The organism is Latilactobacillus graminis DSM 20719 (genome assembly GCF_001436415.1).
GTDB lineage: Bacteria > Bacillota > Bacilli > Lactobacillales > Lactobacillaceae > Latilactobacillus > Latilactobacillus graminis.
In genome coordinates this window covers 115,343-156,038 of sequence record NZ_AYZB01000005.1, presented here as the reverse complement: position 1 = coordinate 156,038, position 40,696 = coordinate 115,343, and the positions used below count along the sequence as shown (strand labels likewise).

At 39.6% G+C, this 40,696-nt stretch carries 36 protein-coding genes (1 of these 36 only partly in view); 5 read left to right on the top strand and 31 right to left on the bottom strand.

The genetic code is table 11. From position 1 onward, the window contains the following. A partial coding sequence (locus FC90_RS03035) for an NAD-dependent epimerase/dehydratase family protein (protein WP_157053034.1) occupies window positions 1–323 on the bottom strand: 323 nt, incomplete at its 3' end. A gap of 25 nt (window positions 324–348) precedes the next feature. Continuing rightward, window positions 349–1,515 carry a galactokinase gene (locus tag FC90_RS03030; protein ID WP_057907828.1) on the bottom strand — a complete coding sequence of 389 codons (1,167 nt, stop codon included), beginning with the start codon at window positions 1,513–1,515 and terminating at the stop codon, window positions 349–351. A 137-nt stretch (window positions 1,516–1,652) separates the two neighbouring features. Here FC90_RS03030 and FC90_RS03025 point away from each other — a divergent pair, with 137 nt between their 5' ends. Further along, the gene (locus FC90_RS03025) at window positions 1,653–2,645 is read left to right on the top strand and encodes a LacI family DNA-binding transcriptional regulator (protein ID WP_057907827.1); all 993 of its coding nucleotides are present in this window, start codon (window positions 1,653–1,655) and stop codon (window positions 2,643–2,645) included. A 55-nt stretch (window positions 2,646–2,700) separates the two neighbouring features. Here the strand turns inward: FC90_RS03025 and FC90_RS03020 are convergent, their stop codons facing one another. Both FC90_RS03020 and FC90_RS03015 read right to left on the bottom strand, forming a co-directional pair. After that, window positions 2,701–4,008 (bottom strand): MFS transporter, encoded by a 1,308-nt coding sequence (locus FC90_RS03020; protein WP_057907826.1) that lies wholly within the window; start codon window positions 4,006–4,008, stop codon window positions 2,701–2,703. A 17-nt stretch (window positions 4,009–4,025) separates the two neighbouring features. Then, window positions 4,026–6,260, bottom strand: coding sequence for an FAD-dependent oxidoreductase (locus FC90_RS03015; RefSeq protein WP_057907825.1), 2,235 nt, complete (start codon window positions 6,258–6,260; stop codon window positions 4,026–4,028). Between the two features lie 113 nt (window positions 6,261–6,373). Between FC90_RS03015 and FC90_RS03010 the strand changes: the two genes are divergently transcribed. Continuing rightward, window positions 6,374–7,129, top strand: a complete 756-nt coding sequence (locus FC90_RS03010; protein WP_057907824.1) for an AraC family transcriptional regulator — start codon at window positions 6,374–6,376, stop codon at window positions 7,127–7,129. Window positions 7,130–7,218: 89 nt separating this feature from the next. Then, complete coding sequence (locus FC90_RS03005) at window positions 7,219–8,064, top strand: DNA/RNA non-specific endonuclease (RefSeq protein ID WP_057907823.1); 846 nt, start codon at window positions 7,219–7,221, stop codon at window positions 8,062–8,064. 54 nt (window positions 8,065–8,118) lie between these two features. Here FC90_RS03005 and FC90_RS03000 read toward each other — a convergent pair whose 3' ends face one another. The 5 genes from FC90_RS03000 to FC90_RS02980 form a co-directional block, all read right to left on the bottom strand. Next, window positions 8,119–10,194: a DNA topoisomerase III gene (locus tag FC90_RS03000; protein ID WP_057907822.1), complete on the bottom strand. Its 2,076-nt coding sequence runs from the start codon at window positions 10,192–10,194 to the stop codon at window positions 8,119–8,121. 145 nt (window positions 10,195–10,339) lie between these two features. Then, window positions 10,340–11,848 carry a xylulokinase gene (xylB, locus tag FC90_RS02995; RefSeq protein WP_057907821.1) on the bottom strand — a complete coding sequence of 503 codons (1,509 nt, stop codon included), beginning with the start codon at window positions 11,846–11,848 and terminating at the stop codon, window positions 10,340–10,342. 122 nt (window positions 11,849–11,970) lie between these two features. Then, entirely contained in the window at window positions 11,971–13,311 is a 1,341-nt protein-coding gene (gene xylA / locus FC90_RS02990) for a xylose isomerase (RefSeq protein ID WP_057907820.1), read from the bottom strand. A 2-nt stretch (window positions 13,312–13,313) separates the two neighbouring features. Next, complete coding sequence (locus FC90_RS02985; protein WP_057907819.1) at window positions 13,314–14,477, bottom strand: ROK family transcriptional regulator; 1,164 nt, start codon at window positions 14,475–14,477, stop codon at window positions 13,314–13,316. Between the two features lie 23 nt (window positions 14,478–14,500). After that, a complete protein-coding gene (locus FC90_RS02980) occupies window positions 14,501–15,862 on the bottom strand; it encodes an MFS transporter (RefSeq protein WP_057907818.1) in 1,362 nt (453 codons plus the stop codon). 199 nt (window positions 15,863–16,061) lie between these two features. Here FC90_RS02980 and yicI point away from each other — a divergent pair, with 199 nt between their 5' ends. After that, window positions 16,062–18,347: an alpha-xylosidase gene (gene yicI, locus FC90_RS02975; protein WP_057907817.1), complete on the top strand. Its 2,286-nt coding sequence runs from the start codon at window positions 16,062–16,064 to the stop codon at window positions 18,345–18,347. Window positions 18,348–18,693: 346 nt separating this feature from the next. Here the strand turns inward: yicI and FC90_RS02970 are convergent, their stop codons facing one another. The 17 genes from FC90_RS02970 to FC90_RS09060 form a co-directional block, all read right to left on the bottom strand. After that, complete coding sequence (locus tag FC90_RS02970; RefSeq protein ID WP_057907816.1) at window positions 18,694–19,242, bottom strand: TetR/AcrR family transcriptional regulator; 549 nt, start codon at window positions 19,240–19,242, stop codon at window positions 18,694–18,696. Between the two features lie 163 nt (window positions 19,243–19,405). Continuing rightward, window positions 19,406–22,192: an isoleucine--tRNA ligase gene (ileS, locus tag FC90_RS02965; RefSeq protein ID WP_057907815.1), complete on the bottom strand. Its 2,787-nt coding sequence runs from the start codon at window positions 22,190–22,192 to the stop codon at window positions 19,406–19,408. Between the two features lie 232 nt (window positions 22,193–22,424). Then, window positions 22,425–23,216 (bottom strand): DivIVA domain-containing protein, encoded by a 792-nt coding sequence (locus FC90_RS02960; RefSeq protein ID WP_057907814.1) that lies wholly within the window; start codon window positions 23,214–23,216, stop codon window positions 22,425–22,427. A 28-nt stretch (window positions 23,217–23,244) separates the two neighbouring features. Next, a complete protein-coding gene (locus FC90_RS02955; protein ID WP_057907813.1) occupies window positions 23,245–24,033 on the bottom strand; it encodes a YlmH family RNA-binding protein in 789 nt (262 codons plus the stop codon). A gap of 2 nt (window positions 24,034–24,035) precedes the next feature. Then, entirely contained in the window at window positions 24,036–24,317 is a 282-nt protein-coding gene (locus FC90_RS02950) for a YggT family protein (RefSeq protein WP_226789453.1), read from the bottom strand. Further along, a complete protein-coding gene (locus FC90_RS02945) occupies window positions 24,318–24,752 on the bottom strand; it encodes a cell division protein SepF (protein WP_057907812.1) in 435 nt (144 codons plus the stop codon). Window positions 24,753–24,764: 12 nt separating this feature from the next. Next, on the bottom strand, window positions 24,765–26,000 hold the full coding sequence (gene ftsZ, locus FC90_RS02940; protein WP_057907811.1) for a cell division protein FtsZ: 1,236 nt from the start codon (window positions 25,998–26,000) through the stop codon (window positions 24,765–24,767). A 28-nt stretch (window positions 26,001–26,028) separates the two neighbouring features. After that, a complete protein-coding gene (gene ftsA, locus FC90_RS02935; protein ID WP_057907810.1) occupies window positions 26,029–27,345 on the bottom strand; it encodes a cell division protein FtsA in 1,317 nt (438 codons plus the stop codon). Window positions 27,346–27,458: 113 nt separating this feature from the next. Further along, a complete protein-coding gene (locus tag FC90_RS02930) occupies window positions 27,459–28,334 on the bottom strand; it encodes a cell division protein FtsQ/DivIB (protein WP_057907809.1) in 876 nt (291 codons plus the stop codon). A gap of 19 nt (window positions 28,335–28,353) precedes the next feature. Further along, the gene (murG, locus tag FC90_RS02925) at window positions 28,354–29,454 is read right to left on the bottom strand and encodes an undecaprenyldiphospho-muramoylpentapeptide beta-N-acetylglucosaminyltransferase (protein WP_057907808.1); all 1,101 of its coding nucleotides are present in this window, start codon (window positions 29,452–29,454) and stop codon (window positions 28,354–28,356) included. A 14-nt stretch (window positions 29,455–29,468) separates the two neighbouring features. Next, the gene (gene murD / locus FC90_RS02920; protein ID WP_057907807.1) at window positions 29,469–30,836 is read right to left on the bottom strand and encodes a UDP-N-acetylmuramoyl-L-alanine--D-glutamate ligase; all 1,368 of its coding nucleotides are present in this window, start codon (window positions 30,834–30,836) and stop codon (window positions 29,469–29,471) included. Between the two features lie 16 nt (window positions 30,837–30,852). After that, window positions 30,853–31,815, bottom strand: coding sequence for a phospho-N-acetylmuramoyl-pentapeptide-transferase (gene mraY / locus FC90_RS02915; protein WP_057907806.1), 963 nt, complete (start codon window positions 31,813–31,815; stop codon window positions 30,853–30,855). A 26-nt stretch (window positions 31,816–31,841) separates the two neighbouring features. Continuing rightward, complete coding sequence (locus tag FC90_RS02910; RefSeq protein ID WP_057907805.1) at window positions 31,842–33,974, bottom strand: penicillin-binding transpeptidase domain-containing protein; 2,133 nt, start codon at window positions 33,972–33,974, stop codon at window positions 31,842–31,844. Continuing rightward, entirely contained in the window at window positions 33,971–34,345 is a 375-nt protein-coding gene (gene ftsL / locus FC90_RS02905; RefSeq protein ID WP_235804311.1) for a cell division protein FtsL, read from the bottom strand. The genes FC90_RS02910 and ftsL overlap by 4 nt, the downstream gene beginning before the upstream one ends. Window positions 34,346–34,356: 11 nt before the next feature. Continuing rightward, window positions 34,357–35,313 (bottom strand): 16S rRNA (cytosine(1402)-N(4))-methyltransferase RsmH, encoded by a 957-nt coding sequence (gene rsmH / locus FC90_RS02900; RefSeq protein WP_057907803.1) that lies wholly within the window; start codon window positions 35,311–35,313, stop codon window positions 34,357–34,359. 15 nt (window positions 35,314–35,328) lie between these two features. After that, the gene (gene mraZ / locus FC90_RS02895; protein WP_057907802.1) at window positions 35,329–35,760 is read right to left on the bottom strand and encodes a division/cell wall cluster transcriptional repressor MraZ; all 432 of its coding nucleotides are present in this window, start codon (window positions 35,758–35,760) and stop codon (window positions 35,329–35,331) included. A 268-nt stretch (window positions 35,761–36,028) separates the two neighbouring features. After that, window positions 36,029–36,151, bottom strand: a complete 123-nt coding sequence (locus FC90_RS09060; protein ID WP_039099598.1) for a DUF4044 domain-containing protein — start codon at window positions 36,149–36,151, stop codon at window positions 36,029–36,031. A 127-nt stretch (window positions 36,152–36,278) separates the two neighbouring features. Between FC90_RS09060 and FC90_RS02890 the strand changes: the two genes are divergently transcribed. Beyond that, window positions 36,279–36,629: a DUF3397 family protein gene (locus tag FC90_RS02890; protein WP_057907801.1), complete on the top strand. Its 351-nt coding sequence runs from the start codon at window positions 36,279–36,281 to the stop codon at window positions 36,627–36,629. Window positions 36,630–36,674: 45 nt separating this feature from the next. Here the strand turns inward: FC90_RS02890 and FC90_RS02885 are convergent, their stop codons facing one another. From FC90_RS02885 to FC90_RS02865, 5 genes are all read right to left on the bottom strand, one after another. Further along, window positions 36,675–37,295, bottom strand: coding sequence for an HAD-IA family hydrolase (locus FC90_RS02885; protein WP_057907833.1), 621 nt, complete (start codon window positions 37,293–37,295; stop codon window positions 36,675–36,677). A 4-nt stretch (window positions 37,296–37,299) separates the two neighbouring features. Further along, complete coding sequence (gene dtd, locus FC90_RS02880; RefSeq protein ID WP_057907800.1) at window positions 37,300–37,749, bottom strand: D-aminoacyl-tRNA deacylase; 450 nt, start codon at window positions 37,747–37,749, stop codon at window positions 37,300–37,302. Between the two features lie 12 nt (window positions 37,750–37,761). Beyond that, window positions 37,762–39,993 (bottom strand): RelA/SpoT family protein, encoded by a 2,232-nt coding sequence (locus FC90_RS02875; RefSeq protein ID WP_057907799.1) that lies wholly within the window; start codon window positions 39,991–39,993, stop codon window positions 37,762–37,764. A 91-nt stretch (window positions 39,994–40,084) separates the two neighbouring features. Then, the gene (locus tag FC90_RS02870; RefSeq protein WP_057907798.1) at window positions 40,085–40,426 is read right to left on the bottom strand and encodes a hypothetical protein; all 342 of its coding nucleotides are present in this window, start codon (window positions 40,424–40,426) and stop codon (window positions 40,085–40,087) included. Window positions 40,427–40,461: 35 nt separating this feature from the next. Continuing rightward, window positions 40,462–40,696, bottom strand: partial view of a 16S rRNA (uracil(1498)-N(3))-methyltransferase gene (locus tag FC90_RS02865; RefSeq protein ID WP_057907797.1) — the final stretch only. 521 nt of this gene lie beyond the right edge of the window; 235 of the gene's 756 nt are visible here — the last part of the coding sequence; its start codon lies beyond the right edge, outside the window — the gene reads right to left on this strand; it ends in the stop codon at window positions 40,462–40,464.

Here is a 40,696-nt window from a genome sequence, read left to right as displayed (position 1 = left end):
TTGAATTCATTCATTACTTCGAGCAAAGCGGTCATTCCGTATGTGTTATTGTCAAAATATTTTAATGGTGATTGCATTGACTCTGGCACAATTGAAAAAGCCGCAAAGTGAATCACACCACTAACGTCTTCTTGTTGAAAAACATTACGCATAAATTCTCTATCACGCACGTCGCCCTCATAAAAACGGGCATTGGCATTAATAGCTGCCTTATGTCCCGTGACTAAATTATCGACAACTGCGACATCATAACCGCGTTGAATCAATTGATCAACTGTATGGGAACCGATATAGCCGGCACCACCTAATACTAGAATTGACATATTGAAATCCCTCCTAATTTAATGATTAATCTAACTTCTTAGCACCGTCAGCAATTTCTGCGACATAAAAACTTGGGGCATAACCAATTTTATCTGTATAAGTCTTAGCCACATTTTCTTCGAAGTTATCGACTTGATCTTTCGCAACAATCGCAATTGCACAACCACCAAAGCCAGCGCCAGTCATCCGGGCGCCTAAAACACCCGGTTGTTTCCATGCCGTTTGAACTAAAGTATCAAGTTCAATACCGGTCACTTCGTAGTCAAATTGTAATGAAACATGGGAAGCATTAACCAATTTACCAAAGCGTTCAAGATCATTGTTCTTAAGCGCTTCACGAGCCTTCATGGTCCGTTGGTTTTCTGAAACCGCATGCCGGGCACGTTTCAATAGATTTTCGTCTTGTAATAGGTAGGTTTGTAGATCAAATGTTTCATTATCTAATTCACCTAATGATTGAATATCATTTTTAGCTTGTAAAATGGCTAATGCTTTTTCACATTCACTGCGTCGTTCGTTATATTTTGAATCTGCTAATTCACGGCGTTTGTTAGTATTCATGATGATGATGACATTGTCTTGTAAGTCGATTGGCACAAGATCATAATCTAATGTATTCGTATCGAGTAAGATAGCATGGTTAGCTTGCCCCATCCCAACGGCGAATTGATCCATAATCCCAGAGTTAACCCCGATAAATTTATTTTCAACCATCACACCAGTTTTGACAAGATCAACACGGTCGATATCTAAATTAAATTGGTCTTCTAAAATCACACCCATTAATAATTCAAGTGAAGCCGATGATGATAAACCAGCCCCATTAGGAATATTACCTTTCAGATAAATATCCAAACCTTGATCAATTGAATAGCCTTGTTCTTGTAAGTAAACAATCATGCCTTTGGGATAATTGGCCCAGCTATGTGCTTTTTGATACGATAAATCGCTCAGGTCAAATGAAATAACACCAGCATCTTCAAAATTTCCTGATAAAAGATTGATTGTTTGATCATCACGTTTGGCTGCAACTGCATAAGTTCCTAAAGTAATCGCCGTTGGGAAAACATGCCCACCGTTATAGTCGGTATGTTCGCCGATCAAGTTGATCCGGCCTGGTGCGAAATAGCTCGCTTCTGGTGCCTTGTGGAATGTGTTTTCGAATGCGGTATTTAATTCTGTCATGTTCATAGTAAATTCCTCCTCTATTAATCGCTTTCATTTTACTAAATATTTACTAAAAAATCAAACTATTTTTTATCCGTCGCATTATTTTCAGGGAGTATGCTAAACTAGATAGTAGTAAACACTAAATTGAGAGGTGCACCTTGGCAACTATTAAAGATATTGCACAACTAGCTAAAGTTTCAAACGCAACTGTCTCCCGCGTTCTTAATTACGATCAATCCCTTTCGGTCAGTGATCAAACCCGACAACGCATTTTCGAAGCCGCCGAAAGCCTCAGTTACACTAAAAATCCTAAGAAAAATCATAACCATCGTGGTCAGATTGCGATTGTTGAATGGTACACCGCTAAAGAAGAATTGGAAGATCTCTACTACCTTTCAATTCGGCTTGGGGTTGAAAAAAAGCTCAAAGAACTCGGTTATGGCGTAACGCGCTTCTTCCAAAACGATCCACTTGATCCGCTCCATGATGCAACTGGCGCTGTGGTAATTGGTAAGTACAGCCCTGCGCAGATTAAGCGCCTAAAAAAACTCAACCACAACCTCGTTTTCGTCGATATGAACACGCTAGATTATGAAGTCAGTTGTGTGATGACCGACTTCAAAACACCGGTTAAATCCGTAATCGACCATTTTACAACCGCTGGCTTAACTAAAATTGGTATGTTAACTGGTCAAGAGAGCACTGCTGATAATACTAAATTGGGACCAGATCCCCGTTTTATTCATTTTAAGGCGTTACTCAAAGCTCATAAAAACTATCATCCCGATTGGATTTTAACCGGTGACTTTACACCCGAATCAGGTTACCAACTCATGATGCAATTACTACAACAACATAGTTCCAATTTACCAGAAGCCCTCTTCATTGCCAATGATGCAATGGCAGTCGGAGCGTTACGCGCCTTACATGAATCAGGCATCAAAGTCCCTGAACAACTCAGCTTGATTAGTTTCAACGATACCTCAATTTGCCAATACACGTTCCCAACTTTAAGTTCCGTTAAAGTCTACACTGAACAAATGGGCCAGTCAGCTGCCGAGTTATTGGTTAAACAACTCGCCGCTAGCGAAATTATTCCCCAAGTCATCACGATTGGAACAACGCTGACACTACGTAATAGTTCAAAATAAAGACGTTGTCAAAGCAGAACTAATCTGTTTGACAACGTCTTTTTAGCTGTTTGATTTAGTCTTTTTCTAAATCAATCTTACCAACTATGAAAATATAAGATAGTGCACCAAGTAATGCTATCACAGCAACAAAGACAAGTGCTGATGAAAAATTACCTTTTGAAACCAAAAAGCCAATTACAATTGGAATAACAATTGATGATAACGCACCACAACCATTGAAAATTCCACCTGCTAAGCCAATTAGATTTTTAGGTGCTAAAGCCGTTACAAAAACCCAAGTAATTGTTGCAAGTCCATTGCCAAAAAAAGCAACTGACATGAATAGGATAATCAATACTGGACTCGAAACATAATTAGCACCCAAAATTAGAAGCGTTAGTAACAAACCGGTGATGACTGGCGCTTTTCGTGCAAAACTTGGCGATTTTCCCATTTTAATTAACCGATCAGAGATAATCCCCGCCAAGATAACTCCACAAAAGGCTGCTAAATAAGGAATACTTGATAAAATACCAGTTTGCATGAAATTAATATGTTTCGCTTTCGTTAAATAGGTTGGAAACCAAGTTAAGAAAAACCAAAACGTTCCTGAAATTGCAAATTGCCCGATATAAATCCCCAGCAAACGTCGTGTAAATAACTGTTTTAGATTGGCCCAACTTAATTTTTCTTTTGGTGTTTGTTCACCTGCAGATAGACTCCGATCACCATCCGTAATTGCGCCACCTGCTCTAATGTATGCTAATTCATCGTCACCAATAAATCGGTTTTTTTCAGGATCGGTATAGAACGTATACCAAATAATTGACCAAATAATTCCGATAACGCCTGTAATAATGAATAATCCGCGCCAACCAATTGAATTATGAATTGTATATAAGATTGGAGTTGAAAATGCTAGTCCTAAAAATTGCGCAGATGAATAAATTCCAATCGCAGACCCACGCTCACCTTCTGGGAACCAATACGAAATAGCCCGATTATTAGCTGGCATAACTGGTGCTTCAAAGAAGCCAACCCCTAAACGAAGACCCATTAATTGTCCGAAACTACCGATAAAAGCTTGGAAAACAGTCATCAATGACCATCCGAAAAGACTAATAAAATACATAATTCTCGAACCGAAACGATCTAATAAGAGCCCACCTGGAATTTGCATCGCTGCATAAATCCAACCAAACGCTGAAAAAATTAACCCCTGCTGAACGGTTGTTAATCCGATTTCTTTGGCCAGTTCCGGCATTGCAATTGAAACGTTTGTGCGATCCATATAATTAATAACAATATTGATAAATACAAATGCTAAAATTACGTAACGCATATGTGTCGATAACTTAGGTTTCTTAGCCACATTGTTCATCTATTTGTCCTCCTATATTAATAAACACGAATTTCATTCATCGAAAATTGATGACTGCCGTTTGTTTGTAGCAAGTTCAATCTTAATCTGCTGCTTATGATTGGTGTTTTAAGTTGATGAACAACATGGCGAACACGATTGTCAGATACTCGTAGTAATTCAATCCACTGACCATTCTTTTCATATTGTAGTTGATAATCTTTTATCAATTCCGGAACCACTTCAAATGCAGTTCGATGGTGATGTAAGTTAATGATATCTTCGTTCACATCATCATTGAACGTTAAATTAATTTGTTTGATGGTCATTGGCTCATTCCACGATAAATCGAGATATTCAGATGTCCCATTAACCGGTGCAACCCACATATTTGGGCCACCGTAAGGTCGAACCAATCCGTTAAGAACTTTATTGTCATCATAAGCATTGGTTGTTGGTGTTTTAAACACAAAATTTTTCCGATTAATCCTCTGATTGGTCCAATATAGTAAGGGACTTTTACGCGTATAATCGTGTAATTCTGGTTGACTAAGTTCCCCAATTGGATTATCTAAATAACTAAGAACCCCAGCAAAAGCAGCGTCACCTAAATAGACAGAACAGTCCGCATTTGGTTCAACAACAACAAATAGGTTTTGGGCATGCTCTGGCCGCCAATTAATCTCAAATGATTGCCAACCAGTAAAATGTGCCACTAATGATACTGTCTGCTCGCCAACCAATTCTGCAGGAATATAGTTTTGTGGTTTACCCGTCGCATACCATTTGATTGTCAGATTAGTTTTTTGAGTAGCAGTCACCATTAAGTCTAACTGTTTAATCTCTGGATCCACTGGTAGCGAAAATGCAATTGCTTTTTTTAATTGATATAATTTGGCACCTGAAGTAAACGTATTAATTTCTTTTAGCGTGTGTGAGGCTGTGATTACAGCACTTCTGGCTAAATCTGCTTGATCTTCATTTTTTACGCCTAGTACTGAAGCATCTTCACGTAGCAATAACTGCTGATAATCATTCAATTGTTCATGATAAATATCAGTAGGCCTAATGCCTTTCCCAACTGCAAATGCTGCTGCGGTTCCAGCGGCTTGCCCCATCACCGCACAAGTTGCCATTACTCGAATGGTCCCAAAGGCAATGTGCGAGGCAGACACATCCCTCCCTGCAAAAAACAGATTGTTGATTTCTTTTGCATACAAAATACGATACGGAATATGGTAAACACCATCCGCAACAGAATGTTGCGCACCTACCGAATCGTTATACATCCCCGTTGCTGGATGCAAATCAATCGACCAACCGCCAAAACCAATTCGATCTTCAAATAACGTCTGATCCTCTATATCCTGTTGTTTTAATACATACTCACCCGTGAATCGTCGATATTCACGCTTCCCTGGCACTGAACCGATCCAGTCTAACGTTAAATTATCAGCGTCATACTCGCCGGAATTCTTGATGTAATCCCAGATACCATAAACAACGGCTTGTAACTCATCACGTACCTTTTCATTATCGTGAACGATATCGAATTCACCGCCCCATTCAATCCACCAATAGGCACAGCCATTATCTTCTTTCTTAATAATTCGATTATTCATAATGGCTGTCTTAGTAATGTCTTTGGCGAAATTCGGCTTAATGTATTTTACAGAGTGCCCAACATCTTTCGTGTAAAAGAACAATGTACTCCCTAAAGTCTCATTATCACCAGATTTAGGCGCCAATGACTCATGATATCTCTCAAATCCTTCTCGACCAATGCTAAATTCGGCTCCGGCCAAGAAACCAACCAACCCATCTCCAGTGGCATCGATGAAAAAGGCACTCTCAAAGGTAATAATCCGCTCCGAACCAGACATGAACCCTTCAACGCTCTTAATTCCTTTTTGGTTATCCATTTTGACAGCAGTTACTTCTGTATTTAGAAATAATGAAATGTTGGCTTCATCACGCACTTTTTCCATCAGCAACGCATCCCATAAATACGGATTACCGTCCGGATTACGGTATTGATTTTCAACAAATAATTCCCCCATAATACCTGTTTCACGTGCATAACGGTTCACGCCATGTTTCGTGGCTCCTGCCACCCATACACGAACTTCACTACTTGAATTACCACCTAGAACACCACGATTCTGTACTAATGCTACTTTTCTCCCTAAACGTGCTGCCGCAATTGCTGCACATGTTCCAGCCAGTCCACCGCCAATCACAGTGATGTCTGCGTTTACATTTTCTCGTCGCATAAAAGTACCTCCCTGATTAATACCTTTACGATACGTCATTGTGATTAGATACACAATTTACTTTTTTTACGAAAACATGTATTATTTTGACATACGGTCGGAGGTTTAAGAAGATGATTACAACCCAAGGATATATGTATTGGCAAAACAAAGCTCACTTTCAACTTGATCACGACACAGATAGTCACTGGATTATGTATATTATTGAAAGTGGCCGCTGTGAGTATCAGTTCGATAATTTTAAAGGAATTGCAGGCGCCAACGATATCTTACTGATTCCGCCTTACTGTGATTTTTTTCGAAATATGATGACACCAATGACCTTTCATTTTATCCGAATTACTTCCAAACTAGAAAGCAATGAGCAACAATTGGTTGGCCGTCATCACTTTGCCAACCAACGTTTTATTGAAAATTGTACTATTTTGCGCAAAACAACTTTTAATCTAAGCTCACAAGCACAGGTCATTAGAGCTCATATTGTTCAAGATTTATTTATCCAAAGTAATTTAGAACAGCTACAATCACATCATTTAAACCTCAAACAAGCGAAGAACAGAACCATTGCGCAAGCCACTATCATTATGCAAAATCATCTAGATCTGACCGTTTCAGAAATCGCTCATCTAGTTGACCTAAATCCGGCCTATTTTTCAAGAAATTTTAAACAAGTCATTGGAGAATCCCCGATTACCTATTACACTAAATTAAAACTTAAAAAGGTCCAAGAATATCTTATTACTACTGATGACTCCCTATCGGAAATTGCTGATAAAACTGGATTTAACGATGCTTTTTATCTTAGTCGAACATTCAGAAAATACTTAAAGTGTTCACCTATTCATTATCGAAAAAAGCACATTGTATAACACAACATTAACTTATTAGGCTTTAACACCACACCCAACTTCGAAAAGCTGTATAATAAATTGAGTGAGTCATGTAAGGAGTATCTCTTTTGAAAACAAAAAAAATTAGCCGGACCATCTTAACCATCGCTATTTTAGTAGTTGGTTATCTCGGTGGTCGTAACAACGTTTTACAAAATGTGTTGCCTACTACAGTTGCCACTGAGCAAGCAGCTAAACAAACACCGCCAGTCAGCCCTGATTATCAAGCCATCGCTGATCAAGATTTTAAAAACGGAGCTACAGCCTATCTACCAATTAATAACGATCAAAGCCAATTAACAGCAACGGATTGGCAAGGTGAAAAAATCGTCTATGGGCAACTCGACCAACTTAACCGAACAACTAGCACCACAGCTTACTTATCAAAGCGGAATCTGGGTAAATCAGAAGGACGGACGCGCCAAATTTGGAGTCCAACAGGTTGGCATAATCAACCACTAATTGTCAACGGCCGCCGAATCACACCGCAAAATCGTGGCCACTTGATTGCTTATACACTCACTTTCAATTTTGATCAGCATGGTAACTTCCAAGCTGGTCAACCAGGTAGTTTAGATAATCCGCTTAACCTAGCCACCCAGAGTGAGTACAGTAATCAAAAAACGATGCAGATTTTTGAAGAAAAGGTCCGTACAGCTTTAGAAGCGAATAAAAAAGTGATTTACAAAGTCACCACCGTCTTCCGTGGTAATGAACTAATGCCGCGCGGTTACTGGGTTCAGGCCATTTCAACAGATGGCACACTGAATTTCAACGATTACGTCTGGAATGTTGAACCCGGCGTCGCATTCGATTACATGACTGGCCGTTCTCACCTAGATGCTAGCATGCAAGTCAAAGACGGTCAAAACATTGCTGATCGCACCAAACAACAAGTCAAACAACTTTTCTAAACAAAAAAAGAGGTATCAACCAGAATAATTCTAGTTGATACCTCTTTTGCTAGCTTATTTTTCCATTGCCTTACGCAATGCAGCGGCTAATGGACTTTCCGCTGGCTCATCTGCTTGGTTCACTTTTTGAATCAAGCGACGCTCTTCATGTTTAGAGATTTTCTTCTTACGGTCTTTTTTATCAAGCATCTTTTCCGTTGTCCCATCATTAAGACACCGGAAGTACGCGCCACCTTGTCCTTCAATAATCACCATTTTCTTGTGACATTGTGGGCAACGATGATTGGAAACCTTCGGATCTTTTCGGCGCCGATAATGACAATTTGTGCAGACATAAAACTTGCCGTCACGCGTATTCCGTTCTTTTAACGGATGATCACATTCCGGACATTTCTTATTTGTCACTGCAAAATCACGGTATTTTGTCTCGCTCTTTTTAATTTCACTAACCAAGGTCTTAGTTGCCCCCTCGATTTCAGTGATGAACGCCTTCGGATTTTCTTGGCCTTTGGCAATCGCTTCAAGTGATTGTTCCCATTTCCCAGTCAATTCTGGTGAAACTAACGTCTGATTAACCAATTGCAAAAGTTGCTGACCTTTTGGTGTTACTGCTAAAGCATGGCCTTGCCGTTCTAAGAGTTCACTACGGACTAATTTTTCGATGATTTCCGCACGGGTGGCTGGCGTTCCCAAACCGTAGTGTTCCATCTTCCCGAGCAACGTCCCTTCAGTCAATGGCTTAGGGGGGGTCGTCAATTGTTCTTTAACCGCAAAATTGGCGCGAACTGCCATCCCTTCTTGCCAGTCAACCGTTGCGGTTAGTTGGCCTTCTTTGTCGGTAGCATGCCAACCTTGTTGCACGACTTTTGTTTGCTTAAACGTAAAGATTTGTTCGCCAAACTTAACAGCGGCTTTCGTAACGGCTGTCACATAAGGATCGGCAAATAGTCCTAAGAAGCGTTCAACGATTAAGCGATACATCCGCAGTTCATCCGTTGATAGTTTTTCGGCACGGACTGGTTCTTCAGTCGGAATTAAAGCATAGTGATCCGTTACTTTGCCATCATTAAAGACCGCTTTTTGTTTAACCTGACTGCCTTGCCCCAAGTATTGCTTAGCGCGTGGATCAAATTTGACCAATGCCGATAAACGTTCTTTCAGAGTCTCCTCAATATCTGTTGAGAGATATTTCGAATCCGTCCGTGGATAACTGACGACTTTATGAATTTCATACAATGCTTGAATTAAGGACAGCGTCTTTTTCGCCGATAAGCCATACTTTGCATTGGCCACTTGTTGCAGTTCCGTTAAATCATATGGTAAAGGCGCCACCTGTGATTTTTGCGTTGTTTTGACACTGACAACTTGCCCCTTCGCTTGTTGGAGTTGTGCAACTAGCTCGTCGGCTGCTTGGCGCGTCTTAATACTTTGCGGGTTTGCTAATTGTAAGGCAGCTTGTTGTTGATCGACCGTCAGGTGAATCGTATAGTAGGTTTGCGGTTTAAAACGGTTAATTTGTTGCGCCGTTTCGTTCACAAAAGCTAATGTTGGTGTTTGCACCCGACCCGCTGACAAGTTATCTTCATACTTGGTGGTTAAAGCCCGCGTGACGTTCAAGCCAATCAACCAATCCGCATGGCCCCGCGCAAGCGCTGAAGCGTACAAGTTATCAAACTGCTTAGCTGGTTTTAAGTTTGCAAACCCGGCTTTAATCGCCTTGGTTGTTTGTGATGAAATCCAGAGCCGTTCAACTGGCTTATCGAATTTAATCCATTCTAAAATATAACGCGCAACAGCTTCTCCTTCACGCCCCGAATCAGTCGCGATTACTGCGCCTGAAATATCCTTGCGGTTTGCTAGATGACTGATGGCCTTTAATTGCCCACCTGTTTTAGGCAACGGTTTTAGACCGATATGTTTCGGAATAATCGGCAAATCTTCCAAACGCCATTGTTGCCATTCTTTTTTGATATCTTCTGGTAATTGTAGCGATAAAAGATGCCCAAACGCCCATGTGATGACGTACTGATCGCCTTCAAAATAAGTTTTAGTTTTCTGATTGGTTCCCAGAACTTTAGCTAGCTCTTTAGCAACGCTTGGCTTTTCCGTAATGACTAGTTTTTTACTCATTTAAAATTCCTCTTAATTCAATTGATTAAATTAGTTACTGACTAATAGTATAACGCATGTTGAGGAGGAACCAAAATATAGAATAAAGTTGATTTGATTTATAAAAAAAGTGCTAACAATCATTAGATTGCCAACACTTAAAAAATTACGCTAGTGTTTCCCGTCGATAAGCGAGTAGTGCATGACTAATAGTAGCTGTCTGGCCGTAAACTTGCTTATATAACTTGTGTAACGTTTGATATTGCTTAACATGTTGCGGATTAGGTGTATAAGTTTGACCGTAGTTAACAAATGCTTGCGCGCATGCTTGCAGATTATCAAACCAACCAACTCCAACTGCGGCAATCATTGCAGCTCCCATCCCTGGGCCTTGTTCATTTTGCAAAGTAATGACTTTCTTATTAAAAATATCTGCTTGAATCTGCAGCCAAGTTGAGCTTTTAGCGCCACCGCCAATTGAAACAACAGTATCAAAATCACTACCTTTATCTGCAAAGATCGCCATAATATCTGCAAACGAGAAGATAATCCCTTCCATTACTGCCCGCGTGAAATCTTTTCTTGTATGAGTCCCATCAATACCGATAAAACTACCACGAATATCGCCATCTGGATAAGGCGTACGCTCGCCAACAATGTAGGGCGTAAATAAAAGACCATTTGCTCCGACTGTTGACCCGGCTGCATCGGCAACAAAATCATTAAAGCTTAATTCTGGTGCAAAATTTTTCTTAAACCAGGATAAGCTATAACCAGCAGCCAACGTTACCCCCATTGTATAATATTTGTCTGGAATGGCATGGTTAAAGAAATGAAGCCCACCATTATAATCTACTGAGGTGTCATCTTCATATTTTAATACAACACCGGATGTCCCAATTGAAGACATGACCATGTTAGGCGCAAGTATCCCAGCACCAATGGCACCTGCCGCATTATCTGCAGCTCCACCGAACACTTGAGTTGACGTTAATAATCCAGAGAAAGTGGCATAAGAGTCGCTAATATTCCCAGCTAAACCGATTGACTCAATAAGTGGTGGAAAAATACTAATTGGTAAATCAAACTTCGCCGCAATCACAGTACTCCACTCTTTTTGATTTTCATCCAGCATAACCGTCCCAGCTGCATCTGAGTATTCCATCGCAATTTTACCGGTCATTCGATACCGTAGATAATCCTTAGGCAGTAAAATTGTTTGAACTTTACTAAAAATTTGGGGTTCATTTTCTTTAACCCATAAAATCTTAGGTAACGTGAACCCTTCTAATGGCACATTCCGCGTAATATCAATAAACGCTTGACCCATCACATCTAGAATTTCTTCACATTGACTTGTTGTTCGGGTGTCATTCCATAAAATAGCCGGCCGCAATACTTGATTATTTTGATCCAATAATACCAATCCATGCATTTGCCCTGAATAACTAATCCCTTCGATTTCAGCTGGTTTTAACCCGTCTTTTAAAATTAATCGATCAATTGCGACTGTCGTGGCGGTTACCCAATCTTCTGGATTTTGTTCACTATACCCCGGCTTGGGTTGGGATAATGGATAATTATAACTTTGTTGGGCAACAATCATCCCAGTTTTATCAACTGCAGAAACTTTAACCGAACTCGTCCCTAAATCGACGCCTAATACGTAGCTCATAAAATAACCCTCTCTCTAATTTTTAACCTAACAAATAAACGGGACCAGGACAAAAGTCATTTTGTCTCAGCCCCGTCTTAATATCTAACTCTAATTATCTATTGACTCGCGCGCTTTTTTAATTAGCGACCCAAAACAGTGTAGATGTAATTATTGAGTGTTGATTTTAATTGTTCCAGATGACCTGATTTGGTTGCAGCAATCAATTCTGATTGTGGCTTGTCAATAATATAGTTTTCGAAATCCTTGAAGGTGACTTTACCAGCTTCAAAATCTGCACCAATCCCGGTCTTAAATGAACTATAACGGTCATCAAGTACATCTTCAAAAACCCGATCCTCGATTAATTTATTGGCAACCAACAATCCAGCTGCATAAGTGTCCATCCCTGCTGCATGTGCGAAGAACAAATCTTGCATATCAAATGATTGACGACGTGGTTTAGAATCAAAGTTCAACCCACCAGTTGGTAAACCACCATTTTTCAACATTTCATACATAACTAATGTTGCTTCATAAATATCATTAGGGAATTCATCAATATCCCAACCAATTAATTTATCACCCATATTAGCATCTAGTGAACCCAACAATCCAGCATCACGCGCAACCCGCACTTCATGTTCATACGTATGTCCCGCTAAGTATGCATGGTTACCTTCAAGGTTTAACTTGAAGTCTTTTTCAAGACCATAAGTCTTCAAGAAAGCAATGGTTGTTGCAGCATCAGTATCATATTGATGTGACGTAGGTTCTTTTGGTTTAGGTTCTAACAAGAATTGACCTGTATAACCAATTTCATTTGCATAATCTTTTGCCAAGCGGAAGAATTTCGCAATGTGGTCTTGTTCTAACTTCATATCAGTGTTCAATAATGATTCGTAACCTTCACGACCACCCCAGAAAACGTATGATTCTGAGTTAACACGTTTAGCAATTTCCAGTGAATGTTTAATCTGAGCAGCTGAATAAGCAAAAATATCAGCAAATGGGGCCGTTGCACCCCCAGCAACAAAACGTGGGTTTGTGAAAAGACTTGATGTATTCCATAAAACTTTCTTACCCGTTTCTTGCATTTTAGCAACAATCTTATCAACCACAATGTCTAAGTTCTGATTCGTTTCACGCAATGTGTTCCCTTCAGGTGCTAAATCGCGATCGTGAAAAGCAAAGTATTCGACATTCATTTTATCTAAGAATTCAAATAAATAGTCAACCTTTGCTAAAGCTTGTTCCATTGGATCTTCAATATTATCCCATGGCCGTTGTGCAGTCCCATCTCCAAATGGGTCAACCAATCTTTGATCCATTGTATGCCAATAAGCCACAGAGAATTTTAGCCATTCACTCATTTTTTTACCGTTAACAACTTGATCTGGATTGTAATAGTGAAAACCATTACCAGCTTTCAAGCCTTTTTCATTGCCTACATAAACCATTCTTTCTTGATTAAATAATGTCATGCTTAGATCTCCTCTTTTACCATAAATTTTAGTTTTAAATCTGTTAACCCTAAGACTTTAATTATTATTTGTGCACATCCACCATACAATGTTGAATACTCAACATTATTACTCAAGATTATTGGTGTGTTTTTTAACGTCCCCTTTTCAAACGGAGTACGTATTTTAATTAACAGATTAGGTATCTCTTTTAATATATTGGCATTCATAAAAACAACATCTGGATCAAACGAGACGATTACATTGTTTACTAATCGGCTGATATCTAAGCAAAAATTATCAAGAATTTCTAAAACAACTTTATCTTGATTTTCGTACATTTGTTTAACTAAAGGCAGATTGATATATTCCAATTTCTTTGCTTTTTTTATGTGCTCCAAAACAGCATCTTGGGAACAATAGTCTTCTATTTTATTATCATTCAATAATGAAGATCCCTGACGATCAAAAATAACAGTCTGTCCAATCTCACCAGCCTCACCATTATGACCACGATGTAGTTTTCCTTCAATAATGATACCCGCACCTATTCCTTTATGAATACTAATACTAACCGCATTTTGAATATTACCTGTACTAAAATCACGTTCATATATTGCTGTCAGATTAGCTTCATTTTCTAATAGAATCGGAACATCATATTTGTACTTCAAGACCTTCTCAAGATTTATATTTTGCATATCAATAAAGGGCGAATAACGAATTTTATTGTGCTTTACAATCCCATGAATCGCAACAGAAATCCCCAATAGGTTACTTTCCTGTTTTTCTTTCTGCTCATCAATAAAATTCATTATTACTGTTAGCATTTCATTAATCTGATTATTAGCCACCCGAATATCCAGACTAACAAGTTTTTCACCATTAATAGACATCGTCATTAGAGATACCATCTTATATCCTAGGTCAACACTAACAATAAACCCATATTCCTTATTTATTTCTAACAACGAGGGCTTACGTCCACCTTGTTGGGTGCTTGTCCCTTCACCGACCTCTTTTAGTAATCCAGTTTCCAAAAATTTGTTAGCAATCTGCGAAACCGTCACCTTATTTAGTTCCACCTGTCTTGCAATTTCACTCTTTGAAATTAATTCAGCAGCATATACCGCTTGTAAAACAGATTTCTCATTTGCTGACCGCATCATTGCCTTATGAATTACCATTATATTTCACTCCATTGACGAACTCATTCTTCGCTATTTTCTTTCGAATGTTTTAATTCTAGATCATTTTGCATCTTTGTTTCAACATTATCTACTTTATAGAATATCAAAGCAATAGCTGATAAACCAAACCCAATTATTGGAACCCAGATATAATTAGCTTCAATCGCCTTTAAAGCTCCAGCAGATTGAGAAGCATTTGCGACATAATCGCCCATACTTAAGATAGCCCCTGTAATCGCACCACCAATTCCCATACCTAATTTGGCGCTAAAGCTTGAGAATGATGTCACAATACCTTCTGCACGAACACCATTTTTCCATTCGCCATAATCAACTGAATCGGCTAACATAACCGCGATAAGCCCTGAAACAAAACCAGTTCCTAAATAGCCAACGATTGTTGCAACAACAATAATTGGAACACTAAGTGCATGCGCTCCCACACTTAAAATTAATTGTCCAACTATTGCTAAAGCCATACCAAGAAGCATCGTATTTCTCTTACCAATTTTCTTGGCCGTCATTGGTGTTATAACTACAGCAAGTAACGCAACAATTTGTAATCCTAAAATAAATGATGCTAAGCCCGCATTGTGCATATTATATTTAAAAAAGTAAACTGTTACTTGAGATTTAGTTTGCATTCCTAACCAATATACAAAATTAATGAAAATTACAATTGCCCATGGCCAATTCTTTTTTAGTGCCTTCAACGATTCTTTAACTGGAATAGATTTTTTTGAAGATTTTGTTTGAATTCTTTCTTTAGTATTTGCAAATGTAATTAGTAATAAAATAGCTGCTATTGTGGCCAATAACAAGACACTCCAAAAGAATCCCTTTTGTTCATTTCCTTGACCAAATGCTTTGACCATTGGTAATGCCGCAACCGTAACGATAGTCGCCCCAGCAGTCCCAAAAAATTGGCGAATTGTACTTAATGTAACACGTTCATTAGGATTATTAGTTAAACTTGGCAAAATAGATGTAATGGGAATGTTAACAGCTGAGTAAAGAATGTCTACGCCAATGTAAGTAATGTATGCCCAAACAATTTTCCCCGACATACTAATATCTGGCGTCGTAAAACATAGTACACAAAATACAGCAAATGGAATTGCAAACCATAAGAAGTATGGTCTACTCTTCCCCCATCTAGTATGTGTATGATCAATCATAATTCCCCAGAACGGTCCATCTACTGCATCGACGATTCTTGCTACCAAGAATAACGTTCCGACTGCTGCTGCAGTAATTCCGAAGACATCAGTGTAGAAATACATTAAATAAGTCCCTACCATTTGAAAAGCTAGGTTGCACGCAAAATCACTAACAGCATAACTAATACGTTCTTTCCATGGCACTAAATTTGGCATTTGCATATGTTTCACCCTTTTCTAATTAATATAAAAATGAAGTTGGTTAGTTTTATTTACAAACACATAATCCTCCTTAATGTTATTTTTGTCAAGCGCTTTCTTTTATTTTAAATTACCCTTGACTAAAGATTTGAATTCGTTTACAATGCATCACGTAAGGTTCGTTAGTTTTATTTACAAATTGAATGGAGGTTAACATATTATGAAATTTACAAATGGTTATTGGTTAACACGTGATGGGCTAGAAATTAATAACCCACAAGAAGTTTATGACTATGAGGTGAAAGACAAAGATGTCACACTTTATTCACCTTATAAGAAAATTAACGACCGGGGTGATACATTAAATCTCGGAATGTCCACTATTAAGGTAACTTCTCCACAAAAAAACATTATTGGTATTAAAATAACTCATTTTGATAAATTACCAACCGGTCCCAATTTTGAAATCAATGATCAAGAACAAAAACTGGAAACTAAGATTCATGACGACCAATTATCCGTTAAATCTGGTGAATTAACAGCAAACTTCCCATTAAATAAAAAGGATTTTAAAATTGATTTTACTGTAAATGAAAAAACAATTACTAAATCCGAATACGGTGCCCAGGGTGAAATCACAGATCACAACACTAGCAAACACTATATGCGTGAACAACTCTCTTTGGATATTGGAGAAATGGTTTACGGGCTCGGCGAACGTTTTACACCATTTATCAAGAACGGTCAAACAGTCGATATTTGGAATAAAGATGGTGGCACAGGTAGTGAACAATCATACAAAAACATCCCATTTTATCTAACCAATAAAGGTTATGGTGTTTTCGTAAATCACCCAGAAAACGTTTCTTATGAAATTGCTTCAGAAAATGTTTCAAGAGTACAATTCAGCGTTTCCGGTGAATCATTAGAATACTTCGTCATTTATGGACCAACCCCTAAAGAAATATTAGAAAACTATACAACCTTAACTGGTAAACCTGCTCTTCCACCCGCATGGTCATTCGGACTATGGCTTTCAACTTCATTTACAACAGATTATAGTGAAGAAACTGTTATGAAATTTATTGACGGTATGCAAGAACGTGATATTCCATTAGATGTATTTCATTTTGATTGTTTTTGGATGAAAGGATTTGAATGGACAAGTTTTGAATGGGACAAAGAACAATTTCCTGATCCCAAAGGAATGTTGAAGAGAATCCATGATAAAGATTTAAAGGTATGTGTATGGTTAAATCCATATATTGCACAAAAATCACGTCTATTTAAAATTGGTCAAGAAAAGGGATACTTTATTAAACACAGCGATGGAAATGTTTGGCAATGGGATTTATGGCAAGCTGGTCAAGGCATCGTAGATTTTACAAATCCAAAGGCTGTTGAATGGTACAAAGATTATTTGCGTGAGCTCATGGATATGGGAGTTGATGCATTCAAGACCGACTTTGGTGAAAGAATCCCTACAGAAGACGCTGTCTACTTCGATGGTTCTGATCCCGAAAAAATGCATAACTTCTACACTTATCAATATAACAAAGCTGTCTTTGATGTTATTTTAGAAAAGAAAGGTAAAGACGAAGCTGTACTGTTTGCACGTTCCGCAACAGTTGGATCGCAAAAATTTCCTGTTCACTGGGGTGGTGATAACCTTTCTCGTTATACATCTATGGCCGATTCACTACGTGGTGGTCTATCCTTCTTACTTTCTGGTTTTGGTTTCTGGAGTCATGACATTGGCGGCTTTGAAGACAATGCAACAGCTGATATTTACAAACGTTGGACACAATTTGGTCTTCTTTCCTCCCATAGTCGCTACCATGGTAATATTGAATACCGTGTTCCTTGGAATTATGATGATGAGGCAGTCGATGTTACTCGTAAATTTGTTAAAAATAAATTAGCATTAATGCCATATTTATATAATGCAGCAGTTGATACTCATAAATCAGGCGTTCCTCTAATGCGCCCAGTATTTATGGAATTCCCAGAAGATGAGAACAGTTATCGACTTGATACTCAATACATGCTTGGGAATAATTTAATGGTTGCCCCAATATTTAATGAACAAGGTTCTGTTAAATATTACTTACCCGGTGGTCAATGGACAAATATCCTAACAAATCAATATTATGATATTCAAGATAATGGTCAATGGATTAATGAACAGTATGACTATCTCAACCTCCCCTTATTAGCACGGGAGAATAGTATCCTGCTGATGAATCCTGAAGCAAAGCATGCTAACTATGACTATTTAAATGCACCTGAGTTACATCTCTTCCAAATGACTAACGGTACTCACGACCAACCAGTCGTCGATAACCATGGTAAAAAAATCGGTCTTATTACTATCGGACGTCATGGTAATGAATATACAATTAATACTCAAGTTCTAAATAATCCACCTATTTTATTTATTCATGAAAAAGATACAGTGGAAAAGATCACGTTAACTGAAGCAGAACAAAAAATTACATTATCGTAATTTAAGAAAAAAGCATCGAACAAAATTTGTTCGATGCTTTTTTAGTCCAGCTTCACCTATAATTACTAATTCTTCCACCATTATTAATTAATTTATCCTCACCTTTATATGTATTTGGGTTACATTTATTCATCCTCCTATAAGGTCATCTCTCAAAATATCCACAAAATTTTTTATCATTTTTTCTATGTACAAAAAGCCCTACCGGAATACGGTAGGGCTTTTCGTTGTGTGGGGTTGCTATTAATATTATTTTTGGTACATCCTTAGTGTAGCAAAACCTGGGTAGCATTCCAGTTACAAGTTCGGCGAATTGTTCGGAAAGTGAACAATATCCCTAAATTGTTTAGTCACTTTTAACGATTTGCTCAAGTTGCTTCAAATTAAAGCATAATCGTTCATCAATCACCTCAGGAGCAGTCTGCAGATTATTTTCAAACCAACGATCCAATTGTTGAATGAGTGCACCACTATAAAAATCTTCCAAATGATTCAACTGAACTATCGTATACCGCTCTTGATATTGACCAAGTGCTTTGTGAATCGTTTGTTTCATGACTCGCTCAAAAAAACGACACCGCTCTGGATAATCGGCTAGATGGTACAAGTTCAAACAAAATAGTTGATATTGCGCAATAAATTCTACAACCGCATGACATCCAGATTCCCAATTTCCCTTTTCGATGCTTTCATCAACTTTTTGGATAATTTGTTGTTCCAAAGTCCAGCAAAATAAGCCGCACATACCTGTTGGAAAATGATTATAAAAAGTCGTTCGTGATAAATTAGCCGTCTTCAAAAAAGTTGCGACCGTTAATTTAGAAGCTTTTTGATCCATTAGTAATTCAATCAAAACCATCGCCATATATTGTTTGGTTGTATATCGTCGCGTCATGTCCTCACCCATTCTTCTTACTATTGTTAGTTTACCAACAAATATTAACTAACTACATTATTATTAACAAAGACTAATTTTACAATCATGAAACCGTTATCATTTTGTTATTAATTACACAAAAAAGTGATGTGCCTAAAATTAGCACATCACTTTCTTGTAATTATTTTTCTAAACCTTCCGCAACTGCTTCTGGATAATTAGCTGTAACAATCGCAGCACACCGCGCACAAAGCATTGGGAATTTAGCGTCTGACCCAACGTCTGTCTTAATCATTCGACACCGATCACAAACGTCACCCTCAGCATGCGCAACACTGACCGCAATACCATCAAATTGGGTTGCTTCTGTTGGAACATCGGCTGATTGATCCGCAATTGTTAATTGTGAGACAATCAATAATTGTTTTACATCAGCATCTAATGAAGCTAATAAAGCAGCATTGGCTTCGTTTGGATAAAGTGTCACGGCCGCTTCTAATGACTTACCGATGACTTTGTCCATCCGGGCTGTTTCGAGGGCTTTTAAAACAGCATCCCGAATCCCCATGAAGGCGTTCCAAGTTTCAACCAAATCTTCTTCACCAGCAAAGTGTGCCACTTCTGGCATTTCAGCTAATTGAACGAAGTCTTCTGGTTCGTGTAAATAACTCCAAATTTCTTCAGCTGTATGTGGCAAGATTGGTGTCAATAACTTCGTCAAGGCTACTACTACTGCATAGAAAACCGTCTGCATGTTACGCCGTGGCGCATCATTTTGACCATCGATATAAACAACGTCTTTGGCGAAGTCTAAATAGAAGGCTGATAATTCGTTCGTCAAGAACATGTTGATTGTCTTATATACAGTTGCAAAATCGTAAGCATCATAAGCTGCTTTACAACTTGCGATGATTGCGTTTAAACGAACCAACATGAACTTATCAACTGAACCCAATTCTGCGTAATCCACTGTGTCTTTAGCAGGATCAAAATCGGTTGTATTCGCAATCATGAAACGCATCGTATTCCGGATCTTCCGGTAAGCTTCACTGACTTGTTGGAAGTTTTCCATTGTGACTTTCACATCTGAGCTCGCATCAACTGAAGCCACCCAGAGACGCACAATATCCGCCCCCATTTGTTTGATAATCTTTTCAGGTAAAATTGTGTTGCCAAGTGATTTACTCATCTTACGACCATTACCATCCAAGACGAAGCCTTGTGAAATAACCGCCTTGTAAGGACTCACTTTGCCAACCGCCACACTGGTAATTAAACTTGAGTTAAACCAACCACGATATTGATCGGAACCTTCTAAGATTAAGTCTGCAGGGTAAGTTAATTCATCACGCGCTGCTAAAACAGCTTGGTGTGATGAACCTGAATCAAACCAAACATCCATGATGTCTTTTTCTTTTGTAAATTCACCATTTGGACTCCCAGGATGGGTAAAGCCAGCTGGTAATAAGTCCTTAGCGTCCCATTCAAACCAAACGTTTGAACCGTGTTCCGCAAAGAGTTGTGCCACCCGTTCGATTGTTTCTGGTGTGATGATTTCTGTCCCGTCTTCAGCGTAGAAAATTGGTAATGGCACACCCCATGCCCGTTGACGCGAAATCACCCAGTCGCCGCGATCGCGAATCATGTTGTAAAGACGGGTTTTACCCCATTCTGGCATGAAGTCAACTTTTTCGATTTGTGCTAAAATTTGATCGCGGAATGCATCGATCGAAGCAAACCATTGGGCGGTTGCCCGGAAGATAACGGGTTTTTTAGTCCGCCAATCATGGGGATAACTATGGGTAAAGAAATCGAGTTTCAACAATGAGCCATTCTTTTCAAGCGCTTCTGTGACCATTGGGTTGGCTTTATCGTAATAAACACCTTCAAAACCAGGCGCATCTTCAGTCATTATCCCTTTGCTATCAACGACGGAAAGAACAGACAACTTGTATTTAATCCCAGCATTATAATCGTCTTCACCGTGACCTGGTGCCGTATGCACCAAACCAGTTCCGGCATCCAACGTGACATGGTTTCCCAAGATAACTAATGATTCACGGTCGTATAATGGGTGGCGAGCGGTCATTAATTCCATGTCAGCCCCCTTGAAAGTCTTCAAGATTTCAACTGATTTCCAACCTAGGAGATCAGTCATCTTGTTCAAACGTTCTGCAGCGACAACGTATTTTTGACCATCAGCTAAAAATTGAACGTAATCAAAAGCGGGATTAACTGCAATTCCTAAGTTAGCCGGAATCGTCCATGGCGTAGTTGTCCAGATGATGAATTTTGTATCAGCATCTAATAAGTCTTTACCATCGACCACGTTAAACGCAACGTACATTGAGGGTGACTTAATGTCTTTATATTCAATTTCAGCTTCCGCTAAGGTTGATTCTGATGAAGGTGACCAGTAAACGGGTTTCTTACCTTTATAGATATAGCCTTTTTTAGCCATTTCACCAAAAACACGAACTTCTGCCGCTTCAAAGTCGGCAGTTAACGTAATATATGGATTATCCCAATCAGCAGAAATTCCTAGCCGTTTGAAGTCTTCGCGTTGTTTGTTGACTTGTTCCATGGCATAGTCATAACAAAGTTTACGATAATCAACAAGGCTCATTTCCTTGCGCTTGATGCCTTTTTTAGCCAAGGCTTGTTCGATTGGCAGACCATGCGTATCCCAACCAGGAACAAAAGGCGCCCGGAATCCGTTCATTGATTTATAACGGATGATGATATCTTTACTAGTTTTGTTTAAAGCATGCCCCATATGGATATTGCCGTTCGCAAATGGTGGTCCGTCATGAAGCACAAATGAAGGTTTACCTGCATTTAATTTTTGCCGTTGTTGATAGAGGTTATTATCGGTCCAACCTTTTTGCCAATCGATTTCACGATTAGGTAAACCTGCTCGCATTGGAAAAGTAGTTTTCCCCAAGTTTAATGTTTCTTTAATCCGCATCAAATCACTCCTTTATTTTTAAAAACAAAAAAAGATCCCGCCCTGAATAGGACGAAATCTTCGTGGTACCACCTAAATTTGAAGGCCGTAACCTTCCTCAACATGCCATAACGCGCATTAAGCGTCTCAGATTACTAGATTTCATCTGAAAATAAAATAAGGTGATACATCGCTAAACAGAGCATTATCAACCTTGCACCATCGTTGACTCGCTTAAATGATATTTTGCTTGCTAATCCTTATTTAAATCGGTTACCTGGGGTTCAATTGGATTATATACACCTGTCTCAGTTGCATTATCTTCATCAGAATCTTCGCTTATGTCACCAGCTACTTTATCAACGCCATCGTCTTCAAGTGGTTCTTCTTCACCAGGAAAGACAATCGTTTGTGTGGTTGCCCCATCATCGGTCGCAATTTCACCCCAAGGTTTAACTTCTGCATCCGATTTTACTTGATTTCCACCTTGATTGTCAAGGTCCGTCATATCAATTTCAGCAGAAAGCGCTTGATGATCAGCTAAATCATCTTTAGCTAATAAATCAGTCCATTCAGGACTCTTGACCACTTCTAGTTGTGATTCAAGCATCACTTGTAATCTTTGCCGGAAAATCCTTGTTTGTTTCTTCAAATCATCGGTTTCGATCGCAATTTGTTTAGCACGTTCAGTTGCATCATCAATGATATGATTTGATTTTTCAGTTGCATCGTCCAACATTGATTTTGCATTCTTTTCTGATTCAGTTTGGATCATTTCAGCTTCTTTTTTAGCATTATCTTTTACTCGATCAGCAGCTTCTTGGGCAACAATAATTGATTGATTCAATGCATCTTTCAATTCATTGAAATATGTTACCTTTTCATCACTTGATTTTAATTCCGCTTTTAAACTATCATTTTCCGTTAAAACGGATTCGTAGTCTTTAATCACTTGATCTAAAAAATCATTGACTTGATCCGGATTGTAACCGCGCATTTTTGTGTTAAATTCTTTGTTATGAATATCTAAAGGTGTTAAAACCATTTTTGAAATTCCTCCATCTTTTCAGCAATTATTTTCTCAAAATTCCAAGGGTCACACGATATTTTTCTTTACGAGTCTGGCCATCAATTGATTGAAGCTGAATCCGGCCAAAACCACGAACTGAAACAATATCTAATAGGGCTAACTCGAAATCCGGTTTATCAAATGCTTGCCAATTAAGTTTAACCTTATTGGCTTGAATTAATTCTTTAGCACGTTGCCGCGACAATTTGTAAACAGTTGCAATGATTGTATCCAAGCGAAAAGAGCTGACGGTTGTTTGCTCAAATTGCCATGCATCTTTGGGCGTCACTAACTGGGGATAATCGCGAACTTCCAAATGAACAGTGACCCGACCAATTTTCGTAATCTGTTCTTCGACATAACTCGCCATTTTTTTAGTTACAAAAAATTGCCAGCGTGCTTCATCCGTCATGATATCGCCAAATACATCACGATCAATCCCAGCATTCACTAAAGTTCCAAGCACCTTACCATGCGATAATTCCACAAATTTTACTGGATAACGAATTTCAAATAATTGAATCTCAAAATCAGTTTCAGTCGGTATAAAATACTCTGGTGCAATAATCGCTCGTTTACGTTCTGCAGCATTATAACCGCCATTAAAATGGTAACGAATATCACCTTTTTCTCCAACCAACATCTGCAAAATGAACGCTTGGCGCGGATCTAAAAAAGCAGTTAAGATTGGCCGGTATTCGGTCTGTGCTTGTTCTATCCAATCCAAAACTTGCGCGACAAACGGCGCCTCACTTTTTCTAAAATGTTGATAAACATCTGCTTGATTGGCCATTTTTACATCCCCAATAATAATTGAGCTAAAGTTGCAAGTCCACGTTCAACCAAATATAAGAAGATAAATGCGACAATTGCAGAAAAGCCGATTCCACCAATTGCAGGAATGAAACGATCAAAGATTGCTAAGAAAGGTTCAACTAACTTAGCAACCAAGCGCCCTAACTTACTGTGCATTGCCTCTGGAATCCATGTTAATAAACAATAGATGAAGACAATTCCGCTATAAATTCGCACCGCATACATCAATATCAAGAGCACATAAAATAAAATCAATTGCACCTAGTTCACCTCAATATCAAAATCATTTTGATCGACGATATCCGAAAGATTACCGTCGATTTCATAGTTCGGTGGCGTACATAAGAAAATCTGATCGCCGACTCGTTGAATTTCACCGTTAATTGCAAATACCGTTCCAGTTAAAAAATCAACAATTCGCGTTGCTTGTGTGGCTTCAATTCTCGTGAAATTGACAATCACTGCCTTATTTTCAAGTAGGCTCTTACCAACTTTCTTGGCATCCGAATAAATCCGTGGTTCACATAGAACAATTTTATTCATTTTATTGGCTCCCGCAGCTTGCATTGAGACGACGTTACTTGGGCGAACACTAGTTTCGCCATCATTGGTGACAGCTGCAGTTTCTTGTGTATTAGCATATTCATCTTCGTCTGTCATCCCGAAAAAACTGCTAAGACTAAACTTACCTGCCATGAGTCATCCTCCTTAGTTATTGCGACGCCGTTTAAAGAATGGTGGCACATCATCCCCATTTTGATTATCTTGTTTAGCGTCATCTGCTTGTGCGGTTCGTTTAAAAATATCAAAATCTTTCTTTTCAATTTCATCGAACTTTTCAGTCGCTTGAGCTTGTTGACGCGCACTTGGTTCACGACGCATATCCCAATCAACAAATGGATCATCAGTTGATTCGGATTTCGTAGTAGCATTGGATGCTGTCTTTGATACTCCAGTCCCATTCGCCGGACGCCGTTTACTATTATCTTCATCAATTCCAGTTGCAATCACAGTGACTACAACTTCATCACCTAGATTTTCGTTAATTGAAGTCCCAAAGATTAAGTTAACATCATTGGTAGCCGCTTGTTGTACAATTCCAGCAGCATCCTGTGCTTCAAATAATGATAAATCCGGTCCACCGGTAATGTTTAATAGGACTTGTTCAGCACCATCAATTGAAACTTCCAATAATGGTGATGAAATCGCCTTTTTCGTGGCTTCTGCCGTCCGGTTTTCGCCAGTTGCAGATCCAATTCCCATCAAGGCTGACCCTTGGTTAGCCATCACCGTTTTAACATCGGCAAAGTCCAGGTTAACAAACCCTGGCGAGGTAATTAAATCAGAAATTCCTTGGACCCCTTGACGTAAAACATTGTCAGCTTCTTTGAAGGCTTCCATCATTGGTGTCTTCTTATCAACAATTTCGAGTAAGCGATTATTGGCAATAATGACCATTGTGTCAACATGTTGCTTTAACTCAGCAATCCCCGCAGCGGCATTTTTGCCACGTTTAGGACCTTCAAATGTAAATGGGCGGGTCACAACGCCCACCGTCAAAGCACCTAAATCTTTAGCAATTTTAGCAACAACTGGGGCAGCACCAGTCCCAGTCCCACCACCCATGCCGGCGGTGACGAAAATCATGTCAGCCCCTTTTAAGGCTTCGGTGAGGACTTCTTCACTTTCTTCAGCAGCTTTTTGCCCAATTTCAGCAGTTGCCCCAGCCCCAAGACCACGAGTTAACTTTGGCCCTAATTGGATTTTGGTTTCTGCTTTTGAATCTTCAAGTGCTTGAACGTCAGTATTAGCCGCAATAAAATGAACGCCTTTAACACCTTCATTAATCATTCTGTTAACAGCATTACCACCAGCACCACCGACACCGATGACTTTAATAATTGCGCCGCTATTTTCTTGTGTCGCATCTAATGAATATTCCATCTGTTCTTCCTCCTGTTACGACTAGCCCTTATTCAAAAAAGTTGCTAAAGAAATTTTTCAGGCCTTCGAATGCATTTTTTGATTGATTTTTAGGTTTGGTTTGCTTGCTTGGTGTTGCTTTGGTTGTTACTCGTGGTTTCAACGTTGACTTCGTAACTGTTTGATTTAATTCAGCCTGTGCTACATTTCCAAGTGCGCCTTGGACCAACCAATCAACTTCCGACAAGTTAGCTATGTAGTTAATTAAACTCAACCCTTGGGCAAACGATGGATGTCGCAAACCCATTTGATCTGGAATATATAATTTAACAGGGCAATCGAAACTTTCCTTAGCCAAATCGACAACTCCTGGTAAGGCTGTAACGCCCCCAGTCATAATAATTCCGCCTGGCATATCAAAGGCGTGTACCTTATCTAATTCAGTTTTTAACCGGTCAAAAATTTGCATTGCACGTGCTTCGATAATCTCTGCTAATTTTTTTTCGGTTACTTGTACAGGTAATGCTTGACCGACAACTTCAATTGGAATTTGTTCCGCTTCTGAAGCCACTAGTGAGTCCGCATTTCCATAGTCGCGTTTCACTTTTTCAGCATTTTCAAGCGAAGTGTTTAAGACCACAGAAATATCCTTGGTCATATGGTCGCCACCTTCTTGATCAATGGCTGTAAATTTTAATTGGTGATCGTGAATTACTGCAGCCGTACTTTGGCCACCACCAAGGTCCACAACGATTGCACCAAAATCTTGTTCGCCATCTGTTAGCGCCAGCTTACCGAGCGCTAATGGGTTCACTACGAGTTGTGATAGTGTTAATCCCGCTTTTTCAATACATTTTCGTAAATTATGAATCATTGTCTTAGGTGCGGTGAACAAAATACCATTCATTTCAAGCCGCACACCCATCATCCCACGGGGATCTTGAATCCCATCAAAACCATCAACTGTAAAAGATTGCGGTAAAATCGTTAAAATTTCACGTTCTGGTGGCAGATTACGCACCAAGGCAGCGCTAGCGACGTCTTGGACATCTTGTCCAGTAATTTCTTTTGATTGATCAGAGACCGCGATCATGCCTTGGCACTCTTCAATTTGTAATTGATTGGCTGGAATTCCAGCGACAACCTGATTAATTTCAATATTTGCTTTTTGCTCTGCCTGTTGGACAGCTTGCTGAATTGCAGCAACCGCTTGATCGATATCGACAATGGTCCCCCGACTTAAACCGTTAGATCTTGCTGATCCAACACCAATCACATTTAATTGTTTATTAATTGACTCTGCGACAATTACCTTAATTGAAGTAGTTCCGACATCAAGGCCAACATATATTTTTGAATTCTCCATTAAGTGAGTGGAACCTCCTTACATTCAATTAGAATAAAATGATTCCTATTCTAAATAGTACCACATTTCGACTAGATTTAGAAAGCCAATCCCATCTTTTTGAATACTGTTAACTATTTTTTGAGTGAGTTTTCTTTTGAATTATCAAATAATTTAGCGTAAGCGCCAACTTCGAGGTCAATTCGACCTTTGCCCCCCATTTGTTTGGCAAGGGTTGGATAATATTTAATTTTTTTGGCAAGTGTCCGCAAATCACCAACAATCTCATTGCCATCATTCATATATAAATGTACTTGGTAAGGATTATGATGTTTAGCAGTTAAGCGAATCTCTGAAACAGCACTTTGCACACTTTTGGGAAAAGCCTGATATAATTTTAGTCCTTGTTTCAAAAAAGCATCGTTTTTAAATTGACTATAAACAGGGCTGTTTCCCAGTGACTGGGCCATCTTTGTAGTTAAAATAGTCCCGTTTTCTAGAATCGGATAATATTGACGGTGTCTGACAAGATAGCCCACCGTCGGATATTCAGTCACTGTGAATGTCAGTTGATTAAAATGTGTTAACCCCACGTTTACCCGTTTAACTTTTGGCAGTCGTTTGTGAATTTGTGAGGCAGTCGTTGGCGCACGCCATATTTGTACAAGGGCATTATCACCAATTTGAATTCCACTAGCGTTAATCACCTGTTGCTCAGGAACCGATTTGGTGCCCTTGACGGTCATTTGTTGAATGTCGCTGATCGGTGCTATAAAGTACATTGAAACACAAGCGCCCACTGTAAAAATGATCAATAAGCTGATCAACCGCCACTTCGTCTTAGCTGTCCGTTGTGCTTTTAAACGCGGTAGTCGATCACTAATTGTTGGTCGGCCTGGTGTTAGACGTTGTCGGCGCTGTTTCTTCCATCGTTTCAATTGGTAAGTTCGCCAAACCGTTAGAAGCTGGAGCGGATCGTGCGACCCATTTTTAGTTGTTTTTTTCTTCAAGTCATCCGCCCCTTTTTTTCTAAATGATACTATTAATAACTTCAATTACACGATCTGCAGCATCTGGAATTCCGATTTTCTTAGCCGCTTTAGCCATTGCTTGCTGACTATCCGGGGTTGCCAACAGTGAATCTAACGACTGCACTAACTTAGCACCAGTCAATTGTGTCTCGGGAATTAAAATTGCTGCGTCATCTTTAACGAGACTTTCAGCATTTTTCGTTTGATGATTATTAGTCACATAAGGACTTGGAATTAAAATCGACGGAATTCCGAGGGCTGTGATTTCAGCCAAACTTGTAGCCCCGGCTCGCCCTACAATTGCCTTCAAATCGGGTAGAATTTCAGGCATATTACTGATATATGGAACCACCGCTAAATTATCGTTAACGGTCATTGTCTTGAGTTGGGCTTGTACATCATCGAAATGCACCCGTCCAGAGACAAATAACACTTGATAATCACGGGTATTAAAAGCAGGCACTGCGTCAATAAAAGCCTGATTGATGCTCGGTGCGCCACGGCTCCCACCAAACACCAAAACCGTCGGACTGTCAGGCTTAAGTCCAAATTCATGCAAGCGTTCATTAGGCAACATACCGGCAACTTGTTGCGCACGCGGGTTCCCCGTCAAAACAATCTTATGCATTGGAAATTGATCACTGACTGATTCAAATGAAATCGCGACTTTATCAACGAAGCGTGCCAAGAATCGATTGGTAACGCCCGCTGCTGAGTTTTGTTCGTGAATCAACGTTGGTACTTTTAAACGACTGGCTGCATATAATAACGCACCAGAAACGTACCCACCAGTCCCCACCACAATATCAGGTTTAAAGGTTTTAATCATTGATTTTGCCTCTTTAACACTATGTAAAAAGAGACGAATTGTTTTAAGATTCGTTTGAAATCCGCTTATGTTCATTGACCGTTTAAAGCCTTGAATTTCCAACGTTTTAAAGTCAATCCCTTGCTCAGGCACAATTTTGCTCTCTAACCCGCGCTTGGTGCCCACGTATAAAACTGCATCCAATAAACCACGTTGCTGCATACGTTCAATTAAGGCTAAGGCTGGGTAAATGTGACCACCCGTCCCTCCACCAGATATCATTACTCTCATTTTAGAATCTCCAATTACTCTGTAATTTGTTGGACAGCTTTAATAAAGACATCGCCACGCTCTTCAAACGTCTTAAACTGATCCCAGCTTGCACATGCTGGTGATAGCAAGATCACATCTCCTGAAGCACTTGCCGCATATGCTGCCGGAACTGCATCAGTTAATTGATCAACAATTTTGATGACTGGAATCCTGGCTTCACGAGCTGTTTGTGCTAGTAATTGTTTCGTTTCACCATAGAGGATAATCGCCTTCACATGCTCTTTTAAAAGTGGTAAGAGCGGTTCAAACGTGAATCCACGATCAAGGCCACCGGCAAGTAATACGATTGGTTGTTTAAAACTCTTCAATGCGACCTCTGTAGCTTCCATATTGGTGGCTTTCGAATCATTATAAAAGCGCCGCCCTTGGTAACTGGTCACAAATTGCATGCGATGTTTAACCCCAGTAAAGGTGGTTAAAACTGACACTATCGCTGCATTTGATTGACCCATTAATTTTGCTGCCGCTATCGCCGCTAAGGCATTTTCAATATTGTGATTGCCAGGCACTTTAATATCGGCAACTGGCATAATCATGTCTTGTTGAAACCACAGTTGTCCATCTTTAACATAGGCCCCCGCTTCAGAGTTACCCAAACGTGAAAACGGAACAACTTTCGCTTTTGTTTGGTGACTCAATTCGCGTAATTCAGGTAAATCCCAGTTTACAACGAAAAAATCGTCAGCAGTTTGCTTTTGCACTAGGCGCATCTTAGCAGCCACATAATTAGCTCGCGAGCCATGATAGTCCAAATGTGCTTCATAAATATTCGTTAAAACGGCTACTTTCGGTTTAACTGTCGTAATTCCTAATAATTGAAAACTCGATAATTCTGTCACCATCACATCATGGGACGTTGCTTTTTGGACGACTGCACTCAGCGGATTTCCGATGTTGCCAGCCGCATAGGCCTGTCCTTGTTGGCGATTTTCATTTAGCATCAACGTAATTAACGTCGTTGTCGTGGTTTTACCGTTTGAACCGGTGACACTTACCCAAGGTGATTCAGAAACTTCATAGGCTAGTTCTGGTTCTGTTAAAACCGGAATATCACGCGCAATCGCCGCTTCAACCATTGGATTATCATAACGAATACCTGGATTCTTAAATAAATAGGCAAACTCATCCTGATCAAATAACGACAGCGGGTGGGAACCAGTAATTACAGTCGCCCCTAGCTCTCGTAACTGTCCCACCTGCGGGTTATCACCTTGTTCTTGATCGTCGTTAACAGTGACCTTCGCCCCTAATTTCAATAATAATCGCGCGGCATTAAAACCACTTTTACCTAATCCTAAAACTAAAACTGTCTGATTTTGATACTTTGTGTTGGCCTTCATTTAAATTCGCCCTCTTCTAAAAAATTAACAGATAAATTGTGGAACAGATGATACCAAATACCCAGAAGCTGATATCAATCCGCCATTCACTCCACCCTGACATTTCAAAGTGATGATGAATGGGACTCATCTTAAAAATCCGCTTATGAAATAGTTTGAATGAAGCAACTTGTAACATCACACTTGCCGTTTCGATGACATACACTAATCCGACTAATAGTAGTGAAAATTCCCGGTGTAATAAGATCGACATAGCTGCCAAAGCACCACCTAATGCAAGTGACCCGACATCCCCCATGAAGATTTGCGCCGGTTTTTTATTAAAGATTAAAAAACCGAGTAGGCCACCAATTATGCTTAGACCAAAGATTGCAACATCGACTTGATTTTGACGCAAAGCAATAATCGTGTAAGTTACAAATGAAATCGTTGCTAATCCGGCAACTAAGCCATCAATCCCGTCAGTTAAGTTAACAGCATTTGAAAACCCAACTAACCATACTAAGACGAATAAAGAAAAAAACCATTGACTTGAAATAGTCCCAAGCACTGGAATCTCGAGGGCCCTACTAAAGCCTTCATGAAAATAAACAATCAAGAAAACAATTCCGCCAATAATCTGACCACATAATTTTTGCCAAGCCCGTAAGCCTAAATTTTGCTTATGGAAAACCTTAATGAAATCATCTGCGAAGCCAAGCATCCCATATAAAACAAGAATAAATAAGGTAATTAATAAACTATTTGTTAATTTTTTTAAGAATAATCCTACCCAGATACTTGAAACAACCGCGGCAATAATGAACAAGAGTCCCCCCATGGTTGGCGTGCCATTTTTTTTAGCGTGCCACTTAGGCCCTTCTTCGCGAATTGTTTGTCCTTCTTTTTTTAACCGTAAATAACCAATAAAAAGCGGCATAAAAATCACCGTTATTACAAAACCACTCATTAATGGGACTAAAAATTGACCAGCTACCATTTCATAAACTCCTTTAATCGATCTTACTATTTTAATTGTACTTTAATATTTTTAACACCGTCTAACAATCCATTAGCTGCTAGACTCTGATGATACGCATAACCGCTACCTTTAATCTCGATTTCAATGCCTGTCAATTGGGCAAGCTTCAAGAGATCATTTTTCGACCAACCGGTGACATCCGGCATGGTCATTGCCCCGTTAGTCATTAGAATTACCCGTTGGTTCGGTAAAATAATACTACCGGCCTTGGGGAGCTGTTGAACCACTAAATTGCCACTGCCCACCAATGCTGTCTGCAAGCCCAAACTTGTTAATTTTTTTTGTGCGCTTGTCGTTGATTCACTGATGACTGAGGTCACCTTAACTTGTTGTTGCGGATCTTTCTCAGCTTTTTTAGTATATTCCAACGCCCGTTTCATCATCGGATTAAATATCTGTGCCAAAATATTCTCAGCACTGTCAGTCATATTCTGTGGCTGTTTCAGCGTCACATATAAAATATACTGGGGGTTATCAGCTGGCGCAATCCCGGCCACTGAGAAAATATAATTACTAGTCCCGGTTAAATAGCCACCATTAGGGTCGGTAATTTGGGCGGTTCCTGTTTTAGCCGCTACTCGATAACCCGGAATCTGATAAACCTGTCCCGTTCCATAATCTTGATAAACAACATCTTCCATATTTTGGAGCACGGATTTTGCCGTACTTGTTTTAATTGGCTTTCCAGCCTTAATTGGTTTTAATTGATGATCTTGATTAATACCGGATAAAATCTGTGGCTTAATCATTGTGCCATTATTGGCAATCGCACTGGTCATTTGGAGCATCTGCATCACGTTTACATTAATCCCTTGACCAAACGATGTCGTAGCTTGATCAAGTGGACGATCATATTGTAGGGTTCCTGCTGTTTCACCAGGTAATTTAATGCCAGTTGGTTTTAAGAAACCAAATTTCCGGATATATTCCTGCCATACTTTAGGTCCCATTGTTTGTTCGAGCTTAACCATCCCAACATTACTTGATCGTGCAAATGCTTGGCTGAGTGGAATCATACCCCACCCACTAGTCTGCCAATCACTAATCTTCTTATCACCAACTTCAATCGAGCCCGATTGATAGTACTGATTGGGATTATAGTGACCTGAATCAATTGCTGCTGCAAGTGTCGCAATTTTTAAAACAGAGCCTGGCTCATAGCCATCCTCAACTAAAGTGTCGCGCCAAATACTATCAATTCCTTTTTTGGTACTAGCATTAAAAGTTGGTCGCTGCGATGCAGCCAAAATCTCACCGGTTTTCGCATTCATTAAGACTGCATTCATACTCTTGGGCTGATATTTTTTATTGACATCCGTTAGTAGGCTTTCTAAGTATGATTGTAGCCGAGAATCTAATGTCAAGTATACATCTTGCCCATTTTTTGCGGTCTTAACTTTACTTTGCTTTTGATTAATTGCATAACCATAAGAATCACGGGCAAAATTTCGGTAGCCGTCTTGACCAGCCAGTTGTTTATTGAAATATTTTTCAATTCCCATCACGCCGACTAATCCTTGATTATTCGATTCTTTACCTTTAGGCGCTTGTGCAATACCAATTACGTGCGAAGCAAAAGTTCCATTGGGATACAAGCGCGTTGGCGACTCGTTGAAATAAATACCCGTTAAATGTTCCTTTTCAATTTTACGTTTAATGCTCAGTGATAGGTTTTGCCCTGCACCACCAAACTCAACTTGATAAGCAGCGCGATTAGCTGGTGTTAGTTGTTGATAAATCTTAGCTGCACTCAATGGTAGATAGTGGCTAAGCACTTTAGCCGTTTTTTTCTTATCAGTAACATATAACGGCTTTTTATTCGGGCCAACGTAATCATGACTCAACACCGCATAGACAGAATAAGCATTGATATCCTGTGCTAAAACATTGCCTAAAGAATCATAAATCGTTCCCCGCTGTGCATGAATCACTGCATCCGCCTTATATTTTTTCTGTGACCGTTTCGTTAAATTCACCCCTGCAATATGCCCAGTAACAGCGATATAAGCAAAGCGGCCGGCGAAAACTAGAAAAATCGCCGCGATAATTAGCAATAAAAGTCTGCCAAAAACGCGTCGATTCCGCCGTGGACTCTTACGTATCTTAACTGATTTCATTTAGACACGTTCCGAATATTATTTTCATTTAATTTAAGGTCATGTTTTTGGGCAAAGGCATTGAGCCGATCAGAACTGGTTAATTCACCAATTTCTTGTTTTAAATCATTGTTGTTAGCGCTCACTTGAGTCATCTTTTGAGTCGTGCTTTCTAGACCACGCTGTGCGTTAACTACGGCAATTTTCGTTGTTAATAAGCTAACTAGCATTGCAAAAAAAACAATCCCAATTATCGATGCCACTAATTTTTCAACAGCTGAAAAAGCCACTTTTTTAGACTGGCTGATAACCGCGTGTTTATGTATAGTTGATTGCGTTTCTAGCGGTGCTACTGGTGTTTCTAATTGACGTGCCGTGTTAGTTACCATCATCATCAATCCTTCTAGTCAGTTTCTTTTTGTTTTTCCGCAACTCGTAGTTTAGCGCTATGCGCGCGGTGATTCACTTCTAGCTCATCGTCCGTCGGTAAAATCGGTTTACGATTCACTAGTTTTAATACCGTTTGTTGTTTTTCTGGTAAAATTGGCAGTCCCTTCGGTAAATCTGGTAGCGTTGCTTGTTCTTTAAACATCGTCTTAACCAGTCGATCTTCAAGAGATTGGAACGTAATAACGCTAATCCGACCACCAATCTTAATTAATGGAATTGCTTGTTCTAAAGAATCTTCAATTGCACCTAGTTCATCGTTAACTGCAATCCGAATTGCTTGGAAAATCCGCTTAGCCGGATGACCACCCTTTCGCCTTGCCGGAGCTGGGATCGCTGATTTAATCAAATCAGCTAACTCAATGGTCGTTTCAATCGGTGCAATTATACGCTGTTGTTCAATTTTACGAGCAACTTGCTTAGAAAATTTTTCTTCGCCATAGCGAAAAAATATCTTAATTAATTGTTGATAAGTCCACTCGTTAACAACATTATAGGCACTCAAGGCTGCCCCTTGATCCATTCGCATATCAAGTGGCGCTTCTTTTTTATAACTAAACCCGCGTTGCGCATCGTCGAACTGTGGTGAAGAAACCCCTAAATCATATAAAATACCGTCAATCTTAGTAACACCATGTTCTGCAAGTGCGGCTTTTAAATAACGAAAATTACTCTTAATGAAGGTCACTTGCCCAGCCTCGGCATATTGTGCCAACCGCTGTTTACTGCTGGCTAAAGCGTGATCATCTTGATCAAACGAGTAAAGATGGCCAGTGGTCAACTGCGATAACAAATATTCACTATGGCCCCCACCACCCAACGTTGCGTCTACATAAACACCATCAGGTTGCACATTCAAGGCATCAACCGTTTCTTTCAATAGAACACTTTGATGTTTAAATGTCTCTGTCATCTACTTACCATCCTTCTAAAGATCAAAATCTAACATATTTTCTGCGATATCATCGAAATTTGCCTCAGCTTCTTCACTAAAGTGCAACCATTTTGACTGGCTCCAAATTTCGATCCGATTTGAAACCCCAATTAACACACAATCTTTTTCAAGATCGGCATGTTTAGCAAGGGTTGTCGGAATCGTTACTCGGCCCTGCTTATCTGGAGAACATTCGACAGCCGCTGAGTAGAAAAAACGGACGAACGCGCGGGCGTCTTTTTTTGCGAGGGGCAATTTCTTCAATTTCGCTTCCAATTGCTCCCATTCGCTGAGCGGGTACCCAAAAATACAATTGTCCATGCCACGAGTGAGTACAAATTCTGGTCCCAATGATTCACGAAATTTAGCCGGCATAATTAACCGACCCTTCGTATCAATTGTGTGATGAAATTCACCCATGAACATAACAATTCACCTCTTTACCCACCTTAACTGATTTTAGTCTACCACAATCCCCCACTTTCTACCACATTTTGCCTAAAAAAACCAAAATCTTATTATTTTAGAACTAACCCCACTTAAAGTGAAGCAGGCCTCCACTTTTATAACTCAAAAAAGCAGTCATTTATTTATCCAATTGACTGCTCGTATGTTGGTTTAACCTTAAGTGCTGTTTACACGCTAAAAAATAAGCGGTCGAGAATTTTATCTCGGCCGCTACTTTTAATTAATTTTAGAAATTTAAAATACCGGTTGCCGCTAATGAACCAAAAATAACTGAGCCTACTGTGGCGATCAACATAACCCAAACGAAAATTTTGGTAATCCGACTAAACGTACTTGTTTGCTTCTTCAATTATTTCACCACCTAGACTTTTTGCTTATCAGCAGTTTACACCGAATTACCTCAAAGTGCAACTCAGTCCTTTTTATCTTTTCCCAAAGACGGTACAATAGAGATATTAACTTTCGAGGTGATTCAAATGCCACTTACAACCACGCTTTTATTTGCAAGCTTACCGTTAATCTGTTTAGCCATTGGTTACGGATTAAATTGGTTAGCCCGCCGTTTATTCAAATATCGGTTGCCACTAGTCGATTTATTGCCAATACCGTTATTAATCAGCGCTGTTTACCTAAGTCTGCCCGTTTTTCGTAAAGCGGGTTGGTTTTTTAGTTTGGCCATTTGCTTGTGGGGGATTATTTGGATTCTCACCCGTTTTTACTTCGAACATGCCCTTTATCTACATAAATTTTTACATAGTTGGTGGCGTTTTATCTTTGTAATGTCTGGAATATGGTATGTTTCATTTTTAATTATTAGTCTGCTTTGATGATTAAAGCGGTGTCGATCATCGATCGACACCGCTTTTTTTAATTTAAAAATAAGGTTTTAAGGCCCCTAACTGCGTAATCGTAAGCGTTGGTTGCACCGTAATTGGTAAATGATCAATATCAAAATAGGCTGTCGCTACTTGCGCATTAATGCCTGCTTGGATATCGAGTTCTCGATCACCAATCATCACAGTTTTAATTTTATCTAATTGGTATTGTTCACAGAGCGTATTTAAACTATCAGGCGCCGGTTTTCTAGCAAAACCTGCCTGACTAGTGATAATCGCTGTAAAGTAATCGATTAAACCGTCGGCTGCTAGAAACCGTTCAGCGGCGCTATCCCGATGGGTCAACAAGAAATTTTGTCCATTTAAGCTCACTTGTTGCAAAATCGTCGCTGCGCCTGGATAAGGTTGCGGTGCTTGTTGTAATTTTTGCTCCAGTTGATGGTACTCTTGATCCAACTGTTCAAACGCAATCTCAGTTTGCTGTGCAAGTCCTTGTAAGACGCGTTTAATCGATGTCTGCTTAATCGTCTGGTACAACTGTTTTGAGTCAACCGCCACTTGATGCTGTCGATACACTTGGACAAGGGCTGCCATCATAGCAGGATATGTGTCATACAATGTCCCATCAAAATCCCAAATTGCATTTTGATATCTCATCAACTTATAGATTCTCCTTCGTATCAAATATAATCGTTACCGGACCGTCATTGACCAATGTGACTTGCATGTCAGCCCCGAATTCACCGGTTGCCAGGGGAATCCCGGTTGCCGCCAATTTTTGATTAAACTGATCATACAAACGTTTGGCATATACCGGTTTACCAGCCGCCGTAAAACTAGGTCGGTTGCCCTTGTGTGTGTTGGCAAATAACGTAAACTGCGAAACAGATAAAATAGCACCATTGACTTGATTTAATGCCAAGTTCATCTTACCTGCTTGATCTTCAAAGATCCGTAAGTGACTTATTTTGTTAACTAAATAATCTAAATCGGTTTCAGTATCAGCATCACAAATCCCCACCAATAACAAAACGCCGCGATCAATTTGTCCGACCACACTCTCATTAATTGTGACACTTGCTTGACTTACCCGTTGTAATACAACTCGCATATTTACTGACTCCTATCCTTGAACCCGTTTGACTTCGTAGACATCTGGTACATTTTTGACTGCTTCCATAATTTGTTCTAAATGATCCGTATTACGAATTCCAACCGTGACATGGATGTCCGCCATCTTATCATGATCAATGCGACCCATTACATTATTTAATTGCTTCGTATGGGCATTTAGAACTTGCAAGACATTATTTAATAAACCGCCCCGGTTATAGCCGTAGACTTCTAAATTAGCATCGTAAAGTTGATCGTTTTTGACATTAGTATTTTCCCAGCTAACTTCCGTCAAACGACGATTCATATCGGCTCGATCGACAATATTGGGGCAATCACGCCGATGAACCGAAACCCCACGCCCTTTTGTCACATAGCCAACAATATCATCACCAGGAACCGGGTTGCAACACTTGCTCAAGCGGACCAACACATTATCAACACCTTCGATGATTACACCATCTTCATGTTTGATTGTAATATGACTGCCAGTCGCTTTAGGACCAGGTTGCTGCGAATCCTTTGCAGACAAAATTTCAGCTTCCAGTGCTTTTTGTTCGCTAGCTTCTTTGGCCCGTCGTTCTTTGACCGTCAAACGATTAACAACTGCCTGGGGTGAAATCTCGCCAAACCCAATCGCAGCGAATAATTCTTCTTCAGCGTTAAAGTTAAAGTGAGGTAAGATCACAGCAACAGCCGTTTTAGTGAGATGTTCTTTGGGTAAATAGCCATCTTCTGCTAATAGATGTTCAACCGCTGTGCGTCCTTTTTCAATATTTTCATCACGATCTTCTTTTTTAAAATAGCGTTTAACCTTGTTACGCGCGCGGGCCGTAAATGCCAGCTTGATCCAATCTTGGCTTGGTGTTGCACTCGTTGAGGTCAACATCTCAACGATATCCCCGTTACGTAATTGATAGTTCAAGGGCACAATTTTACCGTTAATCTTGGCGCCAACTGCATGGTTCCCCACTTCGGTATGCACTAAATACGCAAAATCAAGAGGTACTGATCCTTTGGGTAATTCGTAAACGTCCCCTTTAGGAGTAAAGACATAAACGCGATCACTAAAAATATCGCCCTTCACACTTTCCATGAATTCAGCAGCATCATCGGAAGCATCTTGAATTTCCAATATTTCGCGGAACAAATCTAACTTACGTCCAGATTCATCTAGTTTAAGCTGCTCCTTAACACCTTCTTTGTAAGCCCAATGAGCAGCAACGCCGTATTCTGCCACATCATGCATCTCTTGTGTCCGAATTTGTACTTCTAACGGTTTCCCTTTAGGACCAATGACAGTCGTGTGAATTGATTGGTACATGTTGGCCTTAGGCATGGCAATATAGTCTTTAAACCGGCCGGGCATTGGTTTCCATTTCGTATGAATGGCACCTAAAACAGCGTAACAATCTTTAATGGAATCCACAACAACCCGAATCGCAAGCAAATCATATAACTCCTCAAATTGCTTATGTTGATCGCGCATCTTGCGATAAATTGAATAAAGATGCTTGGGCCGCCCATAAATCTCATAATTCATATCCAAATCAGCAATTGAATCCTTAATATCTTCAATTGCTTCTTGAATATAAGCCTCCCGTTGTGTCCGCTTTGAATTCATTAAATGTACAATCCGATAGTATTGTTGTGGATTCAAATAACGTAAGGCAATATCTTCAAGCTCCCATTTAACCTTACTAATCCCTAATCGATCAGCGAGTGGAGCATAAATTTCAAGCGTTTCATTCGCGATACGACGCTGTTTTTCTGGCTTCAAATGTTTTAATGTCCGCATATTATGCAATCGATCGGCGAGTTTGACCATAATAACCCGCAAATCTTTGGCCATTGCTAGTAACATCTTCCGATGGTTTTCAGCTAGTTGTTCTTGATGCGATTTATACTTGATTTTTCCAAGTTTGGTGACACCATCAACGATCACCGCAACATCTTTACCAAACATCTCCTCCACATCGCCTAACGTAATGTTGGTATCTTCCACAACATCGTGTAAATAGCCAGACGCAACCGTTGCCGGATCCATCTTTAACTCAGCAAGAATCCCTGCAACTTGAATCGGATGAATAATATATGGCTCCCCTGATTGACGCTTCTGTTCTCGATGGACGTAAGCTGCAAAATCATATGCTTTTTGGACAAATGCAAGATGCTCAGTATTCATGTATTTCTGACATAACTGTAGCACTTCCTGTTGTGAAATTACTTTTTCTTCTGGCATCCTACCCACTCCAATTTTTCTCACTTAATTATCAATGACCCATTAAATATAACAAAACTGACTCAACTAATTAACTGTCGAGTCAGTTTGCTTAATGGCGCTCATACGCAGTATTAATCCCTAAATAACTTAATAAACAATAGATCGGGACAAACCAATAATTATAATCTGCGTAGCGCACAACCACCATCAATGCAAATAAAATTGGTAGATATAAAATATGATACCAAGCTGCATGGGTCTTTTGGATGTGAAACCCTGAAATAAAAGCTGCACAACCATTAACTGCCATAAATAACAGCCCGATCCGCCACGTCTTGTCGATGTGCAACCCACCAAACACTAGTGGTAAAACAACTGCTAATAGGATAGCCATTAATAAATAGCGGACCCAATCCATTTTTAAATAACGATTATTCATAATTTTAGTCATGTTGTGCCCCTCTGTAAATGATTAAATCTATCATACTATAAACTAGCTAATTCTGTCACATACGAAATCGCACTTAACAGATACAATGGCGCGGTCTCGGCCCGTAAAATCCGTGGCCCTAAACCGGCCATCTTGAAGCCAGCCGCCGCAAGTATTTCAATTTCCTTGGGCGCAACGCCGCCTTCCGGACCAAAAACACAAAGTAATCGATCCCCCGGTTGGGCTGTTTGTAAGCTCTGAACTAATTGAGCATGCTCACCGTCTTTAGCT

What these genes read in the sequence shown, in the direction of transcription:
- ftsZ (WP_057907811.1), bottom strand. Translation starts at nt 26,000, where the DNA reads ATGGAATATTCATTAGATGCGACACAAGAAAATAGCGGCGCAATTATT.
- ftsL (WP_235804311.1), bottom strand. Translation starts at nt 34,345, where the DNA reads ATGATGGTAACTAACACGGCACGTCAATTAGAAACACCAGTAGCACCG.
- FC90_RS03015 (WP_057907825.1), bottom strand. Translation starts at nt 6,260, where the DNA reads ATGCGACGAGAAAATGTAAACGCAGACATCACTGTGATTGGCGGTGGA.
- FC90_RS02875 (WP_057907799.1), bottom strand. Translation starts at nt 39,993, where the DNA reads ATGCCAGAAGAAAAAGTAATTTCACAACAGGAAGTGCTACAGTTATGT.
- FC90_RS02955 (WP_057907813.1), bottom strand. Translation starts at nt 24,033, where the DNA reads ATGGCCAATCAAGCAGATGTTTATCAACATTTTAGAAAAAGTGAGGCG.
- FC90_RS03000 (WP_057907822.1), bottom strand. Translation starts at nt 10,194, where the DNA reads ATGAGTAAAAAACTAGTCATTACGGAAAAGCCAAGCGTTGCTAAAGAG.
- FC90_RS02985 (WP_057907819.1), bottom strand. Translation starts at nt 14,477, where the DNA reads ATGGTAATTCATAAGGCAATGATGCGGTCAGCAAATGAGAAATCTGTT.
- FC90_RS03020 (WP_057907826.1), bottom strand. Translation starts at nt 4,008, where the DNA reads ATGAACAATGTGGCTAAGAAACCTAAGTTATCGACACATATGCGTTAC.
- xylA (WP_057907820.1), bottom strand. Translation starts at nt 13,311, where the DNA reads ATGACATTATTTAATCAAGAAAGAATGGTTTATGTAGGCAATGAAAAA.
- yicI (WP_057907817.1), top strand. Translation starts at nt 16,062, where the DNA reads ATGAAATTTACAAATGGTTATTGGTTAACACGTGATGGGCTAGAAATT.
- FC90_RS03010 (WP_057907824.1), top strand. Translation starts at nt 6,374, where the DNA reads ATGATTACAACCCAAGGATATATGTATTGGCAAAACAAAGCTCACTTT.
- FC90_RS03030 (WP_057907828.1), bottom strand. Translation starts at nt 1,515, where the DNA reads ATGAACATGACAGAATTAAATACCGCATTCGAAAACACATTCCACAAG.
- FC90_RS02890 (WP_057907801.1), top strand. Translation starts at nt 36,279, where the DNA reads ATGCCACTTACAACCACGCTTTTATTTGCAAGCTTACCGTTAATCTGT.
- dtd (WP_057907800.1), bottom strand. Translation starts at nt 37,749, where the DNA reads ATGCGAGTTGTATTACAACGGGTAAGTCAAGCAAGTGTCACAATTAAT.
- mraY (WP_057907806.1), bottom strand. Translation starts at nt 31,815, where the DNA reads ATGGTAGCTGGTCAATTTTTAGTCCCATTAATGAGTGGTTTTGTAATA.
- FC90_RS02970 (WP_057907816.1), bottom strand. Translation starts at nt 19,242, where the DNA reads ATGACGCGACGATATACAACCAAACAATATATGGCGATGGTTTTGATT.
- FC90_RS02870 (WP_057907798.1), bottom strand. Translation starts at nt 40,426, where the DNA reads ATGACTAAAATTATGAATAATCGTTATTTAAAAATGGATTGGGTCCGC.
- ileS (WP_057907815.1), bottom strand. Translation starts at nt 22,192, where the DNA reads ATGCGGATTAAAGAAACATTAAACTTGGGGAAAACTACTTTTCCAATG.
- FC90_RS02945 (WP_057907812.1), bottom strand. Translation starts at nt 24,752, where the DNA reads ATGGCAGGTAAGTTTAGTCTTAGCAGTTTTTTCGGGATGACAGACGAA.
- murD (WP_057907807.1), bottom strand. Translation starts at nt 30,836, where the DNA reads ATGAAGGCCAACACAAAGTATCAAAATCAGACAGTTTTAGTTTTAGGA.
- FC90_RS02910 (WP_057907805.1), bottom strand. Translation starts at nt 33,974, where the DNA reads ATGAAATCAGTTAAGATACGTAAGAGTCCACGGCGGAATCGACGCGTT.
- FC90_RS02960 (WP_057907814.1), bottom strand. Translation starts at nt 23,216, where the DNA reads ATGGTTTTAACACCTTTAGATATTCATAACAAAGAATTTAACACAAAA.
- mraZ (WP_057907802.1), bottom strand. Translation starts at nt 35,760, where the DNA reads ATGTTCATGGGTGAATTTCATCACACAATTGATACGAAGGGTCGGTTA.
- xylB (WP_057907821.1), bottom strand. Translation starts at nt 11,848, where the DNA reads ATGAGCTACGTATTAGGCGTCGATTTAGGGACGAGTTCGGTTAAAGTT.
- FC90_RS02885 (WP_057907833.1), bottom strand. Translation starts at nt 37,295, where the DNA reads ATGAGATATCAAAATGCAATTTGGGATTTTGATGGGACATTGTATGAC.
- FC90_RS02980 (WP_057907818.1), bottom strand. Translation starts at nt 15,862, where the DNA reads ATGCAAATGCCAAATTTAGTGCCATGGAAAGAACGTATTAGTTATGCT.
- rsmH (WP_057907803.1), bottom strand. Translation starts at nt 35,313, where the DNA reads ATGACAGAGACATTTAAACATCAAAGTGTTCTATTGAAAGAAACGGTT.
- ftsA (WP_057907810.1), bottom strand. Translation starts at nt 27,345, where the DNA reads ATGGAGAATTCAAAAATATATGTTGGCCTTGATGTCGGAACTACTTCA.
- murG (WP_057907808.1), bottom strand. Translation starts at nt 29,454, where the DNA reads ATGAGAGTAATGATATCTGGTGGAGGGACGGGTGGTCACATTTACCCA.